The organism is Pseudotabrizicola sp. L79, assembly GCF_036553525.1.
GTDB lineage: Bacteria > Pseudomonadota > Alphaproteobacteria > Rhodobacterales > Rhodobacteraceae > Pseudotabrizicola.
Window position 1 is genome coordinate 454,210 of the sequence record NZ_JAZHDA010000045.1, and the last position, 51,688, is coordinate 505,897.

The window sequence follows — 51,688 nt, forward strand, 5'->3', positions numbered from 1 at the left end:
AGCGTCTGCAATCTTCACGACCAACTCGCCGTATTCGACTGACAAATCCGCAAGCAATGCCTTTTCCGGAAATTGGTCGGGCAGTTCAGAAAGGTCTCCGCGAGTTTCATTGCCGATCAGTTCGAGTAACCGATCGATCTGTCCACCAGCGTCGTGCAGACGCTTCTCGCGGGCATCCACCGCTTGTTCGGCGTAGTCATAGTGGGAACCGAGGTCCAGAAGCGTCCGGTCCTCCTCAGTTAGTCCGCCTAGTGATGCGCGGAGCCTATTCGCCTGTTCCTGGTACGAACGGATCTCCAAGTCCTGGCGGGCCAAGTCCTTTTCTATGGTCTTCTGTCGTTGCCTCGTAGAATAGGTCCGGCGCAACTCCTCTTGCTGCTCGTCCATTTTCCGTTCTAGCTGCCCGAGTTCAGTCCTGATCGGGGCGGTGATGAACCTTGCGAGTTCGTCAAGTCGCACGCTGACATTGCTGAGCTGCTTTTGGCTGTAGGCTTGAACAGGCAGCAACGTGCGAACTTCGTTCTCAGTGCAGGGTCGCAATTCATCATTGTCGACCTTGATCTGAACGGTTCCATCTTTGCTCGCCCTGCGTACCAGATGCGGCACGCCGTTTACCGTGAAGGCGACATCAACTGTTGCGCCGAGAGGCTTGAGTGTTCCCTCGATCAAGCGCGCCCGGCGAGCCTGATAGTCAGGAGTATCATCGTCACTGCCGGCCGGAGGTTGGTCGCACAGCGCCCACCGCAGATACTCAAGGATCGTCGATTTTCCAGTTCCTCGGCCACCGATAAGTGCATTGTACTGTGGATTGAAAGCGAGCTCGACAGGTCCAAGGAATGAACTGTTCTGAACACTAATCGACGATATCACGACCGAAGGTATACTTGGTTCTGTATCGGAAATTCGAGATTCTTGAGCAAGACACGCTTGGCGCAGCGCTTCCGCAGTTGGCGCAGCCCACTTGATCCAAGACGAGTATTTACCTAGGTCAGCGTGATCTTCCCGTCGATTGTCCGATGTTTGTATGCAGGCAATTCTCTTATTGCCCCACGCTTTTTCTTTTCCGGCAATGATGTTGAGTGTACCAGCCTTCAACCCATCTTTGGATCCATCGAGGTAGCCTCCAACAAACGGCATATCTTTATATTTTGGGGCCATGCCGCTTCGAAGCAGTGAAAACTTACCCTCGCCGCTGACATTGGGGAAAATGATATAGCGATCACGTAGCCAAGTGTGCTCGTCCAGCTTAATTTTCAATGCTCTCAGGGAATCGATGTGGTCTAGGCGTTCAGTTTGGATTGTTTTTTCGTCACCCATCGGAGCGGGCGTAATCGCAAGCGCTGTCAAGACGGCGTCGAAACGGTTGTCCTCGAAATCAGCATCCAGGAGCAGGATCGCCTGGCAAGGTACCGCTAGCGTAAGTTCGACTCCTGGAAAGACAACGATGCGGTCTTTGGGTTGCAGGAGATTACCATCTGAATCGGTCTCTTGGTTCGCAGCTTGCCGAATGTACGAAACAAATGCCATATCATGATGGTCCGTTACAGCGATTGCATCCAGACCCTTTTCTCTGCATGCCGCGATCAGATTACTTGCATACTCGATGCGCTCAGCGTCGGTAACGCGTGGAGCTCCTGTCCATTGGCGATCTCTCGGACTATGAACCTGAAAATCACAGCGGAAAAAATGGGCTCCCTTGTCCAAGCCTTTTGTAAGTTCATCGCCCATTGATCGACCTCATTTCGAGTACGCAGATCGGAATTTGTGACATGACAGCAACTCCTTCTGCAATGGCTTTGGTCAACGAGACAGGAGCCCAGATGCATCTTCGTGTGCGCCAGACGTAGCCCAAGGGACGTTCGCGATCAAACCGGCAATAGCCCTGCAACTGACTTTCAGGCCAACCTCACTGCACGCCGGGCCTTTCAGTGTAACTTATTGATTTTTCTATCCGGATCACAGTTCTCCACCCCAATTCCACCTTCCGCCTGTGTTCCGGCCCCCACCTCGTGGTCCGACTTGATAGTGGCGCAGGTCTACGCCTGTGTCGTCGGGCAAGGAGGCGGAATGGATGGTCAAGCGACTGAAACTCAATGAGAAAACTCTGCGCGAAGCGGAGCCGAAGCCCGGCGTCAGCTATCAGATCTTCGACACGGAGGTGATCGGCTTCGCCGCGCGGGTGCAGGCATCGGGCGCGCGCACGTTCACCATCGACTACCGGCATGCCGGGCGGCAGCGGCGGATGACCATCGGGCGCTGGCCGGAGTGGAGTGTCACGGCCGCGCGCGAACGCGCCAAGGAACTGCGGCGCGCCATCGACGAAGGGCAGGACCCTCTGGCGGCGCGCGACGAATGGCGAGGGGCCCCGCGCGTCACGGACATGATCGACCGCTACATCGCCGAGCATCTGCCGAAACTGGCCAAGACGAATGCGGGCGACCAGGTCTCGATGCTGAAAAAGATGGTCGAACCGGCCTGGGGCAACCGGCTGGTGACGGAGATCACCAAGTCCGACGTCGCGAAGTTCCTTGATTTCGTGGCCGAGGGGCGGCCTCGCCCCTGCAAGGCAAAGCCCAACAACCGGGCCCGCAAGTTGCAGGGTCACAAGCCCACCCCGATCCGCGCCAACCGGATGGGCGAGGTGCTGCGCAAGATGTTCACGCTGGCGGTGGAATGGGAATGGCGGACAGACAACCCGGCGCAGGGGTTCCATCGGCGCATCGAACATGCCCGCGAACGGTTCCTGTCGCCCGAGGAACTGACCCGGCTGGCGGGCGTGCTGGATTCCGCCGAGGATCAGCGTGCCGCGGCGATCATCCGCATGTGCATGCTGACCGGCGCCCGGGTGGGCGAGGTTCGGACGGCGCGGTTCGAACAATTCAACCTCGACTATGCCATCTGGTCGAAGCCCGCCTCGACCACAAAGCAGCGCAAGATCCACCGGGTGCCGATTTCGCAGGACGTCGCGGCCATCGTGCGCCTGCGCCAGCAAGCGGTACCGCGCGGGAACCCTTGGCTCTTCCCCGGCGACACTGTCGGCCAGCCGGTGCGGGAAATCCGCCGCTTCTGGGCCAAAGTGCAGAAGGACGCCGGGCTGGCCGACGTCCGCATCCATGACCTTCGCCACACCTTCGCCTCGCTCTTGGTCAGCGGCGGCGCATCGCTGGAAATGATCGGCAAGCTTTTGGGCCATAGCCAGATGCAGACCACCCAGCGCTATGCGCACCTGATGGATTCCCCCCTGCGGGCGGGTGTCGACACGGTGGCCAGCCTCCTGCGCCCGCGGCCGCGCCTTGTGCATGACGCGGCGCAGGATGGGGCCGACCTGCCGAAATCGGCCTGAGCCTCACGCGGCATCCTCGCCGCGCAGCCTGCGCCAGAGCGAGGACAGCCGCTTGCGGATGGTGCTTTCATCCGGCACCTCCCCCGACTTCGAGTTCTGGACGAACCAGTCCTGCACCAGCGTGACCAGAGCGGTCTGGGTCTCGGGCACGCCCTTCTCGAACAGGAACCACGTCAGCCAAGCATACATCGCGTCCCAATCGTAGCGCGGGCTGGCCCCGATGGTGGAGGCCGGGCGCCGCAGCAGATCGCGCTCCTCCTCGAATGCCTGCAGCGTTCCGGAATCCAGCAGCAGATCGGACGACCGGACCAGAACCCCCTCGGCCGGATCGGTGATCGTGAGCCAAGTCTTGCTGCCCAGCGGCATGACCCGCCTGAGACGCGCCTGCTCGTCGCTCGGGCCCATTCGCCGGAACATCCCCATCAGCTCCGCCATCGGCACCTGAACCATCCCGGCCACAGTCTCGTCACCGCAGACGACCGGAGGGATGCCCGCGACGACATGCAGATGCCCTGCCGCCGCCCAGCCCGCCACATCGGCCGGAGGGCAACCCCAACGCACGGCGATTTCGTAGATCGAGAAGAATGCGACAGGCGGCAGAGGCATTGGGAAACTCCTTTCAGACATGCGGCATCCTTCGGCCAAGGCCGTCGGCATGCAGGTTACAAATGACCCGCCGTGCCGAGCACGTGGGCTGACTCAGGGTTCAGAGCACGTCGTCGAGGAAAACCGCCTGTATGCCAGAGGCACACCGTGACCGGCGTGCGCACCCGACTGCGTTCGTCTTTTCGATTCTTATGGACTGCTCAACCATGAATCTACGCATCCAGAAGGCGAGCACGCAACCACAATCCTGCGCTCCGCAGTGCGAACAAAGAAAGAACCTGTGGATATCGTCGAGCGCCTGCGGAACCTGACCGGAACGACCTGTTCTGGCAATTCCGCTCCCCTCGGAACCGGCCAAACCGTCCGAAAGCCGGTCAGATCGCCCGGCCCGGAGGGAGCGGTGACGCACGCGCACAGATCGCCGCCCGGAACCGCCCCGGATGATGGCCGCGGAGGCGGCTGCATCCGGTAGCACCGACCACCCACAAGCCCCAAAACCCCAATAAAAACTGGGGTGGAATTGATCCGCCGCGCTCAGTTCCACCTTCCGCCTGTCTTCCGGTCCTCGCGCTCTGCTTCGCTGACCCTGCCCCTGCCAGAGGGCGCATAGCCAACGGAGCAGCCGATGAAGGACATTCAGACCGATCCCGACGAGGACATCCCGGACCTGCTGGCCGACTGGATCAGCCGGGAGCAGTTGGCCCGGGCGCTGGGCCTGACGGCCGACACGCTGTCCCGGTGGGAAGCCCGCCGCCAGGGGCCGCCATGCACACGCATAGGTCGAAAGACCTTCTATCGCCGCGCCGCCATTCAGGAGTGGATCCGCGCGCAGGAACAGGCCCATCCGGTGCGCAAGACGCGGGGGCGGTCATGACCAACCCGCCGCACAGTTCCGCCTGGCCCTCCGACCGCGTGGCCGAGGCCCGCGCCGTCATCGCCGATGTCGCGCATCACAGCGATCTCTTGATTCGGCTCGCCTGCAACGTGCTTGCCCAGCATGGCGAAACGTCGGCGGAGCGAGCGGAGGCGCAGCGCCTGCTGGTCGTCGTTGATGCACGGCGGCCAGTGCGGCGCGCCCAGTGCGAAGATCAGGGGAGGGCCGCGCGATGAAGCGCCGTGGCACCCCCGAGGCCGATCTTCAGCGCGCCGTTGTCCAGGCGCTGCGCATCGCCCTGCCCCGCAGCGCCATCATCCACCACTGCGCCAACGAAGTCACTGAGGCCGAGCCCCGCGGGGCAAAGCGCCAGGCGATCCTTGTCGGCATGGGCGTCCATGCCGGGTTCGCGGACCTGATGGTCCTGAGCGACGGCCGCGTGCTGTTCCTCGAACTGAAGGCACCGAAGGGGCGGCTGCGGCCGGAGCAGGAGGCATTTCGCGAAGCCGTCCAGGCGCAGGGGTTCGGCTGGGCGCTGGTCCGCAGCCTCGACGACGCGCTGGGCGCGCTGGCCGATCACGGCTTCACCACGCGCATCGCCTCTGCACCGCGGAGGGCCGCGCCATGAGCCATGAGGCCACCAACTGGGCCATCAAGCAGCGCGGGCTGAAGCCGACGACCAAGATCGTGCTCTGGCATCTCTGCGACCGGTTCAACCCAGACTACGGCTGCTTTCCCTCGCAGGACCGGCTGGCGCATGACTGCGAAATCAGCCGGTCCACGCTGAACGATCACCTCGGCCAGTTGGAGGCCGTAGGCCTGCTGCGGCGCGTGCCGCGGCTCGATCCCCTGACCAAGCGCCAGCTGCCCACCCGCTACATCCTGGGGTTCGAGCCGGGCTTCGCACCTGTGGCTGTGGTGCCGTGTCCGGAAATAGGACACGGGGATGACAGAGGCGCGGAAATCCCTGACATGGCCGGGGGTTCGCCTCTGGATGGCACCGCCGACGCCCTGCCGTGTCCGGATTTCGGACACGGGGAGGACGCGGGAGCCGTGTCCGATTTTCCGGCCGAGCCGTGTCCGGAAAATGCCGAAAGCCGTGTCCGGATTTCGGACACTAACCCTGTAAGGGAACCTCTAAGTAAACCAGTAAAGGAGGAGGAGGGCGCACAAGCGCGCGAGGCGATTTCCGATGAGGTTTTCGGCGACCTGCTCAACGCGCTGGGCCTCGATCCCGCCGCCCTGCCCGGCTGGTGGCAAGGCTGGCCGCCTCGGCTGCACGTCCAGCGCTGGCGCGACGAACTGGACCTGACAGAGGCCGAGATCATCGCCGCGGCCGAGGCCAGCCGCCAGGAACATCCGGAACCGCCTGATGGGCCGAAGGCGCTGGACCGCGCCATGCAGCGAGCTGCCCAGCGCAAGGTCGAGGATGCCGGTCGCAAGCGCCGGAAACCCAAGGCGGCCCCTGCCCCGGCTGCGAAACCGATCACCGACCTCCCCGCCTTCTACGCCGATCTGGTCAACTCCGACCGCTACCTGCCGGTCAGCGCGATCAGCAACACGATGCGCGATGCCATGCTCGCCCGCGGGCTGGTGACACCAGAACGCCTGCGCGAGCGCGGGGTGCGGTGAATGGCATGGTGTCACGTCCCCGGCACGGACTCTCCCTCTGCGCAGGCGGCGGAGGCCTTGATCTGGGCCTCATGCTCGCCGAGCCCGGCTATCACACCTGCGCCTTTGTCGAATGGGAGGACTGGCCAAGGGCGGTGCTCATCGCCGCCCAGCGCGCGGGTTACTTCGCCCCAGCCCCGATCTGGACCGACCTGCGCAGCTTCGACCCCCGCCCCCTCCGCGGTGCGTTTGATACCGTTCTCGCCGGATACCCCTGCCAGCCCTTCAGCGCGGCCGGAAAACGCGGCGGCGCCGATGACCCGCGTCACCTCTGGCCCGACGTCGCCCGCGTCGTCCACGAATGCCGCCCGGAATGGGTGTTCCTCGAAAACGTCGCCGGTCACGTCACCCTCGGTCTTGAAACCGTCCTGCGAGAACTTTGGGGATTGGGCTACACGCCTGCGGCGGGCATGTTCTCGGCGGCAGAGGTCGGCGCGCCGCATGAACGGCTGCGGATCTTCATCCTGGCCCACACCGATGAGCCTGCATCCCGGCACCGGCCGCTACAACCCGGCCGGGAACAGCGACTTCACGAGGAAGGCCGAGGCGCTGGCGCTGGGCATCGCAAAGGCCCTGCCGAACCACTGGCCGACACCGGCGGCGCAGAACTGGAAGGGCAGTTCGGAAGCCAGCATCACCCGCACCAACGGCAAGTCCCGGATGGACCTGCTGCACTATCGGGCGGAGCAGGGCTTCACCCGCCCGGCCCCGGTGACCATGCCGGATGGGCCACGGTCCTCGCCGCACGCCCCGATCTCGCGCCCGCTCTGGGCTTCGATGATTGCCTCGCATGGGCGCGCCGCCTCGCGGCGGATCCTGAAGGGCCGGTCGCGGCGGCGGCTGAACCCGCTCTTCGTCGGATGGCTGATGGGCTGGCCCATCGGGCACGCGCTCTGCGCCTGCTCGGCAACGGAGTTCACCCTCTGGCAGCGGCACATGCGTGGCGCTCTCTCGCGACTGCCCATGGCCTCGGGCCCGTGGATCTGGCGGCCGATCGATGCGGCCCAGCGCCCGGCGCAGATGGATTTCCTTGAAGGATTGCAGCCATGAGTTTCCACAGCCGCGTAAGCGGCACCAAGATCAAGCGCGCGCTGGGCGTGCAAGCCGCGCTGGAATGGGCCTTCCGCATCGAACAGGCGCAGCTGGAACTGCCGCTGCCCCCAGACGTCACCGAGGAAGGCTTCGGCTTCGGCCTGGAATACGTGCTCCTCCAGCGCGCCGTACTTGGCTGCAAGATCGACGGCGGCCAGCACAAGATCGGCGGCTACACCCACGAGGACGCCGAGGTGATCGCCGCCACCGTCGCCGGGATCCCCGACAGCCTCGGCGGCAAGCGCATGGCGATCCGCGTCGCCGAACTGGCCCGCGCCGGGCTGACCCCGGACTGGATGCCCGGCGCCGTCCCGCGCTGCGTGCCGACCATCGTCAAGCAGAACCAGCACGGCACGCATGCGGGCGCCATCGTCGTCGGTACCGAGCGCATCCGCGTGCGCGGCCCAGGCGCTCGCGCCACATGGAAAACCATCGACATCCTGGCCTGCCCGGTCACTTTCTCGCCGCATCCGCAGCAGATCGAGGCTGCCCGGCGCGGCTATGACGACTGGTGGCAGGCGCTGGGCTGGGTCCGCGAGGGGCTTATCGTGGGCGGGATGCTGCGCGAGGTCGAGGTGACGGCGGCAATGCCGAAGGCGCGGCCTTGGGACCATTCGAAACCGATCACCGACATCGACCGCCACCGAGTCAGTAATACTCCTTGATGTAAGAGTACGCCTTTTCGAAGAGTTCGGCATCTTGGTGCAGCTTGTATCGAAACAGCGTCTGCCGAAGCGCCTTCTTGACCTCGCGTTCGCCTGCATGGGTCGCCTGCCATCCCTCGAAACGCACCTCGCGGACTATGGCATCGATATCGTCCACGACCCGCTTGACCATCACGGGCGTGTCGCCGTTCCGGGCTTCTTCAAACAGCTCGGTCAACGCCGCCTTGCCCCGGTCGATGTCCTCTTCCTCTGGCATCTCGCGCTCGGTCTTCACCACGTCTTTCGCTAGCGCCAGAAGCTCTTTCAGGAAGTCGATGGACAGCAGGAGACCCTGCTGATGCCGGTTCTTCAGATCCTCCAGCCGTTCGCCCAGCGCCTTGAACTTCGGATTTCCCGCATGCTTCCGAAGGCGGCCCGCCAGCTTGACCGAGATTTCCTTGGCCTTCTTTTCCGGATCCGGGTTCCCGAGGACCGCTTCAAGCAGTTCAGCATCCAGAACCAGTGTATCGAGGTCGTCGCGGACCGCGTCCACATGGACGTTCTCGTGGATCAGCTCGATGGTCTTGGCGCCGAGCCGATGCCAAAGCAGCCGCCCTGTGCCGCTGGAGGGCTTCAGGGATTCATAGACCTGCGCCAGCCAGCGATAGTCGGTCTCGTACTGCGTCAGCACCGGATCAGGCGACAGCGCCTCCCATATGCGCGCCAGCACGCTAAAATCGGCCGCAAAGGCGTCCCGCAGGTCGTTGTTCGGGATGCACTCCTGCGCGGCGATCAGGCCCTCGTAACCGGTCAGGCTGCGGTCAACGCCCGCGAAATAGGCGAGGCACTTCTGCAGGGCGGTCGGCAGGGCGTTGATCAGCTCGGCGATGTTCGACACCGCCTTTTGCACGCCTTCCTCGTCGAACTTCAGCGCCTGCGCCACGTCGTCGAAGATGCCGAGGTAGTCGACGATCAGGCCATGCGTTTTCTGCTCCCCATAAGGGCGGTTCGTCCGGCAGATCGCCTGCAGCAGCGTGTGGTCGCGCAGCGGCTTGTCGAGATACATCGTCTGCAGGATCGGCGCGTCGAAGCCGGTCAGCAGCTTCGACGTCACGATGATGATCTTCAGCGGGTCCTTCGGGTCGCGGAACCGGTCGAGCAGCTTCTCCTCGGCATCGCGGTCGCGCTTAAAGGCCGCATATTCGGGCTCATTGCTGTTGACCGAGATCACCACGTCCGAAACCTCGGGCGGCAGGTGGCGGTCGAGTTCCTGCTTGTAGAGCAAACAGCTTTCGCGGTCGAAGGTCACAACCTGCGCGCCGAAGCCGTTGGGCGCGACCTTCTCCTGGAAATGCTTGGCGATGTCGGCGCAGATTGCGCTGATCCGCTTCGGGGCCTTGACCAGGATCGACATCTTGGCCGCCGCCTTGCCCAGCCGATCCCTGTCTTCGTCGGTCAGGCCCTGCGTCAGCTCGGCATAGGCTTCCTCGATGGCCTTCTGATCGATGTGCAGGTCCACCAGGCGCGGCTCGAAATGCAGCTCCTTAGTTGCCCCGTCGCGGATCGAGTCGTTCAGGCCGTAGCGGCTCATGTAGCCGCCATCGTCGGTGTCGGCGCCGAAGGCGTAGAAGGTGTTCTTGTCAGCGCGGTTGATCGGTGTGCCGGTCAGGCCGAACAGGAACGCGTTCGGCAGCGCGTCGCGCATCTTGCGGCCCAGATCGCCTTCCTGCGTGCGGTGCGCCTCGTCCACCAGCACGATGATGTTGTCGCGGTTGTTCAGCACCCCATCTGCCTCGGCGAACTTGTGGATCGTGGTGATCACCACCTTCCGCGCGTCCTTGCCAAGCAGATCGGCCAGTTCCTTGCGGCTTTCCGTGCGCACCATGTTGGCCATGTCAGCGGCATAGAAGGTGCCAGAGATCTGGCTGTCCAGGTCGATCCGGTCCACCACGATCAGCACCGTGGGGTTCTTCAGCGCCGGGTGCAGCCGCAGCTTGCGCGCGGCGAACAGCATCAGCAGCGATTTGCCCGACCCCTGGAAGTGCCAGATCAGCCCCTTGCGCGGCTGGCCCGCCACGACCCGCGCGACGATCTTGTTGACGCCGTCCACCTGCTGATAGCGGGCGATGATCTTGATGCGGTGCTTGCCCTTCTGCGTCACGAACGCTGTGAAGCTGTCGAGCATGTCGAGCACCATCGCCGGGCGCAGCATCGAGCAGGCGGCTTTCTCAACCTCGCCCAGCGATTGCTTGCCGTCACCGTCGCGCCAGGGGCCCCACATGTCGACCGGCATCCGAACCGAGCCGTAGCGGAACTCCTTGCCCTCGGTCGCGACTGAGAAGACGTTGGGCACGAACAGCTCCGGCACATTTTTTTCGTAGTCGTCATGGACCTGGATGGCGGCGTCGAGCCAGCTTTGGCTGGACCGCACCGGCGTCTTGGCCTCGATCAGCACCAGCGGAATGCCGTTGACCAGCAGCACCAGATCGGCGCGCTTTTCGGTCTTGCCCGCCCGGATGGTGAACTGCTGGGTGACGACAAAGCTGTTCTTCTCGATCTCGTCAAAATCAATCAGGCGGATGGTGACGTGTTCGCCATTCGCGCCGAAGGGCATGGAGCGTTCGCCCAGTGCCCAGGCGGCAAATTCCTCGTTCGCCTTCACCAGCCCGTCCGACCGCGCTCCCATGACGATGGCGCGCAGGCGGTACAGCACGTCATCGGCCCGGCCGGGATTGGCGGCGATGTCGGGGTTCAGGCGGATCAGGGCGTCGCGCAGATGGGGTTCGACCAGCACCTCTTGCGGCTGGCGGGGAAGGTCGGCGGGGGCGACGTAATGCCAACCGAGGCCCGCGATCTTGCCACCCGTGCGAGCGAGGCCGATGGAGAGCTGCGCCGGGCGGGCCGAGGCTGCGCCTGCGAGAAGGTCACGCAGATGGGCTTCGACGGTGTTGGATTCGTTAAACATTCTCGCAACCCTCGGAACCTAATGACGCCAGCGCCCACTTGCCCAATGTGCCAACTTTCGACAAACGGTCGCCAGTAGTAACCAACTCTCGGTCGAGGCTTTTAATTATGCTCAAAAACCTGTCTTGCTGCTCGACAGGCGGAATAACTAAAGACAACTTGGAAAATAGATCCATGGTCAAATATTTGGTTGTTGAGCCAACTGAGAGGTTTCGTAGGTTGGCGAGTTGATCTTCAAGAAACTGAGCGATGTAATCCAATCGCGCCAATTCAGATATAACTTCAATTACGTAGGTTCGCTGGTAGGCGTTAAATCGCCCATGATACGTCTTTACCCAGAATATCCCCTGTGCATTATTGCCCGGCAGAAGGATTGCCTCGCAGTCAAACGCGTAATCATTGATGGTCTTTGGGACAGGGTCGCACGTGAAATATGGATAGCGGCCGCCTTCAACAGCGGCATTGGAGTCCAACTTGCCCGTTCGAATCCTGCATAGATCAGTTAATGTGAACGCTTTCTCGCCAATTCTTTGGTGTGCGTGAGCTTTACGCAGTGCAAATTCATCACGAACCGCAGCGCGTTTCATTGTATGTATCGCGTCAATACACGCGGCGTAATTGGAGCGACAAAGGTCTAACCCGGTTAAAAGCTCAACCAACCGCGCCTGCTCCTGGATTGGCGGCAGCAGGAACTCTTCTGCGGCGAGGGCTTTCCAATTGATTGTCGGCGACAGCGACCCGACCGAGATGCTCAAGGCCCGTTCCATGAACAGATCGCTCTGCATGAAGAAGGGCAGAAAATCGGGCAGCACTTCGCCGGGCTTGGCGCGCAGCACCATCGCATGCGCCGAACAGATGCCCTCGAAATCCGCCACCGCGACCTTGCGCTGATATACGCGCCGCTTGCCGAAGATGATATCGCCCGGCTGGAACCGAAGCTTGGTCGACTCCACATCGGTGGGTTCGCCCCAGCGCCGGATGCGCAGGCTATCGGGATCAAGGTGTTCCAACCCGACATAGCGTTCCACGCCGGCCTCGGCGGGGTTGTCGACCCGGTCGTTGATCTGTGTGGCGATCTGATCGAACCGCACGCGCGTCCAACCCGCCTTGGAACTCGGCCGCTCAAGCATCGGCATTCTCCGCAGGCGTCAGGCCATCGAGCATGTCCACCAACGCGTCCATGCCCGACCAGAAGTCGCGCCCGTCCTCATCGAACGCCGCCCAAGTCGCCGCCAGCGTTGCACCGCCGGCCACCGCCGCCGTGGGCCGCTTCACATAGCGGGCAATCGACAGGTTGCCGTCGGCCGCAAGCACATCAGCCACATCCGCCACCGCGGCAAAGCCCGGATCCTCCGCAAAGGCATGATAGGCCGACAGGATGCGCGCCTGATGATCCGGGCGCAAAAAGCTTTGCGCCCGTTCACGCGCAATCTCGGCCACCGCGTCGATGAACAGGATGCGCCCCTTGCGCGCCTCGGGTTTCTGCGACCGGCAGATCACCACGCAGGCCTCCATCGGCGAGTTGTAGAAAAGCCCTGGCCCCAGCCCCAGCACGCATTCGACCCGGTCGGATTCCACCAGCCTGCGCCGCATCTCGGCCTCTTCATTGCGGAACAGCACGCCATGCGGAAACAGGATCGCGCAGCGCCCGGTCTTGGGGTGCATCGACGACAGAATGTGCTGGAAGAAGGCGTAATCCGCCCGCCCCTGCGGCGGGGTGCCAAGGAAGTTGCGGCCCCAGGCATCCTGCTCCCACGCGCCGCGGTTCCATTTCTTGATGGAATAGGGCGGGTTCGCGAGGACCACGTCGAAGGTGCGCAGCCGGTCGCCCTGCACGAAGGCGGGCGTGGCCAGCGTGTTGCCGCTGGCGATGTGGAAATCGTCCACGCCATGGATGACCAGGTTCATCCGCGCGATGGCGGCCGTGATGGTGATCAGTTCCTGCCCGTAAAGGCCGGTGGTGCGGATGTCGCCCCCGCGCCGCTTCACTTCGGCCAGGCACGAGATCAGCATGCCGCCGGTGCCGCAGGTCGGGTCATAAATGCTCTCGCCCGGCTGTGGTTCCAGCATCTGCGCCATCAGATGGACGAGGGTGCGGTTGGTGTAGAACTCCTGCGCGGTATGGCCGCTGTCGTCGGCGAATTTCTTGATCAGGTATTCATAGCCGTTGCCAAGCTCGTCTTCGGGCACGGCGGCAAGGGTGAGGTCGTGCTTGGAGAAATGCTCGATCAGGTTCTTGAGCGTGCTGTCGGGCATCTGGGCCTTGTCGGTCCAGTTGGCGTTGCCGAAGACGCCCTGAAGGCGTTCGGGGTTGGCGGCCTCGATGGCGAGGAAGGCTGACAGCAGCGCCCGCCCAACATCGCGCGGTGCGGCGCGCACGTCGTTCCAGTGCGCGCCTTCGGGAATGACGAAGCGGTCGTTGGCGGTGGCGATCGCGTAGCCTTCGTCCCCGGTTTCATCGAGTGCGTCCTGATAATCCCCATCCCAGACATCGGACAGACGTTTGAAGAATAGCAGTGGGAAGATGTATTGCTTGTAGTCGCTGGCATCGATGAGACCGCGCAGCAGGGTAGCGGCGCCCCAGAGGTAACTTTCGAGTTCGCGTTGGGTCAGTCCGGTCATGCTTTCGCCGCCTTCGGTCTAGGGCGGGCTTTCAACCGGGCATCAAGGTCTACTCGGTGCTTACTCGCAAAATCACGAAGTTTTTCGCCTGCTTCGAGGAATAACTCAATTGCCTCGTCAGCATCAGATTTCTTAACTGTGCCGTTTCCGTGGATAACCTTGCCACGCACATCAAGCGCATGGATCTGAATACGACTCAGCTTTCCGAGTACTGTGCCAAGTGCGGCGTTCTTGAAGCGACGTCCTACCTCCCTCTCCCACACTTCCTTATAGCCATCTTTGCCATTCTTGCTTTGCATCCTGAAAACGTCTTCAAGTTGCTGGCGCAGGTCCTTGCTAGGGCTTTCGCCCAGCTTCAAGATAGCCCGCTTCAGCATCCATTCGAAATGAACAGCAGCCAAGATCAAGGCCGTAGTACGATCTGAAGTGGCGATCTTTCTGATTTCCGCCTCGCGCTGCGCTGATCCGAATCCAACGTGAAACACTAGAGCCACCCTCCTTCAACCAGCACCTTGCGCAGGTGATCCTCGGCCGCCCGAGCGTCGGCCAGCGCTGTCTTGAATGCCTCTACAGCCTCAGGCAGCGGCGGGATGTCCTGGCCTATGGGGGGCAGGACGTAACGCGAGATGTTCAGCGTCCAACCTTCCTTCTTGATCTCGTCCAGCGTCGCCACCTTGGCACGGTCCTCGACATCCTCGAAGGCGCGGTACCAGGCGACGATCTGATCGCTGTGCTCCTGATCGAGAAAGTTCTGTGCCCGGCCTTTGCGGAACAGGCCTGAGGCGTCGATGATAAGGACCTTGTTCCTGCGGGCCTCTGGCTTCTTGCGGCGCAGGATTACGACACATCCGGCCAGCTGCGTGCCGTAGAACAGATTGGGCGCAAGGCCGATCACCGCCTCGACCATGTCCTTCTCCAGCAAGGCCTGCCGGATCGAGCCCTCGGCCGATTTACGGAACAGCGCGCCCTGTGGCAGGACGATCGCCATGCGGCTGCTCCCAGTGGGCGCCATCGACGCAATCATGTGCTGGACGAAGGCGTAGTCGCCATAGCTTTCCGGCGGGATTCCATACTGGGCACGGCCCCAGGGGTCGGCCTCCCACAGGTCACGCCCCCATTCCTTGAGCGAGAACGGCGGGTTCGCGATGACGCAGTCGAAGGTGGCAAGGCCACCGGTGCTCGAGTCCGTGAAGGCCGGGTTCCGCAACGTGTCCTCACGGGCCACCTGGAAGTCCTCGATCCCGTGCAGGACAAGGTTCATCCGGGCGATGGCGGCGGTGGTCAGGTTTTTCTCCTGGCCATAGATCTTCCCGTAGAAGGTCCGCGGGTCGCCGCCCTTGCGCATGACATGCTCGATAGCCCCGAGCAGCATGCCGCCCGTGCCGCAGGCAGGGTCGTAGATGCTTTCACTTTCCTGGGGGTCGAGGATTTCGACCATCATGCGCACGACGCTACGCGGCGTGTAGAACTCGCCCGCCTTGTTGCGGCGGGTGACGTCGGCAAACTTGCCCACCAAATATTCGTAGGCGTCGCCCAGCACGTCAGTGCTGACGGTGGTGTTGCCGAGCCCGATCTCGGAAAACCCCTCGATCAGATCCTTCAGCAATTCGTCGGAGAACTTCTCCTTGTTGCCCCAGTCCGCCGAACCGAATACGCGGAACAGCGTGTCCGGATTGGCCCGCTCGATCTCCTGCATGGCCTTCTGGAGAGCCGCGCCGACGTTCGACGGCACTGCCCTGATGTCGTTCCAGTGACAGCCGTCAGGCAGCACAAAGCGGTGCACCTCAGGAAATAGTGAAGGGTCCGCTTCGCCATAGATCTCCCGAGCCTCAGCGGTCTCCTCGTCCCAGACGTCGGAGATGCGCTTGAAGAACAGCAAAGGTAGGATATAGCCCTTCCAATCCGTCCGATCGACAGCGGAGCCGCGAAGCGTATTCGCGGCGTCCCAGAGTGCCGATCTAAACTCTCCGGCCAGAAAGCTATGTTGTTGCTCGCGTGCTTCAGTCAAAGGGGATGCCAATCCGTTCTTATCGGGTCTGGGTTGCAGGAGCAGGTGCAGCATCAAAGTCTTCGAAAAGTGACTGAATCAGAGACTCTGGTGCCTTTCGTTTCCTGAAAGCCACCTCGACTTTTTTCTTGAAATCTTGATCTTTGATAGTCTCGGGGGCAATATTCTTAGGAACAATTCGAACTTTGGGCTCCCTGAACTCTATCGACTTATCAAATAGCTCCTCAGCGATCCGCCTCAAATCTTTCTCAATATTCTCCTTTGTCGGAGAGATAGAGAAATCACTATAGAACTTCGGAGGCCGGGCAGCCCAACGAGGGGCATACTCCTTTACGACACTCGACACGAAGTCTTCCTTCTTCTTGCCAATCTCGGACCTTACTACAGCAATATAGTCCTTGATGACGCCTTCAAATCCTTCCACTGCAGATTTGAAACCTTCGCGCTTCGTATGAAGAATGACCTTTCCAAACCCAGAAATGGCGTAAAGAAATTCATCTTCGATTTTCTTGCGTTCTGAATCCAGCCAACGACCATCGACCTTAACTTTCTGGGTCTTTCCATTTCTTTCGACCTCCAGATCAACACTCGCCAAGTCCTGCAACGGGGAACGAATTCTTGATGAAATCTGATCTCGCAGCGCGCTGTCATTCACATCGTTCAATTGATCTGGGAGTGGCACGACCTTGCGATCCAGTTTATAGCCAACAGCCTCGAATTCTACGTACTGAACCTTGGATGAGAAGACTCTCAAAGCGCGAGCGATGTCAAACTGTTGAGGCGGGCTTTCCTTCAAGTTCTCGATCGTCGCCTGAATCTCTCCTTGACGCATAGGTTCCGACCCGATTTCTTGCCCCTTGAAGCCAGCGTCTCGATCCCCGGATGTTGCCTCCGAAATCTGAACGGGAGCAGAGCCCCGCAGTATAAGGGCGTTTGGCTTTTCAGGTGTCTTCGAACCGGCCTCGATCAACTGCGGCGTTGGAGAAAAGATCATGCATGCATCATCGGCAACAACGACACCCACCCGCAATCCGGGCTGCTTCCTCAAGGCGAGGTCGTTGGCCAAGCATGCTTCATGAAGGCGTCGCAGAGCCCTCTCGGAACCGTAACCCAGCCGGTAGACTTCTGGGTCCGCGTCAATAATGATCGACAATGTGAGCGATGAACGATCTGAAAGGCGAGAAATCAACGCTTCGACGGATGCCTCACCCAAAGCCGGAGCCGCGACAACCAAGTTTGCTTTAGCGGACAAGATCATTTGCGCAATTGTTTCGTCAGATGCGACGGAAAAGGCCCGCGTGCTTTCTTCAGTCTGTTCCTTTTCGGTCATCAAACCCTCAAAACTGGCACCATTCGCATGCGCGATCAGATTCACGGCTGGTCAGCCAAGCCCTAAGTCAGCCTATCGGACATCCTACCAACCATCAACCGACCCCTGCACGATGAAGTCGAGTTTCATTGACGCCAAACTACTTGATCGAGATTGAGATCGCATCATGCCCCCCTCCTCTGGTTCCTCCCCGGCACCGAACGTATGCGGGGGGGCGCAGCGCGGTGGTTCGCTAGCGTCAGGCAGTTTCACCGGGGAAGCCAGGCGGAAGCCACCTTGCGACCCGGAGCCGGAATTCGTGAGTCAGATCAGCGACTTGCGGAATCACGATCTGGACGAGGTGGATTCCCGGCGGGAAGCCAGGGAAGCCACCTTCGGGGAAGCCAGGGGGCGGGAAGCCACCCCTGGAAGCCAATTCGTTAGAAGCCGTTGAATCCGCTTCACTTTTCCGGTTGACAGACCTGCCCCCATTGACCTACCCCTTGATCATCGAAGAATTGCGCCCGGAGGAACCCCCTCGCGGGCGCTTTTCATTTCCCCTCCCCCACATTCTGAGCCCCATCCCATGGACCTCGTCTTCGCGCCGAGCCAGGTCGAGTCCTGGCCGATTGCCCGGCTGCGCCCCTATGCCCGCAATGCCAAGATGCATGGCGACGATCAGGTGGCAAAGATCGCCGCCAGCATGGCCAAGTTCGGCTGGACCGTTCCCTGTATGGTCGCCGACGACGGCGAACTGATCGCGGGCCATGGCCGGGTGCTGGCGGCCACGATGCTGGGGCTGACCGAGGTGCCGGTGATCCGGCTCAGCCACCTCGACGAGGCCGAGCGCCGGGCCTACCGCATCGCCGACAACAAGCTGACCGAGCTGGGCGAATGGGACGAGGCCCTGCTGCGCGACGAGATCGCGGGGCTGCTGGCTGAGGATTTCGACCTGACGCTGTTGGGCATCAGCGATGATGACCTCGACGCGCTGCTCCGGGATCCCGAGGCGCTGGGCGGCGACGGCCCGGTCGAGGGCGAGGACGACGTTCCAGACCTGCCGGTCACGCCGGTGTCCATGCCGGGCGACCTCTGGCAACTCGGCGCGCATCGGCTGATCTGTGGCGACAGCACCGCGGCCGATGTGGTCGGGCGGCTGCTGGACGATGTGCGTCCGCTCCTGATGGTCACCGACCCGCCCTATGGCGTGGAATACGATCCCTCCTGGCGCAATGCCGCAGGGGCCGCGAAGACGAAACGCACCGGCAAGGTGCTGAACGACGACCGGGCCGACTGGCGCGAGGCATGGACGCTGTTCCCCGGTGACGTGGCCTATGTCTGGCATGGGGCGCTGCATGCCGGGACCGTGGCGGACAGCCTGATGGCCGCAGGTTTCGCCATCAGGTCTCAGATCATCTGGGCCAAGGACCGGCTGGTCCTCAGCCGCGGCGATTATCACTGGCAGCATGAACCTTGCTGGTATGCGGTGCGTGCCAAGGGCAAGGGGCACTGGGCGGGCGACCGCAAGCAGACCACGCTGTGGCAGATCGCCAACCGGGATCAGGACGCTGACACCGTGCACGGCACCCAGAAGCCGGTGGAATGCATGCGCCGCCCGATCCTGAACAATTCCAGCCCCGGTCAGGCGGTCTATGAGCCCTTCATGGGTTCCGGCACCACGCTGATCGCGGCCGAGACGACGGGCCGGGTGTGCTTCGGGGTCGAGTTGAACCCGGCCTATGTCGATGTCGCCATCGAGCGCTGGCAATCCTTCACAGGGCAGGAAGCCGTTCTGGCGGAAACCGGCGAGACCTTCGCCGCCCTCAAGGCTAGCCGACCCGCGGCATGAACGCGCCCCTCCTGCCCGGCCGGATCGAGCATTGGCCACTGGCCCGCCTCCGTCCCTATGCCCGCAATGCGAAAACCCATGATGCAGACCAGGTGGCGAAGATCGCCGCCAGCATGGCCGAGTTCGGCTGGACCGTTCCCTGCCTCGTCGCCGCCGATGGCGAGCTGATTGCGGGCCATGGCCGCGTCCTCGCCGCGGCACAGCTCGGGCTGGCGGAGGCGCCGGTCATCGTACTGGGCCATCTGACCGAGGCGCAGCGCCGCGCCTACCGGATCGCCGACAACAAGCTGACGGAACTGGGCGGGTGGGACGAGGCGCTGCTGCTCGAGGAACTGCGGGGCCTGATGGCCGAAGATTTCGACCTCGGGCTGATCGGGATCCCGGAGGATGAACTGGACGCGCTGCTGCACCATGCCGACGACCGCGCGCCCATCGACGATGACACAGCCGACACCATCCCCGAGGCCCCGGCCGATCCGATCACCCGCCCCGGCGACATATGGGCGCTGGGCGAGCATCGGCTGATATGCGGCGATGCGACCGACCCAGGTCTGGTGGCGCGGCTGGTGGATGGCGCGCAGGCCTCGCTTTTGTTCACCTCACCGCCCTACGCGCAGCAGCGCGATTATGGCGCGGCGAAGGAGAAGGTCGGCGATTGGGACGCGCTGATGCAGGGCGTCTTTGCCGCGGCGCCGGTCACCGCCGATGCCCAGCTGCTGGTGAACCTCGGCCTCGTTCACCGCGATGGCGAATGGATGCCGTATTGGGAAGGCTGGGTCGACTGGATGCGCGCGCAGGGCTGGCGGCGGTTCGGATGGTATATCTGGGACCAGGGGCCGGGCCTGCCGGGCGACTGGAATGGCCGCCTCGCGCCGTCGCACGAGTTCATCTTCCACTTCAACCGCCAGCCCCGAAAGCCGAACAAGACGGTCGAGAGCAAGCACGCAGGCGAGACCCTCGGCGGCGGCGGGCTGCGCGGGGCCGACGGAGCCGTCCATCGCAAGACCGGCTTCGGCAACGCGATCCAAAGCCACCGCATCCCCGACAGCGTGTTCCGGATCATGCGCCACAAGGGCGGGCTGGGCACGGCCGGATCGCACCCGGCCGTGTTCCCGGTGGCGCTGGTGGAGGCGGTGCTGGAGGCATTCTCCGACCCCGGCGACCTGGTGTTCGAACCCTTCTGCGGCTCCGGCACCCAGCTGATCGCCGCGGAACGCACCGGGCGGCGCTGCTGCGCGGTGGAACTGGACCCGGTCTACTGCGACGTTGCCGTGCGGCGGTGGGAGTTGGCGACGGGGCGGAAGGCGATACTTGCGAGCGATTAACGTGGTAGAGAACCAGACGCTGTGTCAGCTTTGCGGGACGGAGGGGACGTTGCTCACAACCGCGTCTTGTTTGCTTCGTCAATTTCCCAGCATCTGCGAGAAGGTCATGTCCACACGACACATTCGGCAAGGCGGCTTTCCATCCTCTAAAGTCAGGATATCGCCTTCAGAGACCTCTTCCACACCCAGATCATCATGGATTCGGTTGGCCTCAAGAAATGCAAAAACCCCTCCCCGATCTTCAAAACTATCGGGGAAGGTGACAGTGATAATGTCGATCACTGTGAGAGTTTTCGGGGAGCCTTGACTGATCTGTATTGTCTCCCCGGACCAGTTGCCGGTCAGAACGTCAAATTGACCGGGATTCCACATAAATGTGCGGCCATCCTGAGCAAAGTATACGACGCCTGATCCGTGCCTATCAGATAAGAAGCGGGCAGTTTTTCCCGCCAGCTCATTCGACACCGCGCTGGGGGTGGACGCGGCTTCGTCCTGCTGCGCAAAGACATTACCGGGCCAGCCCATCAAGAGAGATGACACAGAAACCGCACTCAGCACGCGCAACATCGCTTGAACCTTCCACATTCTATTTGCCCCTTGCGCGCCATAAATGGCGCAATCCGACCATGTGTTTAGCTTTCAACAGTGACGAAACTTTGTCGCGAAGACTCTGCCTTCATCTATAGCGGGTGACCGCTATGGGCTCATCGCGTCGTCATCCGATCCGATACACCATCCCCCTACCCTCAACCTTCTCGGCGGTGATGGGCAGGCCCAGCTTCTTCTTCAGGGCACCTGAGATCGAGCCGCGGACCGTGTGCGATTGCCACGAGGTGGCCTCCACCATCTCGGCAATGGTGGCACCCTCGGGACGCTGAAGCATGGCGATGATCTGGGCCTGCTTGGTGCCAGCGCGGATGGCGACGGGCTTCGCGGTGCCGGTGTCTTCGGGCGCTTCCGCGGGTTCCGCCTTGGGCTTCGCCCTCCGCGCGCTGACAACCGCACTGGCCACCACCGGCTCGATCCCGATGGCCTCCAGCCCGGCCTCGGTGGCGATCAGCGTGGTGCCATGTCCGTCGCCGGTTTCGCGCCACATCGGCTCGCCACGGCGCAGGTTGGCCTCGACCTCTTCAAGCCAACCGCGGGCGATCATCTTGCCGACAACCATCTTGGCTGCGGCGCCGACCAGCCCCTCGGGCAGCGGCAGGGCGAGGTTGCCCGGCCGGGTCGCGGCGCGGGAGAGGATCAGGGATTGGGTGTCGGACGGGGTGGTCATGGGGGCCTCCGGGCGCTGTGGCGCGCGGTGTGCACGCCTTCTACGGAGGCAAGCCCCGTAGTCGGACGGGGCGGCCTTGGCGCCGCGCGGAGCGTCAGGCAGCGTGCTCGCCTTCCTTGAAGGCGCTGTCGGTGATCTGGCGCAGCAGGCCCGCGTAGTGCTTCAGCGTACCGACGTGCCCCCAATGGATCTCGTCGGGGTGGGTCTCGAAGTGGTCGTCGCTGAGGGCCTTCAGGCGCTCCAGCATGGTGTCGATCTCGGCCTTGGCGGCGATGAAGGCGTCGAGGGCCTTGTCGTTCGAGGCGGCGCGGCGGGTGGTCATGGCGGGTCGTCCTTCGGTGAGTTGCATCGTTCCGGTGCCAACACCATCGCTCTGTCGGGCGAATGATCGTAGGCAAATCGGAGCAATATCAGTGCTTTCTGATCGCTCCGGTCAGATCAGCCGCATCTCGGCCAGCGTGCGGCTGGCGGCACCAAGCTGGGCGGTCGGCAGTTCGATCTTCAGGTGCGACAGGACGTCGGAGGCCTCAGCCGGGATCCCGCTCTCGCGCAGCGCCTGCTCGATGACTTCGGCGATGGCGTCCGGGCGGCTCAGGTCGAACCCCTCGGGAAGGGCGGAATAGTCGATGCGGATGGTGGTGATGGCCATGGTCATGTCAGAGGCCCCCTTAGCGCCGAGCCGCAGCGAGGCCCGCGGCATAGGCCTCAATCAGGGCGGCGCGGATCGACCAGACCGCAACGTCATGGAAATCCAGCCCATCGCTGTGCCGGGTGTCCAGCGTCTCGACGAGGAAGTGGCGCTTTGCAATGTCGAGCATCAGCGCCTCGGGCGCGGTGGGGGCGGGTTTGGCAGTTTTGGTCATGGTCTGGTCTCCGATCCGGGGGTGAGTTCCTGATCGCAGAATCGCTCCGGAGGGGGACACAATCAACAGGAATGATTGTATTTTCCTATTTATTTTCAATATCTTGATAGGCTTCACAGCGCCATGAAAGGAATGAGCGAACGCGAGTATGCGGCGCATTCCGGCCTGTCCCGCGGCGGGGTACAGAAGGCGCGGAAGAACGGGCGGCTGGTGGTCCATGACGACGGGTCGATCAACGCCGCTGCCTCGGACGTGCGGCGGGCGGAGATGACGGACCCCGACCAGCAGCGCCGGTCATTGGGCGGTGACGGGCTGTCCAGCAGCCCGGGCGAGACGACTTCGTATATCAAGGCCCGCACGGCGCTCACGGTCTATGCGGCGCAAGAACGCCAGCTAGCCGTCCAGAAGAAGAAGGGCACGCTGGTCGACCGTGCGCGGGCGGAAACGCTGGTGTTTCGCCTGGCGCGGCAGGAACGAGACGTCTGGGTCACCTGGCCCGGACGGGTGGCCGCGCTGATGGCGGCGCAGATCATGGCGGAGGTGGAACGGCAATCCGGGGCATCGGTGACGATCGAGACCGCGATCATGCAGAGGGTGCTGGAAGCCCATGTCCGCGAACAGCTCGACGCCCTCGCCGACCTCCGGGTCTCGCTTGCATGATGAGGACGATGACAACGATCTGACGGCCGACCTCGACCTCGGTTTCGACGGCGCCGAGGATCTGCTGCGGGTCTGGCGGCAGGGCCTGCGGCCCGATCCGAACCTGACGGTATCGGAATGGGCGGACCAGCATCGCTGGCTGTCGTCGCGGGGCGCGGCCGAGCCGGGGCGGTATCGCACCGCCCGGGCCCCCTATCTGCGTGAGATCATGGATGCGCTGTCGCCCGGCCATCCGGCGCAGCGCATCACCTTCATGAAAGCCGCGCAGGTGGGGGCGACAGAGGCCGGGAACAACTGGATCGGTTTCGTGATCCATCACGCCCCGGGGCCGATGCTGGCGGTGCTGCCGAGCCTCGAACTGGCCAAGCGCACCTCGCGGGGCCGTTTAGACCCCCTGATTGCGGACAGCCCGGCGCTGCGCGAACGGGTCAGCCCGGCCCGATCCCGTGATGCGGGCAATTCGATGCTGTCGAAGGAATTCCCCGGCGGCATCCTGGTGCTGACCGGCGCTAATTCGGCCACCGGCCTGCGGTCGATGCCTGCGCGCTATGTGTTCCTCGACGAGGTCGACGCCTATCCGGCCTCGGCCGACGAGGAAGGCGATCCGGTCACATTGGCCGAGGCGCGGACCACCACCTTCTCGCATCGGCGCAAGGTGTTCATGGTCTCGACCCCCACGATCCGGGGGCTGTCACGGATCGAGCGCGAGTTCGAGGCATCGGACCAGCGCCGCTATTTCGTGCCCTGCCCGCACTGCGGGGCGATGCAGTGGCTGCAGTTCGACCGGCTGCGCTGGGCGAAGGGGAAGCCGGAAACCGCGGCCTATCACTGCGAGGGCTGCGAACGGCCCATCGCCGAACACCACAAGACCGAAATGCTGGCCCGCGGCGAATGGCGGGCAACTGCGGTTTCCAAGGATCCAAAGGCCATCGGCTTCCACCTTTCGGCGCTCTACTCGCCCTTGGGCTGGAAAAGCTGGTCCGACGTCGCGCGGGAATGGCTGGCGGCCCAGGGCTCGGACGAGACGTTGCGCGCCGCGCGCAACACGCTTCTGGGCGAGACATGGGTCGAAAGCGGGGACGCGCCGGAATGGCAGCGGCTGGCGGATCGGCGGGAGTCCTGGAAGCCGGGCACTGTGCCGATGGAGGGGCTGTTCCTGACGGCCGGGGCCGACGTCCAGAGGGACCGGATCGAGGTCGACATCTGGGCCTGGGGCCGGGGCATGGAAAGCTGGCTTGTCGATCACATTGTCATTCCGGGCGGCCCCGACGATCCAGCCGCATGGGACAAGCTGACCGCCCTGCTCGGCAGGTCGTGGCAACATGCCAACGGCGCCTTCATGACCGTGTCGCGGCTTGGCATCGACACCGGCTATGAGGCGGCGGCGGTCTATGCCTGGTCGCGCAAGGTCGGCTTCGAACAGGTGGCGCCGCTGAAGGGCCTCGAGGGGTTCAACCGCGCCGCCCCCGTTTCTGGCCCGACCTATGTGGACGCCACGATCGGCGGGAAACGTCTGCGGCGCGGCGCGCGGCTCTGGTCGGTGGCGACGGCGACGTTCAAGGCGGAGACCTATCGGTTCCTGCGCATCGAACGCCCCTCGGATGAGGACCGGGCGCTGGGCATCCCCGATGCGCCGGGGACCGTGCACATCCCTGGCTGGGCCGACACCGAATGGCTGAAGCAGCTGGTGGCCGAGCAGCTGGTCACCATCCGCAACAAGCGCGGCTACGCCCACCAGGAATGGCAGAAGATGCGCGAACGGAACGAGGCGCTGGACTGCCGGGTCTATGCCCGCGCAGCGGCGTGGATCCTCGGCGCCGACCGGTGGGACGAGGCGACCTGGCGACGGCTCGAGGCGCAGGCTGGCGTGGAAACACGCATGCCCGCAGCCATCCCGACTGACGCCGCACCACCCGACCCGGCCCAACCCAAGGCCGGAACCCTGACCACGCCACGCCGGAAACGGCGGGCCTACACCCCGAACTTCATGAGGGACTGATGGACCTGGAACGCATGCAGGCCCTGCTCACGGCACTGCAGGAAGCCCGCTTCGCCGGGCTGCGCAGCGTCAGCTATGACGGCAAGACCGTGACCTATGGCTCGGACGCGGAACTGGCCGCGGCGATCAGGGATCTGGAAGGGCGGATTGTAGCAGCCTCGGCCATGACCCGTCGCCGCCGCTGGGGCACCATCGCCACGAAGGGTCTGTGACGATGGTCTTTGACGCCTTCCGCGCACGACTCGGCTCAATCATCGGCGGGTTCGACGCCGCGCAATCCCATCGCCGCTTGCGCGGGTTCCGCGCCACCCGCGCACATGTGAACACGCTGATCGCGGCCTCGGGCGAGACCATCACCGCCCGGGCACGCTGGCTGGTCCGGAACAACGGATATGCGGCGAACGCCGTCGATGCCTTCGCGAACAACGTCGTCGGCGACGGGATCAAGCCCTCGTCGAAGATCGCGGATCAGGGGAAAAAGGAGGAACTGCAGAAGCTCTGGCTCGCCTGGACGGACGAGGCCGACGCCGAGGGGCTGACCGACTTCTTCGGCCTGCAGCGGCGGGCCGCGCGCGAGGTGTTTCTGGCAGGCGAGGTCTTCCTGCGCATCCGCACGCGGCGTGCCGAAGATGGTCTGACGGTGCCGATGCAGCTGCAGATGCTGCCGTCCGAAATGCTGCCCCAGGACATGACTCGTGTGCTGCCCGGCGCGGGATCGATCCGGCAGGGGATCGAGTTCGACGGCATCGGCCGCCGCGTTGCCTATCACTTCCTGCGCCGCCACCCCGGCGATCTGACCGATCCCGGCCTCGTGGGCGAAACCGTCCGGGTTCCGGCGTCAGAGGTCATCCACATTCTCGACCCGGTCGAGGCGGGCCAGCTGCGCGGGGTGTCGCGCTTTGCGGCGGCCGTCGTGAAGCTCTTCACGCTGGACCTTTACGACGACGCGGAGCTGGAGCGGAAGAAGACCGCGGCGATGTTCGCCATGTTCATCACGTCGCCCGCCCCGGAAACCGCCCTCGATCCGGCCGAGGACGATCTGGAGGTCGAACCGGGCCAGGTGGTGCGGCTTGACCCGGGCGAGGATGTGACCACGCCATCCACCCCGGACTCCGGGTCCACTTACGAACCTTTCCAGTACCGGACGCTCTTGCAGATCGGCGCGGCGCTGGGTGTGCCTTATGGGTACCTGACCGGCGATACCGCCAAGGGCAACTTCTCGAATACGCGAATCGCGTTGGTCGACTTCCGCCGCCGCATCTCGGCCTTCCAGCATTCGGTCATGGTCTACCAGCTCTGCCGCGCGGTCTGGACGCGCTGGATGGACATGGCGGTGCTGGCGGGTGCCATCGACCTGCCGGGCTATGCCACGGAGCGGCGCCAATACCTCGCCTGCGACTGGCTTCCGACCAAGTGGGACTGGATTGACCCGGCCAAGGATGCCGCGGCCGAGATCCTGCAGATCGAAGCAGGCCTGAAATCCCGCACGCAGGCCATCGCCGAGCGCGGCTACGACGCCGAGCAGGTCGACCGGGAAATCGCTGCGGAGCGGAAGCGCGAGGCAGACCTCGGCCTCGACTTCCGGCGGCCGGGATCCCCGGCACAGGCGGCCGGTGGCGGCGGTCAGCCAAATGACGCCGAGGACCGGCGGCAGGATCGGCAAGACGGCAACGATCAAGATGACGACGGCGAGGACCGGGCACCCCGGCCCGCGGAGGACGCATGATGCACCACACCCAGATCGCCCAGCGCGTCTTCAACACACCGCTGATGGTCGATCCCGCCAAGGCGCTGGCCTTCCTGACCGGGCTGGGGCCCCGGATCACCGGCAGGGAAATCAGCGTCGAAGGAATGGCAGTGGATCCCGCGGATCAGGCTACCGCCACCCTGCCCGCCCGCGCCTCGCTGTTCGGCGATGACCTGACCAACTGCCAGGCGCGGAACGGAAGCCAGCCCTTCGCGGTCGTCGATGGTATTGCCGTGATCGAGATCGCAGGCACGCTGGTCCATCGCGGGGCGTGGATCGGGCAATCCTCCGGTCTGACCTCCTACGAGGGGATCGCGGCGCAGCTGCAGGCAGCCGTCGCCGATCCGGCGATCCGCGGCATCGCCCTCGACATCGACAGCTTCGGTGGCGAGGTCGCGGGGGCCTTTGACCTCGCGGATCGTATCCGGGCCGCCCGGACACAGAAGCCCTTGCAGGCCTTTGTCGCCGATCACGCCCTCTCGGCAGCCTATGCGCTGGCGTCGCAAGCCGACCGCATCATCCTGCCCCGCACCGGCGCTGTCGGCAGCATCGGTGTCGTGGCCATGCACAGCGACATGAGCGGGGCGCTGGACCAGAAGGGCATCGCAGTGACGCTGATCCACGCAGGCGCGCGCAAGGTCGATGCCAATCCGTATCAGCCCCTACCCGAGGCCGTCCGCGACCGGATCGCGGGCGAGTTGGAGGACCTGCGCCAGCTCTTCGCCGAAACCGTCGCCGAGGGGCGCGGCCGTCGCCTCGACACCCAACGCGCGCTGGGCACCGAGGCGGCTGTGTTCCGCGGGGAGGCGGCGGTGTTCGCCGGTCTCGCAGATGAGGTGGCCGATCCCGTCACCGCCTTCCGTGCTTTCACCGCCGCACCCCGCGGCACATCCACCCACAGAGGAAAGGGCCCGATCATGACCACCGCCCCCGAAGACCATGCGCAGCCTGCGACCGCGCCTGCTGCCAGCACCCCGCCGGAACCGGCCGCGCCCGCGCCAGTCGCACCGCCGCAGACGGCGGCGGCCGCTATGTCGCCCGAAGCGATCCGGGCCGAGGCGGCCGAGGTCGCGCAAGTCTGCGCGCAGGCGGCTCGCCTTGGCATCCAGATCGATGCCGCAGACGCAGTCACCAAGGGTGTGAAACCCGAAGCGCTGCGCGCGAAGGTGCTGGCCGATCTTGCCGCGCGCAGTGATGCCGCGGCCATCATCGCCACGGCCCCGGCGGCTGGCACCAAGGAAAGCCCCATCGTCGCGGCCGCGAAAAAGTCGGCCGCCGCCTCGCGCTGACGCGCACCGCCCGGATCGGGCGAACCACCCCCACCAACATCCTGGAGACTGAACCATGCCCGTCCTGACGGAACCGCCCAGCATGGGCGACGTCCTCAAATATGAGGTCAACCCGAACTACACCCGCGAGGTGGTGACGCTTCTCGCGGGCACGCCCTACCCCGTCGGCGCCGTCCTCGGCCGGATCACCGCCAGCGGCAAGTACAAGCTCGCGACCAGCGGTGGCACTGATGGCGCGCAGACTGCCTCGGCCGTCCTGCTCTATGCCGTCGATGCGACGCTGGCCGATGCCATGGGCATCGTCGTCGCCCGCGGTCCGGCCATCGTCTCGCGCGCCGCCCTCGCCTACGACGCCACCGTCGATGACGGGGCCAAGATCACCACCAAGATTGGCCAACTGGCCGCCGCAGGCATCGTCGCCCGCGACGGCGTCTGATCCCCCTCATTCCCCCGGAGCATCCCCATGACCCTCGTCCGCAATCCTTTCGACGCTGGCGGCTATTCGCTGGCCGAGATGACGCAGGCCATCAACATCCTGCCCAACCTCTACACCCGCCTCGCACAGATCGGCCTCTTCCGCTTCGAAGGCGTCAGCCAGCGCTCGGTCATCATCGAGCAATACGACGGCGTCCTGAGCCTGCTGCCCTCGGTTCCCCTCGGCGGCCCCGCCACCGTCGGCACACGGGAAGGCCGGTCCATGCGCAGCTTCGCCCTGCCGTGGATCCCGCATGACGACGTGGTCCTGCCTGCCGACATCCAGGGACAGCCCGCGCTGGGCGGCGCGTTCGATGCGGCCGATCCCCTCGTCGAGGTGATGAACCGCAAGCTCCTGCTGATGCGCCGGAAGCATGCCCAGACCCGCGAATACATGGAGATGAACGCGCTCCGCGGCATCGTGAAGGATGGCGCTGGCACCACCCTCTACAACTACTTCACCGAATTCGGCCTCGCCCAGATCTCCGTCGACTTCGTGCTGGGCACCGCAGGCACGAACGTCCAGGGCAAGGTGCGCGAGGTGCTGCGCGCCATCGAGGACAATCTGCTGGGTGAGGCGATGACCAGCGTGCACGCCCTCGTCAGCCGCGAGTTCTTCGACAAGCTGATCGCGCACCCCAAGACCGAGGAAGCCTACAAGTTCTACGCCTCGACCGGCGCCCAGCCGCTGCGCGAGGATGTGCGGCGCAACTTCCCCTTCGGCGGCATCCTGTTCGAGGAATACTCGGGCACGGTGACCCTCTCGACCAAGGCTGCCGAACGGCTGGTCCCGGCGAACGAGGGGATCGCCTTCCCGCTCGGGACCATGGACACCTTCACCACCTATGGCGGCCCGGCGAACCTGCTGGAAACCGCCAACACCATCGGCCTGCCGCTCTACGCCCGCCAGCATCTCGACGAGAAGGGCCGCTGGATCGACGTGATGACCGAGGCCTCGATCCTGCCCGTCAACAAGCGGCCGCGGCTGGCGATCCGCCTGCACACGTCGAACTGACGGGCCTGCTCATGTCCGTCTTTGCCGCCGCCATGGACCGCATCTTCACCCAGGCTGACATGGCGGCCCCGGCTCTCTGGATCTCAGCCACAACGTCGGAAGAACGCCCGATCCGCATCATCCGCCGCGCCCCGGATCGCATCACCGACTTCGGCGCAGGCCGCTTCGTCAGCGACACGACCGTGGTGGATGTGCGCATGGCCGACCTCCCCGCCCCGCGTCCAGGTGACGTAATCGTCATCGGCGCAGACAGCCATGTCATCCAGGGGGAACCGCTGCGCGACCGCGAACGGCTGATCTGGACCCTCGACCTCCGCCCGGCGTGATCCGATGAAACTGAAGCTCACCATCGATCCTGACATCGTCGCGATGATGCAGGCGGAAATCGCTGCGGGAGAAAAGGCCGTCACCACCGCCATGCGCGAGTCGGGCACGGGCCTGAAATCCGCCTGGCGCGGTCAGATCACTGGCGCGGGGCTGGGCACCCGGCTCGGAAACTCGATCCGGCTGGCGACCTATCCCAAGGGCAGCCAGAGCCTGAACGCCACGGCGCTGGTCTGGTCGAACGCCCCGGTGATCGTCGGCGCACATGACACCGGGCCGCTGATCCGGTCGCGCGACGGGTTCTGGCTGGCCATCCCCACCCCGGCCGCAGGCAAATCCACCCGCGGCGGGCGCATCACCCCCGGCGAATGGGAAAGCCGCACGGGGTTGCGGCTGCGGTTCATCTACCGCCGCCGGGGTCCGAGCCTGCTGGTGGCCGAAGGGCGCCTGAACAGCAAGGGCCGCGCGGTCGCGTCACGAGCCAAGACCGGCCGCGGGCTGACCACCGTGCCGATCTTCCTCCTCGTGCCGCAGGTCAAGCTGCGCAAACGGCTGGACCTCGCGCGGGATGCCGAGCAGGCCATCGATGGCGTGCCGGGACGGATCGTGGCGGGGTGGGAAAGGTTCTAGACCCGTCGATGGCCAAGGCATCAGTCTTGGGTCCAAAGCGTCGATGTATCAACCCCGGCTCCTTCCAATCTGGACTTCGCTGCGTCCAGAACGGCAGGTTCAAAGTGGCTGGCATGCTTGAGCACAAGCGCTTCTCCGGTGAGTTCCGGCAATCCTCGCTCGATCAGCATCTTGAATCCGTCCGTTGGTGTCTTGCTGACCGCAAAGTCGATCAATGTCCGCATCACACCAACCCGGTCGATCTTCTGTCGGGTGCGCGAAAGCCTGACGGTCTTGCCGCGTTCATCCCGCAGGATTTCTTCGAAGGCGTGGATTGTCTTCCAGAAGTCATGCTCGATGCTGCCGGGTGCCTCTTCGGGAAGGATTTCGATCAACCGCCTGAATGCCGCCTCTTCGACCTCGGGGACCCCCAGCCGCTGTGCGTTTTCGCGGAACTTACGGAGTTTGGCAGGGTCAGTCGTGACAGATATCGCCACCAGTACTTTTTGATGTTCTGCCAAGAGGTGGGTCCTTGTGAAGTTTAATTCGTCTCGCGAAGCACTCAGCGGAGGCATGCCCTTGGTAGGAGGTGAAGCCCATCGAAATCGTCAGGCAAGGTAAAGCTCATCGATGCCGCTGCGTCATTTGCATGCCGACTGCTCCAATCTTCGAAACTGAAATCCTTCCTTGCTACGACAGTTGTGAGCGGGTCAGCAAAACGGAAACGCAGTTGTCCGGTAACTCCACCGTCTGGCCGCCGAAGGAATTCCTGTTCGATCAGTTCGACAGCTCCACCATCAGAAAGAGATACACCACCGAAAAGACCCCATCTTTGATGACCCTCAACGTCGTAGAGTCCGCGCCAGTCAATTGACGCAAGCATTCTCGCTTCACCACGATCACAGTAAACCTCAAGACGGTAATCTGCGTCTGGTCGTCTATAGGTGATCTCCGTGATGGCAACGCCATTGCGGTAACCGGTCAGAAAGACGTTGTGCACCATGCGGTTATCTATCTCGGTTCGCCGCAACTCTTCTTCGGTCAAGTAATGCATGTCCCGTGGGTCTGTCATCGCCGCGATCTGCAGGAGCTCTGCCGAAACCTCCATCTCGGACAAATATGCGAGCAAAAGGGCGATTATCCGCTGGTCAGCGATCCTGTCTTCCGCGTCAAAAGTCAGCGCTGTCGGGTCCTCGAGGCTTTGAGGTGTATAGAACTGGTGGACACCAAGTCGTCCAATATTCTGGAAACCGACAGCGCCACCTGGGGTGGTGGTTGATGCAAACCGGCTTACACCACCAGCGAACGCGAAAACGCACGAAGAGCTGCACTGCCCCTCAGCAGGAGGATCATAGGTTACCTTCCGCAGACCATCGTCATAGATATCTTCGATGATAGCAGTTGAAACAACAGTGTTTGCCTCTTGGCCGCGAATGGCGAGACCAAGCAGAACGCCACCGATAAGGTGACCTCCTGGCGAATTGAGATGCACGTTTAAGCCCCTAGCCCCAAGCAGGCCTTCCTCAGAGAGAAATTTCAGGAACTTATCTGCTGTATCGGCTTCGATTACACCCTCGGCAGCAATCCAGACACAGCTTGAACAGTTTCCACCACTAGTTGCTCGATAAAAGGACATTGGCTCATCAAAGGCGGAATTTGCCTGAGCAGCACTTGCCAAGCCAATTAGGCTCCCCATTACAATTCGGATCAATAGCTTCATCGAGGTCGCCCGGCTCTATGTTAGCTCAGTATTGGTCGCCATGGCCTTCATCGAAGGCTGAGCCTTCAGCATGAGCCATCGGCTCTCGACAGTCCACCCATGGAGCGCAAGTGACCTGTGCGGATAGCCTGTCAATTTGCGAGCCTCACGAAGATCAAAAGAAGATGCCCACCACCCGTGAAACCGTCCTCGCCGCGCTGCACGCGCGGCTTCAGCCGCTTGCCGCCCTCACCCTGCGTGACGAGGTCCTGCCCGAACGGATCCCGGCGGCGGGGCTGATCATCCTGCGCGATGGCCAGCCCGGCGAGCCCGAGGTCACGCTGTCGCCCCTGCGCTACCACTACCAGCACCGGGCCGAACTGGAGGTCGTCGTCCAGGCCGGCTCCGGCCGGGCCAGCGCCTTCGATGACCTGATCGCCGCCATCGGCGCGGCGCTGGAGGCGGAGCGGACGCTCGGCGGCCTCTGTGATTGGGTCGAACCCGAGGCCCCTGCCTCGGTCGATCTCCCGGTCGAGGGCGCAGCCGCCCTGAAAGCGGCGGTGATCACTGTCGTCCTGCACTATACCACCACCGGCCCCCTGGCCTGACATCCCCCACATAGGAGACCCCCATGGCACGCGCACACGGCGCGCGGGCGCAAATGGCGCTTGCGTTCGAAACGGTTTACGGCACCCCGCCCGCCAGCGGCTATCGGCTGATGCCATTTGCCCGCACCACGCTCGGCGCGGAACAGCCCCTGCTGAATTCGGAACTGCTGGGCTACGGCCGCGATCCCCTGGCCCCCATCAAGGACGCGGTCACCGCCGATGGCGAGGTGGTGGTGCCGATCGATGTGGAGGCCTTCGGCTACTGGCTGAAGGCCGCTTTCGGCGCGCCGACCACGACAGGAACCACGCCCAAGACCCACACCTTCCAGTCGGGCAACTGGACCCTGCCCTCCATGGCCATCGAGGTGGCCATGCCCGAGGTGCCGCGGTTCGCGATGTACGCGGGCTGCGTGATGGACCAGCTTTCGTGGCAGATGAGCCGCTCAGGGTTGCTGACCGCCACCGCCCGGCTGATCGCGCAGGGCGAAGCCATCGCCACGACCACGGCCGCGGGGACGCCGACCGCGCTGGGCCTGCAGCGCTTCGGCCATTTCAACGGGGTGGTGAAGCGGAACGGTACGGCCTTGGGCAACGTCGTCTCGGCCGAGATCACCTATGCCAACGGCCTCGACCGGATCGAGACCATCCGCAACGACGGCAAGATCGAAGGCGCCGATCCCGGCATGGCCGCGCTGACGGGCCGGATCGACGTGCGGTTCGCGGACTCTGCGCTGGTGACCCAAGCCATCGACGGCACGCCCTGCGAGCTCGAGTTCGCCTACAGCCTCAGCGCGAACGCCAGCTTCACCTTCACGGCCCATGCCGTCTACCTGCCGGTCCCACGGATCGAGATCCCCGGACCCCAGGGCATCCAGGCCACCTTCGACTGGCAGGCCGCTAAGGCCACCAGCCCCGCCCGCATGTGCTCCGCCGTCCTCGTCAACACCGTCACGGGATACTGATCATGATCCGACTGAACCTGTCGAACCGGCCCGAGTGGCTGGACCTGCTGCCCGGCCTGCGCGTTCTGGTGGCCCCCCTTACCACCGCGCTGATGGTCTCCGCCCGCGCCGACCCGGCCATCGACAACCTGACGGAGGCGTCAAGCCAAGAGGACATGGCGCTGGCCATGGCCAAAGCGGTCGCCCGCCGGGCGGTGCTGGAATGGGAAGGGGTCGGTGACGAAGCGGGCAACCTCGTGCCGGTCAGCCCGGCCGGGATCGACGCCCTTCTGGAAATCTGGCCGGTCTTCGAAGCCTTCCAGGCGCAATACGTCGCCCGCGGCCTGATGCTGGATCAGGAAAAAAACGCCTCCGCGCCCTCGCCGACTGGTCCTTCGGCGGGGGCGACGGCTACTGCGCGGCCTGCGCAGGCCCCTGCCCGGACTGCCCCGCAAGACTGAACCGGCCGCAGACGGTCGAGGGCTGGCAGGTCTGGGATCTGACCCAGCGCCTCGGCGGCCAGCTGCGGGTCGCGCCGGGGGCCGTCATCGGATGGGACATGGGCGCCGCCCTCGCGCTGGCGCAAGCGCTGGGCGTCAACGCGCTGATCGCCGCCGAACTGCTGCCTGAGGTCGAGGCGGTGATGGTGCGCAAACTGAACGAGCAGATGGAAGGACGCCGGAATGGCTGAGAAGAAAGTCTCCGTCCGCCTTGTGGCGGAGGGCGGACGCCGCGTGCGCGCCGAACTGGAAGGCGTCGGCGAGGCTGGAGCCCGCGGTTTCGGCCGTCTTTCGCGCGAGATGGAACTGGCCAACACCCGGCTTGCGGCCTTTGCACGTCGCGCGGGCATCGCTCTTGGGGCCGCCGCTGCGGCGGCGACAGCCTCGCTCGGCCTGATCGTCCGCTCCACCGCCGAGAGTGCCGCGCAGATCCGGCAATTCGCGCAGGTCGCCAATGCGACGCCGGAAGCCCTGCAGCGCTGGTCGGCCGGGGCGCGGACGGTTGGCATCGAACAGGAGAAGCTCGCCGACATCCTGAAGGACGTGAACGACCGGGTCGGGGATTTCCTCCAGACCGGCGGCGGGCCGATGGCGGATTTCTTCGAGAATGTGGCTCCGCGCGTGGGCGTGACAGCCGATCAGTTCGCGCGCCTATCGGGGCCGGAAGCCCTGCAACTCTACGTCGACACGCTGGAACGCGCCGGTCTCAGCCAACAGGAGATGACCTTCTATCTCGAGGCCATGGCCTCGGACGCCACGCGCCTGCTACCCCTCCTGCGCAATGGCGGTGCCGAGATGGCCCTACTTGGCGATCAGGCCTCGGATCTTGGCGCGGTTCTGGACAGTGATGCCCTCGAAGCCCTCCGCCGCACCCAACTGGCGCTCGGCACCGTTTCACTGGTCTTCGACGGGCTTCGGAACCGGATCGCCATCGCCGTGGCACCGACCATAGAGGCGCTTGCCAATACCTTCGTGGCGCTCGCCTCGGATGGCGGCATCCTGCGCTCGGCCATCGACGGTCTGATCGGCAACCTTGGAAGGCTGGCGTCCTATGCGGCAACGTTCGCGGCCGTCATGGCCGGGCGCTGGGTTGCGGGCCTTGCCGCCGCGGCCCTCTCCGTGCGCGGTCTTGCCACGGCGCTCGTGTTCCTGCGCGGCGCCCTGATCCGCACCGGCATCGGGGCGCTGATCGTCGGCGCGGGCGAGTTGGTCTATCAGTTCTCGCAGATGGTGGCCCGGGTCGGCGGTGTGGGCGAGGCCTTCCGGCTGCTTGGCGATCTGGCCCGCGAGGTGTGGTCGCACATCGGCCTATCGCTGGACGCGGCGCTGGCGCGGATGGCGGCCGGATGGGAGGGGCTGAAGGCGGCGGGACTATCGGCCCTCGAGGGCACCATCGCAGGTGTCGTCAGTTTCGGTGACCGGACGGCCGCGATCTTCCAGGGCGCCTATGACGCTGCCGTCGCCATCTGGGGCAGTCTGCCCGGTGCCATCGGCGATTTCGCTTTCCAGGCTGCGAACGGGCTGGTCTCCGGCGTCGAGGCGATGCTGAACGGCGTCGTCACCCGCATCAACAGCTTCATTGAGACCCTGAACGCGGCGCTGGCCTTGCTGCCAGAATGGGCCACAGGCGAAGGGGGCGTTCGGATCGGCGTTCTCGATCCGGTGGAACTGGGGCGCATCGGCAACCCGTTTGAGGGGGCCGCTACTGCCGCAGGTGCTGCCGCCGCGGATGCTTTCTCGGCCGCGCTTGCACGCACCTACCTCGAGCCGCCTGACCTCGGCCTCAGGGCCATGGCCGAGGATGCCCGCGCCCGCGCCGACGGCTATCGCGAAGCGGCCGATATGCTGGCTGACGCTGCAGGTCGGCCACTGGCAAGTTGGCAGGTCCTGAAGGATGCCGTCACCGGCACGGGGACCGAGGCGGAGACCGCGCTGGCAGATGCCGCCGCCTCGGCCGATGCCTTGACCACGGGGCTGAACGACACCGCCACCGCCGCCGAGGGCGCAGGCGGTGCCGCGCGCGACGCCGGGGCGGCTGCCGCCGAAGGCGCGGACACGGCCCTCACCGGCTGGCAGGCCGTCACCGCCGCACTCGCCGACTACGCCGCCAAGGCGCGCGACATCGGCGGGGACATCGGCAGCGCGCTGGTCAGGGCATTCCAGAGCGCCGAGAATGCCATCGGCGACTTCGTGAAGACCGGAAAGCTCGACTTCCGCGATCTGGTGACCTCGATGATCGCCGATCTCGCCAAGCTCGCGGCCCGGCGTTTCATCCTCGGCCCCATCGCCAATGCCCTTTCCGACGCGCTGGGCGGCGCGGGTGGGATCTTCGCGAACATCCTGCATGCGGGCGGGATCGTCGGCGCCCCTGGTCCCGGCCGGATGGTCCCGGCCCTCGCCTTTGCCGGTGCCCCGCGAATGCACAGTGGTGGCTGGGCCGGGCTGCGGCCCGACGAGGTGCCAGCGATCCTGCAACGCGGGGAGCGGGTCCTCTCGCGCAAGGAAGCGGCGGGATACGGTCAGTCGGTTGCCTCCACCGTCAACGTCACGATCAACGCCCGCGACGCAGAGAGCTTCCGCCAATCGCGCACGCAGGTGGCAAGCGACATCGCCCGAGCCGTGTCGCTGGGTCGAAGGGGGATGTGATGGCCTTCCACGAGGTCCGGTTTCCGGACAACATCAGCCGGGGCGCGCGCGGCGGCCCCGAGCGGCGTACACAGATCGTCGAACTGGCAAGCGGGGCCGAAGAGCGCAATGCCAGCTGGGCCAATTCGCGCCGCCGCTATGACGTCGCCTACGGCATCCGCCGCGCCGACGATCTGGCCGCGGTCGTGGCCTTCTTCGAGGCCCGCAATGGCCGTCTCCACGGCTTTCGTTTCAAGGACTGGGCCGATTTCAAGTCCTGCCTGCCGTCGCAGACGCCCGGCCCGACCAATCAGCCGATCGGCAGTGGCAACGGGGCAGCCACCCTGTTTCAGCTCACCAAGCGCTACACCTCGGGCGCGCAGTCCTGGACGCGCGCCATCACCAAGCCAGTCGCCGGTTCCGTCACCATCGCCCTGAACGGCGCGACGCAAGCCTCCGGCTGGTCGGTCTCGACCGCGACGGGATTGGTGACCTTCACAACCGCTCCCGCCGCGGGCGTGGCCATCTCCGCAGGCTTCGAATTCGACGTCCCCGTCCGCTTCGACACTGACGCCCTCGACGTGACCCTCGACCTCGAACGCCTCGGCTCGATCACCTCGATCCCGCTCGTGGAAATCCGCACATGAAGTCCCTGAACCCCGCGCTGCAGGCGCATCTCGACGACGGTACCACGACACTTGCCTGGTGCTGGCGCATCACCCGGGCCGATGGCGTGACCTTCGGCTTCACTGACCATGATCGGCCTCTCACCTTCGACGGCACCGAATTCGAACCGGAAACCGGACTGACGGCATCCGAGGTTCGGTCAGGGTCCGATTTGTCCGTCGATGCGCAGGATGCCCAAGGTGTGCTGTCGTCGGACCGGATCACCGAGACCGATATCCTCGATGGCCGATGGGATAATGCAGCGGTCGAGGTCTGGCGGGTGAACTGGTCGGCCCCTTCGCAGCGCGTGCTGCTGCGTCGCGGGGCCATCGGACAGATCAGGCGCGGGCGGCTGGCCTTCGTGGCCGAAGTACGGTCACTGGCCCATGTCCTCGGCCAGACAGTCGGGCGGACGTTTCAGGCGAGCTGCGACGCCGCGCTGGGCGATGCGCGTTGTGGCGTCAACCTTGAGGCCGCGGCCTTCAAGGGGACCGGCGCGGTGATCGACTTGCTGCGGGATCGGGCCTTCACCGCTTCCGGTCTCGCCCCCTTCGCGGCGGGCTGGTTCGCCTTCGGGCTGGTCGAATGGTCGACCGGCGCGAATGCCGGGCGGCGGGTCGAGGTGCTGTCGCATGACCTCGTCGACGCGGTGGCGATCCTGACGCTGCTGGAAGCGCCGGTGCGACCGATCGCGGCGACGGATGCCTTCGTGGTCCGGGCGGGCTGCGACAAGCGGATCGCGACCTGCACCGCGAAGTTCGCCAATGTCGCCAGCTTTCGCGGCTTTCCATATATCCCAGGGCAAGACGCAGTCCTTCGCTACGCCACAAAAGACGGTGGCCATGAAGGAGCTGTGTTGTGACGCACATTCCGGGTCAGGGTGAGGCGGACAAGCAGATAGTCCGGGGGACTGTCTGCCCGCCGAACGGGCTACGCTACGCCACCAAGGACGGCGGCCACGAGGGGGCTGTGCTGTGACGGCCGCCGATCCTGCCCGCGTCATCTCCTCTGCCCGGTCCTGGCTCGGCACACCCTATCACGACCAGGCCAGCCTGCGCGGGGTCGGTTGCGACTGTCTCGGCCTGGCACGAGGCGTCTGGCGCGAGGTGGTCGGGCCTGAACCGTTCCCGATCCCGCCCTACAGCCGGGATTGGGGCGAGACCGGGCCGAGGGAAGTGCTGGCCGACGGAGCGCGGCGGATGATGCCCGAGATCGCTCCAGTCGATGCACCGCCCGGCGCGTTGGTCCTGTTCCGCATGATGCCCCGCGCCATCGCCAAGCATGTGGGGATCCTCACCGGTCCCGGCACCTTCCTTCACGCCTACGAACGCCTCGGCGTGATCGAGGAACCGCTGACGCCGACTTGGGCGCGCAAGATCGCCTTCGCTTTCCTGTTCCCTGCAAGCTGAGATTTACGCAATGGCCACGCTCGTTCTTGGCGCTGTCGGCTCCGCCATCGGCGGAGCCTTCGGCGGCGCGATCCTCGGCTTCTCCGGGGCCGCCATCGGTGGCTTCATCGGCTCGACCATCGGTTCCGTGGTGGACAGCTGGATCGTGTCCTCGCTGACCCCGGCACAGAAAATCGAGGGTCAGCGCCTCGACAGCTTGCGGATCACCTCGGCCACTGAAGGGGCGATCATCCCCCGCCTTTACGGCCGGATGCGCATTGGCGGCAACATCATCTGGGCCACGGATTTCCGGGAGGAGACGAAGACTACGACGCAAGGCGGCGGCAAGGGCGGTGGCGGCGGCCGGGTCCAGACGACCGAATACCTCTACTACGCCAGCTTCGCCGTGGCGCTCTGCGAGGGGCCGATCACCGGCATCGGGCGCATCTGGGCTGATGGCAAGCCGCTCGACATGACCGGCATCACCTGGCGCTTGTATCCCGGCAACGAGACCCAGACGGCCGACCCGTTCATTGCGGCGAAGATGGGGGCCACCAACACCCCGGCCTTTCGCGGCACCGCCTACGTCGTTTTCGAGGAACTGCCGCTGGCAACCTACGGCAACCGCCTGCCGCAACTGTCCTTCGAGGTGTTCCGACCGCTGGCTGACCCCGACACGGCCGAGGGGCTGGTCAAGGCCGTGACCATTATCCCGGCCTCGGGCGAGTTCACCTATGCGACGGAGGCTGTCCGCAAGACCGTGGGCGCCACGACCACGGTCTTCGGCCAGACCACCGGCGGCACGACCTCGGCCGAGAACCTGAACGCGCTGCCCGACGAGGCCGACATCGTCGTGGCACTTGATCGGCTGCAGGCCATGGCCCCGGCCGTTGAGAGCGTCAGCTTGGTCGTTGCCTGGTTCGGCAATGACCTGCGCGCGGGCAATTGCAGCATCAAGCCCGGCGTCGAGGTGGCGACGAAGGTCACCAACCCCAAGACCTGGACGGTCAACGGCGTGGCGCGGGCCAATGCGCATCTGGTGAGCCGTGACGCCGAGGACCGGCCGGTCTATGGCGGCACTCCTGCCGACTTCGCCGTGGTGCAGGCGATCCGCGAGATGAAGGCTCGCGGGCTGCGGGTGACGTTCTATCCCTTCCTGCTGATGGACGTCCCGCCCGGCAACACGCTGCCGAACCCCTATTCGAACAACGCCGCCATGCCGGGGCAGCCGTCATTTCCCTGGCGCGGCCGGATCACCTGCTCCCCGGCCGCAGGTTATGCAGGGACCACGGACAAGACCGCCGCAGCGGCGACGCAGGTCTCCAGCTTCTTCGGCGCGGCCACACCGGCGCAGTTCGCCATTGCGGGCGACACCGTCGGCTGGACCGGCCCCGCTGGCGATTGGGGCCTGCGCCGGATGATCCTGCATTACGCCCATCTCTGTGTCGTGGCGGGCGGGGTCGATGCCTTCCTGATCGGCACCGAGATGCGGGGACTGACGACGATCCGGTCGAGCGCCAGCGCCTATCCGGCTGTCAATGCCTTCAAGGTACTGGCGGCCGACGTGAAGACCGTCATCGGGGCGGGCACCAAGGTGGGCTATGCTTCCGACTGGTCCGAGTATTTCGGCCACCAACCCGGGGACGGGACCGGGGATGTGTTCTTCCACCTCGACCCGCTCTGGTCGGACGCCAACATCGATTTCGTCGGCATCGACAACTACATGCCGCTCTCGGATTGGCGCGACGGCTTCGACCATGCCGACGCCCTGCAAGGTTGGCCTGCGATCCACGACCGTGGCTACCTGCAGGCCAATATCGTGGGTGGCGAAGGCTTCGACTGGTTCTATGCCAGCGTCGCCAACCGGTCGGCACAGATCCGCACCCCCATCACCGACGGCAGCGCGGGCAAGCCGTGGGTCTTTCGCTACAAGGATCTCCGCGCCTGGTGGTCGAACCCGCATTTCAACCGACCGGGCGGGGTGGAAAGCGGCACGCCGACCGCATGGGTGCCGCAGTCCAAGCCCGTCTGGTACACGGAACTGGGCTGTCCCGCCATCGACCGGGGCACCAACCAGCCGAACGTCTTCTTCGACCCGAAGTCGTCCGAAAGCTTCACGCCCTGGTTCTCCCGTGGCTGGCGCGATGATGCCATCCAGCGCGCTTACCTGGAGGCCAGCTACCTCTGGTGGGGTCAGGGCACGAACAACCCGACCTCATCCGTCTATGGCGGCCGCATGGTCCATGTCCCCGAATGCGCCGCCTGGACCTGGGACGCGCGACCTTATCCGTTCTTTCCGGAACTTGCCGGGGTCTGGACGGACGGCCCGAATTGGCGCCTCGGCCATTGGCTGACCGGCAGGCTGGGCGCGGTGTCGCTCGCCGCGCTCGTGCGCCACCTCTGCCTGCGCGCCGGGCTGGCGGAAAGCCTGATCGACGTATCCGGCCTCTGGGGCGCGGTCGAAGGCTATGTGATCGGCGCTCTCGAAAGCCCTCGGGCGTCGATTTCCACCTTGGCCCGGCATTTCGGCTTCGATGCCATCGAGACCGAAGGCGTCATCCGTTTCGTCATGCGCGGCCGCGCCTCGGTCGCCACGTTGGCCATCGATGATCTCGTCGCCAGTCGGGACGGCGAGGCCTTCGAGCTGACCCGTGGCCAGGAGACCGAACTGCCGCAGGCTCTAAAGTGGCAGGTCGCCCGTGCCGACGAGGATTATGATGCGGCGCTGGTCGAAGCCCGCCGCATCACCGTCGACACCACCCGCATCGCCTCCGAGGCCTTCCCGATGGCGATCCCTCCCGAGGAAGCCGAACGCCGCTGCCGCCGCGCGCTGATGGAAGCCTGGATCGGCCGGGAAAGCGCCACCTTCCGCCTGCCGCCCTCGCGCCTTTCCCTCGATCCGGCCGACGTGATCCGGCTCGCACATGACGGCCGAGAGATCGAGTTACGCTTGGTGTCAGTCGCCGATGCCGAAGCACGCGGGATCGAGGCCGTCCGTCAGGATCGTGCCTCCTATGATCTGCCGCCCGGCGATCCCCGCCCGGCCTCGTTCGCCAGTCCCGTCGTCTTCGGCACGCCCGAGGTGGTGATGCTGGACCTGCCGCAAATCAGCGAAGACCAGCCCGCTCATCGCCCCCTGATCGCCGCGCATGCCAGCCCCTGGCCGGGCGAGATCGCGGTGTTCCGCAGCGCATCCACCGACGGGTTCAACTTCCTGACCATCTTCGGCAGTCGGGCGCGGATCGGTACGCTGGCCTTCGACTTCTTTCCCGGGCCGACCTCGCGCTTCGATCTGGGCAATGCACTGGTGGTCGATCTGCTGTCCGGAACGCTGGAAAGCGTGACGGACGTCGTACTGTTCGGTGGGGCGAATGCGCTGGCGGTCGAGTCCGCCGCTGGCCAATGGGAGATCGTCCAGGCTGGTCAGGCTGAACTGATCGCGCCAAGCAGGTACCGCCTGACCCGTCTGCTGCGTGGCCAGCGCGGGACGGAACATGCCATCGGCAACCCGGCACCGGCTGGCGCGCGGGTCGTGGTGCTTGACACGACGCTGGCTTCGCCACCCATCGCCGAGGCGGATCTCGGACTGCCGTGGAACTGGCGTGTCGGCCCGGCCGCGCGGGCGGTCAGTGACGCGAGCTATGCCGCGCTGGGCTTCACTCCGACCGGGCGGGGTCTTGTGCCCTTCTCACCGGTCCATGTCGAGCAGCCGTGGCGCACGGCGCGCAGCCCCGGCGATCTGACGATCCGCTGGACGCGGCGATCCCGTGCGCTGGTGGCCGATGCCTGGGAGCAGGTCGAAGTGCCGCTGGCCGAAGACCTGGAAAGCTATGACGTCCAGATCCTCGACGGGGCATCGATCAAGCGCACACTGACCAGCAGCACGACATCCGTACTCTACACCGCCGCCCAGCAGACAGCCGATCGGGGCGCGCCGCTCGGGCCCGGCCAGACACTGGCGCTCCGCATCTACCAGCTCTCGAACCGCCTCGGCCGCGGCACACCCACGACCGTGACCCTCCAGTTCTGACGAGATTTCCCATGTCCAACACCACGACCCATCTGGGCCTGCCTTATCTTCTGGCCGCCCAAGCCCAGAAGCATGTCACCCACAACGAGGCCCTGCGCCTGCTCGACGCGATGGTGCAGCTTTTCGTCCTCGACCGCACGCGGACGGCCCCGCCCGCCAGCCCGGCCGACGGGAACCGCCATCTGGTGGCCTCCGGCGCGACTGGCCTCTGGGCCGGGTGGGACCTGAACATCGCCTTCTGGGTGGACGGCGCGTGGATCCGCCTCGTGCCGCGCACCGGCTGGCTGGTCTGGGTCGCGGCCGAGGGGCTGTTCCTCGTCTGGAACGGCAGCGTCTGGGAGGTCGTGGGCGAGCCGCGCGACGTCTCGGACGCGGTCTTCAGCCTGGTGAACGATGCGGACCCCACGAAGAAGGCCACTTTCTCGCTGGCGGGGATCAGCGCCGGGACGACGCGCAGCTTCACCCTGCCGAATACCTCCTCGGAACTGGCGATCCTTGCAGGCATGCAGACCTTTACCGGGAACAAGACCTTTTCAGGGACTCTGACCGCCTCGGGCACGGTCACCGTCTCGGCCGCGTCGGCCAGTATCGGGACGGCCACGACGACTGCCACCTATGGCATGGGCACCGGCGCCACGACGACGGGCGTGACCAAGACCGTGAACATCGGCACCGGGGGCGCCTCCGGATCGACCACGGTCGTCAACATCGGCTCGGCGACGGCAGGGGCCGGGGGCACCACGGTGGTGAACACGCCGACGGTGACCTTCGCCAATGCCGTGACGCAGGTCGGCATGCCCCAGGCGAACCTGACCGCGCAGCTTCTGGGCCTCGGCGGGGCCACGGCCGACAGCTACAACCGGGTGTCGGTCAATACCCCGGCCGTGCTGCTGAACAACGCTGGGGCCGGGATCGAGGCGACGGTGAACAAGGCCGCTGCCGGGAACGATGCCGCCTTCGCCTTCAAGACCGGCTTCTCGGCCCGCGCCCTCATCGGGTTGCTCGGGAATGACGATTTCGGCTTCAAGGTCAGCCCGGATGGCTCGGCCTTCTTCGACGCGATCCGCATCGACCGGACCAACGGCCAGGTGGAACTGCCGCAGCCGACAATCCTGCTGGGGCTCTCGGCCGCGCCGACTCCGCCGCCCGCAGGCAAAGCCGCTGTGTACGCGCGCAGCCGCGCCGGGGCGCCGTGGATCGACGTGATGCGCCCCTCGGGGCGGGACTTTCCTTTGCAGCCGCATTTCGGAGTGAACCGGATCGCGAACTGGTCTCCTTCGGTCAGCACCACGATCACGACCGAGGGCCTGCCCATCACCTCGGTCGGCACCGTCTCGCACCCGACCCTGGCCGCCACGAACTTGGCAGCATCGATGCGGCGCTGGCGTCTGACCTCGGCGGCGGTCGTGGACTCGGCTACCGACCAGCGTTCCGCAGGCTGGGCCTGCTGGCGCGGGAACGCGGCGGGCCTCGGCGGCTGGACCTTCGTCACGCGGATTTCGCTGACGACCCTGCAGGCAACCGGGATGGGGTTCTTCGGCCTCTACGGTTCGACCGCCGCGCTGGCTACCACGCTGACGCTGGCCGCCGCCATCAACTGCATCGGCATCGGCTTCCAGCGCGGCACCCACACCCGCTGGCAGCTGGTCGCGAACGACGGCACCGGGGCGCCAACCCTGACCGACATGGGCGCGAGCTTTGCTATCGCAACCGGCGGGGTGCTGACCCTCTTCATCGCCGCGCCACCGAATGGGTCATCTGTCTGGGTCCGCGTTGTCGATGAGGTCTCGGGTGCGAACTTCGAGGAGGAGATCACCGCAGACTTGCCCGCCGCGACGCAGTTCCTGTCGCCGCGGCTGTTCCTGAACACCGGCGCGACAGCCGCCGCCGTCGCCTACGACTGCGCCGGTGTCTACCTCGAAACTGATTTCTGACCAACCGCAGCCTGCGGCAATGAAAGGACCATCATGAACGACCAGACAACACTCGCCGACGCGGTCGCGCGTGCCTTTCGGGACCACGGGATCACCGCCGCGCTGACCGCCCTGATCGGCGGCACCATGGCACTGATCGCGGCGATCACGCGCAAAGCGTTTACCAACGAGGCTCTGCTGGACCGCCTCGACCGGGAACTCATCACCGAACGCGACCGGACTGACAAGCAGCGCAGCGAGGATCGCAAGGTCGATGGCGACCGCCTCGATCGGATCGAGACCGACATCCGCTCGATGCGCGACATGCTGTTTGACGCCTTCCAGCGCGGCCGATCCGACTGATCGACGAACGACATCACCACCACGCCCACGTCCCCCGCCCCAGAGGCGGGTTTTTTCATCTGGAGGATCCACCATGCCGACCCTTACCTACCCCCATTGGCGCGATGTGCCCGCGACTGCCTGGCGCTGGCCGAACTTCTCGGCCGCCGAAATCGCCTGCCGCGGCACCGGCGCGATCAAGATCAACACGGAAGCCATGGACAAGCTGCAAGCCCTGCGCGACCGGCTGGGCAAGCCGCTGATCATCCGCTCTGCCTATCGCAGCCCCGAACATAATCGCGCCGTGGGCGGGGCCCCGGCATCGAAACACATGCAGGGCACCGCCTTCGACATCGCCATGTCGAACCACGATCCCGCGGCCTTCGAGGCAGCGGCGCGGGCCGTGGGCTTCCTTGGCTTCGGTACCTATCCGCGCTCCGGCTTCATGCACATCGACCTTGGTCCTGCCCGGTCCTGGGGCGATCCGTTCCCGGCGCGACCCGTGCCCTTCGCCCCGGAACTCCCGCCTGCGCGTGAGGTGCTTTCGGAAAGCCGCACCCTGCGCGGTGGCGGCGCGGCCGGGGCGGCCACTGTCGGCGCGGCCGGGGTGGAGGTGCTGCAAGACGTCCTCGCGGAAACCCAGTCCACGATCCAGCCGCTGGTGCCTTACCTCGACACCCTGCGCTGGGTACTTATCGCCATCGCCCTGATCGGCATCGCCGTCACGATCCACGCTCGGCTCGACGACTGGAAACGGGGCCAGCGGTGATCGGCTGGCTCCTGTCCCATGGTCCGGCGCGGAAAGCGCTGGGCCTGATCCTCACCGCCGCAGCGATCCTGCTGTTTCTGTTCAACTTGCGCCGTGCCGGTGAACGCGCAGGACGCGCCGCCGAAAGGCTTGATGCCAGAGAGAGAAACGATGCCATCCACCGCCAGATGCTCGACGCCGCCGCCCGCCGCCCTGCTGATCGCGATGCTCTGGCTGACCGGCTGCGCGATGGCAGATTCTGAAGCCATCGCGCCCTGCCCACCCGTGGTCGAGTATACGGCAGCCGATCAAGCGCGCGCAGCTGACGAGGTCGAGGCGCTGCCGGAAGGCGCCGTCATCCTCAGGATGCTGAGCGACTACGCTGTGTTGCGCGACCAGGCGCGGGTATGCCTATAGCCCAAACCACTTGGAGAGTGCCCGCCAGGCCATTTATGCTGCGTCATAGCTGGCGAAGACCTCGGTTGTTCCGTCCTTGCGGATCAGATGGACAACGTAGGCCTCTCGCTCGGTTTCGGGCCCCATGCCGGGTGAGCCGTAGGGCATTCCAGGCACGGACAGTCCAAGAGCATCGGGGCGGTCAGCCAGAAGGCGCCGGATGTCCGCGGGCGGAACATGGCCTTCGATAATGTATCCGTCCACATGCGCCGTGTGGCAGGAGACCATGTCTGCAGGGACCCCGCTCGCCATCTTATGGGCTTGCAATGCGTCGAAATCGAGCAGCTCGACATCGGCCGCGAAACCCTCGGCTTCGAGGATCTCGATCCAGGCCGCACAGCAGCCGCAGTTGGGATCCTTTACAACACGGATCGCCGTCGTGGCGGCTGAAGCCGGCTTGGGTTGCAGGACGAGGCCGATGCTTGCAGAGAGGCCAAGAAGGATAGTGCGACGTGTAATCTGCATTTTTGTCATGGGGTTACTTCTTGTTCGGGAGTTTATGCCGCCTTGGGCCAACGACGGTGCAGGTCGTCGATCACGACGGCATGGGCATGATGGGCCCCGTGTTCCGCAAGATGCGGATGGTCATGCGGCAGGTCGGGGTGGTTGTGCGGCAGGACGGTCTGGTCATCGGCTGGCCAGAGGCGCAGCACGGCCGCAATGCCTGCCGCGCCGATGACCGCCAGCGTCAGTGCCGCCGCCGACAGTCCTACGCCCGCGCCAATCCACCCAGCAAGCGGATAGGTCACCAGCCAGCAGGCGTGGCTCAGCGCGAACTGCGCGGCGAAGACCGCGCCCCGGTCGGCCTCGCGCGCTGACCGGTTAATGATCCGGCCGATAGGGGTCTGGGTCAGGGAAAAGCCGAAGCCGATCACGGCCCAGAGCACGATGAGTGCGGAAATGCTGCCGACCAGCGGCACCAGCGCTACGCCTGCAACCATCAAGGCTGCGCCGCCGATCATCACGGGGCGATCTTCCAGCCGGTCCAGGATGCGCGGCAGCAGAAAAGCCGCAAGCATCGACCCGGCGCCAAAGCCCGCGAAAGCCAGCGCCACGGCTTCCTCGCCCAGACCCAATCGGGCCTGCACCAGAACGACCGTGTTCACGTAGACCATTGCGCCGGCTGCGGCGACAGCGGCCTCCATCACCATCAGCCCGCGCAGGCGCGGGGTGCGGGTGTAGATGCGGATGCCCTTGGTCACGTCGGCCCAGAAGTGGCCGGGTTCGGCCTTCGCCCGCGCTGGCAGGCGCGCTGTCACAACAAGCGCCGCCGAGGCAAGAAAACCCACGACTGTGCCCAGAAACAGCACGGGGAAGCTGACGACCGTCAGAAGCGCCGCAGCTAGCATGGGCGAGGCGAGCTGTTCGAGATCTTCGGCCAGCCGGAGGAGGGACAAGGCGTTGGTGTAGTCGTCCTCGTCCTTTAGCACGTCGGGAATGACTGCCTGGAAGGCCGGGGTGAACCCGGCCGAGGCGGCCTGAAGGGCAAAGATCAGGACGTAGACCTGCCAGACCTGATCGACGAAGGGCAGGAAGGCGATCACGCCCGCCCGGATCAGGTCCAGAGAAACCAGAAAGGCCCGGCGCGGCAGGCGTTCGGCGATGGCCGCTGCCACTGGCGCGAGCGTCACATAGGCCACCATCTTGATCGCCAGCGCCGTGCCCAGCACCGCACCCGCGTTGTCGCCAGCCAACTGCCAGGCGAGAAGGCCAAGCGCCACGGTGGCAAGCCCCGTGCCGACCAGCGCCACGAGCTGTGCGGCGAAGAGATGTCGGAACGTGGGGTTGCGCAGGGTCCCAAGCATCAGAGCAGCTTTGTCAGGGCCTTGATCTCGGCCAGATCATGAGTCCCTGCGCCCGTCAGGCAATGGTCTATATGGTCGTGGATCAGCGCCCGCTTCGCCTCGGCCACGGCGCGCTCGACGGCGTGCAGCTGCGTGGCCAGATCGACGCAAGGCCGCCCCTCCTCGATCATGCCGATGACGCGGCGCAGATGCCCTTCGGCGCGCTTCAGCCGGGTGGCGATGGCGGGGTGGCTTGCGTGGGTGTGATCTTCTGCCATATAGAGGAGATTATCCCCCCTGGGGGGATGAGGCAAGAGAGTGAAGGGGGCCAACCCCAAAGGACGAGGATGCGGGCAATCTCGGTAACTTGGGCAGGGATCAGGGCGCTTTGCGTATGTCTGATCATGGCCCTGTCGCTGGCGGTTGCTCCGGCCGTGGAAGCGGTCAAGCACGGGCCCGGCGCGATGGCCGCCGAGGCCGATCACCGTGCCTATCATGCCGAGCATGGCCATGTGCATGACATTGCCGGGTCGGATCATCATGACTCGAGCGATCACGATCATGTTGGCGCGGCATTGCTCGCGGCGCCACGAGCCGAAGTCCCGCCCCCCCCTGCGCGGATGCTGCGCCCTGCCTCCTTTGCGGCTGATGGGACTACCCGTGACGGGCCGCGACGGCCACCCCGACTGACGATGACCTGAGCCGCCGCCTGCGTCAGCGGGCGGTCCGACAGTTCCATCAGTCAGGAAAATCCAACGATGACATCCAACCCAAGGGCGCACCGACGCCCATCCCTGCCGTGGCAGGTACTTCTCGCGCTCGCTGCCACTCTTGCCGCCCTGCTGCTTGCGGGCGCGGCGCTTGCCCACAACGTCACTGAAGGCGACGCGGGCTATGTGCAAGAGGTGACTGGCTTCCGACCCATCGCCTTCATCTACCTCGGCGCCAAACACATGGTGACGGGTTATGACCACCTTCTCTTCCTCGCCGGAGTGATCTTCTTTCTTTACCGGTCAAAGGACATCGCCACCTACGTCAGCATCTTCGCCATCGGCCATTCGGTCACGATGATCGCGGGCGTCTGGTGGTCCATCTCGATCAACGCCTACATAATCGATGCGATCATCGCGTTCTCGGTGGTCTACAAGGCGCTCGACAACCTCGGCGCCTTCCGTCTGTGGTTCGGGGTGCAGCCGAACACCAAAGCCGCGACGCTGATATTCGGTTTGCTGCACGGCTTTGGTCTGGCGACCAAGATTCAGGATTACGACATCTCGCCCGATGGCCTGCTGGGCAACCTCATCGCCTTCAACGTGGGGGTCGAGCTAGGCCAGCTTATGGCGCTGGCACTGATCCTGACGGCGATGACCCACTGGCGGGCGCGGCCCGCCTTCGCGCGGCAGGCCTATGCCGCGAATGTCCTGATGATGGTGGCTGGCTTTGCCCTGATGGGCCTGCAGATCACCGGCTATTTCGTCGCCTGAAAGGAGGGCGAGACCCATGACCAACCGTTTCGATATCTCGAAAGCCCCCTTGCGGGCCGAACCCCGCCATCCTGCGGCGGCTGCACCCATCCAGTCCGTTCCGGCGACACCCGGCGGGTTGATCCGGTCCACCCTGCTGGCCGCCGGGGCGGCGGGGGCGATCCTTGTCCTCTTCTGGTTGCCCGCTGAATATGGCGTCGACCCGACCGGCGTCGGCAGCCTGACCGGGCTGACCGAGATGGGCGAGATCAAGCAGCAGCTGGCCGCCGAGGCCGAAGCCGATGCGCAGGCTACAGCAGCGGCGGCCGTTTCTCCTCCTGCCGGGGTCCCCGTCGCCTTGCCTGCCGAGATCGTCCATCGCCTCGATCGTATCGACGCGCAGCTTGCCGCCTTGGTGGCCGTGATCGGTGCTCCACTCGCCCCTGTCGATGCAGCGGCAGCGGCCCTGGAGGATGCACCCGCCGCGTCAGTCGCCCCTGAGGCATCCACCGCGGCAAATCCTGCTCGCGCCGTCGCAGATCCCGTCGAAGTAGCTGTTGCCGAAGCCGCAGTACCGGAATGGCGCGACGAGGTCAGCTACACGCTGAACCCCGGCGAAGGGATCGAGGTCAAGCTGGCCATGGAAGAAGGCCAGGTCGCCCGCTTCTTCTGGACGGCAAATGGCAGCGTCGTGAACTTCGACCTCCATGGCGATGGCGGCGGACAGAGCCTCAGCTACGAGCAAGGCCGTGCCGTGCCCGAGAGTTCCGGCGATCTGACCGCCGCTTTTACCGGCAACCACGGCTGGTTCTGGCGCAACCGCACCGAGGCGCCGGTTACCGTGACCCTGCGCACGGGTGGGGAATATACAGAGATGCGTGCACCTTGAGAGCGTGGTCCCGGCGGGGAGAACCGTCTCGCCGGGACCCAAACCCACGGGTCGATGGGTGCCATCGAAGGCGGCCTGATGTTCGTGTCGGTCTGGCGCACTCACCAGCATTGGGGCGCGTTGATCGAGCGAGAGCCACCCATTGCCTGCGTGTTCATTCTTGCTTATCTTGAACACAATTGATGGAGGCCGCCATGTCCCAGACCACAACGATGACGGTCCGCATCAGCGGCGCGCTGAGCGAGTTCGTGGCATCGAACGTGGGCGAGAACGGGTCTTACGAGAACATCAGCGAGTACGTGCGCGACCTGATCCGACGCGACAAGGAGCGGGCGGAACGGGAGGCGTTTGATCGTCTGAAGGCTGAGCTGACGCGTGCTTTTGCAGCGCCAGAGGAAAGCTATCGTCCTTTGACCGCCGCCGAGGTTATCGCCCGGAACCGGGGCTGACATCGTGGCCATCCGCGTCCAGGAGGCCGCATCGCTGCGGCTTGACGAGATATATCGGTACACGCGCGACCGCTGGGGCGCCGAGCAGGCGGATCGGTACATCACCGAGCTCTTCGCGGCGTTTGACCATATAGAAAGCCATGGCGTCGCGTCACGCCCCATCCCGGCGGAGTTCGGGGTCGAAGGCTTCTATTTCCGGCACGCGCATCATTTCGTGTACTGGCGGCGGCTGTCGAACGGGGACGTCGGCATCGTGACGATCCTGCACGAGCGGATGCACCAGATGGACCGGTTCCGTGAGGATCTTCCGAAGTGACGGATGCCTCCGACGACGATTATCCGCACCGTCGATGGGGGGCTCGCGTAACGTTGACCAGGTGTTGACAAGAATTTCAAAAGCAAAAACCCGACGGTTTACGTCGGGTTCTAACTTTTTGATATCGTTATGGAATTTGGTTGCGGGGGCAGGATTTGAACCTGCGGCCTTCAGGTTATGAGCCTGACGAGCTACCGGGCTGCTCCACCCCGCGTCCGTTTGTTGCCCGAGGGCGCTTTTTGGTGCGATCGGGTTTGTTTTATCGTTGAGAGAGAGAAGTGTCTCTGTTTAGGTTTGGCGGTGACCTA

The 51,688-nt window shown here is 64.9% G+C and carries 55 protein-coding genes, 1 tRNA gene and 1 pseudogene (1 of these 57 cut by a window edge); 38 read left to right on the forward strand and 19 right to left on the reverse strand.

From position 1 onward, the window contains the following. On the reverse strand, window positions 1–1,728 hold the 5' portion of the coding sequence (locus V3C85_RS08060) for a TrlF family AAA-like ATPase (protein ID WP_331794564.1). The gene continues 1,092 nt to the left of window position 1, outside the view; 1,728 of the gene's 2,820 nt are visible here — the first part of the coding sequence; its start codon is at window positions 1,726–1,728; its stop codon lies off the left edge, out of view. A gap of 343 nt (window positions 1,729–2,071) precedes the next feature. On the opposite strand from V3C85_RS08060, the gene V3C85_RS08065 reads away from it, so the two are divergent. Continuing rightward, the gene (locus V3C85_RS08065; RefSeq protein WP_331794565.1) at window positions 2,072–3,343 is read left to right on the forward strand and encodes a tyrosine-type recombinase/integrase; all 1,272 of its coding nucleotides are present in this window, start codon (window positions 2,072–2,074) and stop codon (window positions 3,341–3,343) included. Between the two features lie 3 nt (window positions 3,344–3,346). On the opposite strand, the gene V3C85_RS08070 is transcribed toward V3C85_RS08065, so the two are convergent. Continuing rightward, on the reverse strand, window positions 3,347–3,949 hold the full coding sequence (locus tag V3C85_RS08070) for a hypothetical protein (protein ID WP_331794566.1): 603 nt from the start codon (window positions 3,947–3,949) through the stop codon (window positions 3,347–3,349). A gap of 625 nt (window positions 3,950–4,574) precedes the next feature. Here V3C85_RS08070 and V3C85_RS08075 point away from each other — a divergent pair. The 7 genes and pseudogenes from V3C85_RS08075 (at window position 4,575) to V3C85_RS08105 (ending at window position 8,251) form a co-directional block, all read left to right on the forward strand. Continuing rightward, the gene (locus tag V3C85_RS08075; protein ID WP_074556286.1) at window positions 4,575–4,823 is read left to right on the forward strand and encodes a helix-turn-helix transcriptional regulator; all 249 of its coding nucleotides are present in this window, start codon (window positions 4,575–4,577) and stop codon (window positions 4,821–4,823) included. Next, the gene (locus V3C85_RS08080) at window positions 4,820–5,059 is read left to right on the forward strand and encodes a hypothetical protein (protein WP_331794567.1); all 240 of its coding nucleotides are present in this window, start codon (window positions 4,820–4,822) and stop codon (window positions 5,057–5,059) included. The genes V3C85_RS08075 and V3C85_RS08080 overlap by 4 nt, the downstream gene beginning before the upstream one ends. Continuing rightward, window positions 5,056–5,451 carry a VRR-NUC domain-containing protein gene (locus V3C85_RS08085; RefSeq protein WP_331794568.1) on the forward strand — a complete coding sequence of 132 codons (396 nt, stop codon included), beginning with the start codon at window positions 5,056–5,058 and terminating at the stop codon, window positions 5,449–5,451. The genes V3C85_RS08080 and V3C85_RS08085 overlap by 4 nt, the downstream gene beginning before the upstream one ends. Next, a complete protein-coding gene (locus tag V3C85_RS08090; RefSeq protein WP_331794569.1) occupies window positions 5,448–6,455 on the forward strand; it encodes a helix-turn-helix domain-containing protein in 1,008 nt (335 codons plus the stop codon). The genes V3C85_RS08085 and V3C85_RS08090 overlap by 4 nt, the downstream gene beginning before the upstream one ends. A gap of 71 nt (window positions 6,456–6,526) precedes the next feature. After that, a pseudogene (locus tag V3C85_RS19445) lies at window positions 6,527–6,943 on the forward strand (DNA cytosine methyltransferase); the annotation flags it as partial. 28 nt (window positions 6,944–6,971) lie between these two features. After that, window positions 6,972–7,544 carry a DNA methyltransferase gene (locus V3C85_RS08100; protein ID WP_331794571.1) on the forward strand — a complete coding sequence of 191 codons (573 nt, stop codon included), beginning with the start codon at window positions 6,972–6,974 and terminating at the stop codon, window positions 7,542–7,544. Then, window positions 7,541–8,251, forward strand: a complete 711-nt coding sequence (locus tag V3C85_RS08105; RefSeq protein WP_331794572.1) for a hypothetical protein — start codon at window positions 7,541–7,543, stop codon at window positions 8,249–8,251. Before V3C85_RS08100 ends, V3C85_RS08105 begins: the two co-directional genes overlap by 4 nt. Here the strand turns inward: V3C85_RS08105 and V3C85_RS08110 are convergent. Genes V3C85_RS08110 through V3C85_RS08135 form a run of 6 tightly spaced genes read right to left on the reverse strand, consistent with a single transcriptional unit; the run spans window position 8,235 to window position 17,199 of the window. After that, the gene (locus V3C85_RS08110; RefSeq protein WP_331794573.1) at window positions 8,235–11,195 is read right to left on the reverse strand and encodes a type I restriction endonuclease subunit R; all 2,961 of its coding nucleotides are present in this window, start codon (window positions 11,193–11,195) and stop codon (window positions 8,235–8,237) included. The two genes, V3C85_RS08105 and V3C85_RS08110, sit on opposite strands and share 17 nt — an antisense overlap. Next, complete coding sequence (locus V3C85_RS08115) at window positions 11,188–12,330, reverse strand: restriction endonuclease subunit S (RefSeq protein WP_331794574.1); 1,143 nt, start codon at window positions 12,328–12,330, stop codon at window positions 11,188–11,190. The genes V3C85_RS08110 and V3C85_RS08115 overlap by 8 nt, the downstream gene beginning before the upstream one ends. Continuing rightward, window positions 12,317–13,816 carry a type I restriction-modification system subunit M gene (locus tag V3C85_RS08120; protein WP_331794575.1) on the reverse strand — a complete coding sequence of 500 codons (1,500 nt, stop codon included), beginning with the start codon at window positions 13,814–13,816 and terminating at the stop codon, window positions 12,317–12,319. Before V3C85_RS08120 ends, V3C85_RS08115 begins: the two co-directional genes overlap by 14 nt. Next, complete coding sequence (locus V3C85_RS08125) at window positions 13,813–14,301, reverse strand: hypothetical protein (RefSeq protein ID WP_331794576.1); 489 nt, start codon at window positions 14,299–14,301, stop codon at window positions 13,813–13,815. The genes V3C85_RS08120 and V3C85_RS08125 overlap by 4 nt, the downstream gene beginning before the upstream one ends. Further along, complete coding sequence (locus V3C85_RS08130; RefSeq protein ID WP_331794577.1) at window positions 14,301–15,878, reverse strand: type I restriction-modification system subunit M; 1,578 nt, start codon at window positions 15,876–15,878, stop codon at window positions 14,301–14,303. Before V3C85_RS08130 ends, V3C85_RS08125 begins: the two co-directional genes overlap by 1 nt. Further along, on the reverse strand, window positions 15,844–17,199 hold the full coding sequence (locus V3C85_RS08135) for a hypothetical protein (protein WP_331794578.1): 1,356 nt from the start codon (window positions 17,197–17,199) through the stop codon (window positions 15,844–15,846). The genes V3C85_RS08130 and V3C85_RS08135 overlap by 35 nt, the downstream gene beginning before the upstream one ends. A gap of 520 nt (window positions 17,200–17,719) precedes the next feature. Between V3C85_RS08135 and V3C85_RS08140 the strand changes: the two genes are divergently transcribed. Both V3C85_RS08140 and V3C85_RS08145 read left to right on the forward strand, forming a co-directional pair. Then, a complete protein-coding gene (locus V3C85_RS08140) occupies window positions 17,720–18,982 on the forward strand; it encodes a site-specific DNA-methyltransferase (RefSeq protein WP_331794579.1) in 1,263 nt (420 codons plus the stop codon). Further along, complete coding sequence (locus V3C85_RS08145) at window positions 18,979–20,307, forward strand: site-specific DNA-methyltransferase (protein ID WP_331794580.1); 1,329 nt, start codon at window positions 18,979–18,981, stop codon at window positions 20,305–20,307. Before V3C85_RS08140 ends, V3C85_RS08145 begins: the two co-directional genes overlap by 4 nt. Before the next feature lie 78 nt (window positions 20,308–20,385). On the opposite strand, the gene V3C85_RS08150 is transcribed toward V3C85_RS08145, so the two are convergent. From V3C85_RS08150 to V3C85_RS08170, 5 genes are all read right to left on the reverse strand, one after another. Beyond that, window positions 20,386–20,892, reverse strand: a complete 507-nt coding sequence (locus tag V3C85_RS08150; protein ID WP_274129021.1) for a hypothetical protein — start codon at window positions 20,890–20,892, stop codon at window positions 20,386–20,388. A 130-nt stretch (window positions 20,893–21,022) separates the two neighbouring features. Then, the gene (locus V3C85_RS08155; protein ID WP_274129020.1) at window positions 21,023–21,583 is read right to left on the reverse strand and encodes a DUF3489 domain-containing protein; all 561 of its coding nucleotides are present in this window, start codon (window positions 21,581–21,583) and stop codon (window positions 21,023–21,025) included. Window positions 21,584–21,677: 94 nt separating this feature from the next. Then, entirely contained in the window at window positions 21,678–21,905 is a 228-nt protein-coding gene (locus tag V3C85_RS08160; protein WP_136646451.1) for a hypothetical protein, read from the reverse strand. A 111-nt stretch (window positions 21,906–22,016) separates the two neighbouring features. Beyond that, window positions 22,017–22,238 carry a hypothetical protein gene (locus V3C85_RS08165; RefSeq protein WP_172599946.1) on the reverse strand — a complete coding sequence of 74 codons (222 nt, stop codon included), beginning with the start codon at window positions 22,236–22,238 and terminating at the stop codon, window positions 22,017–22,019. A gap of 13 nt (window positions 22,239–22,251) precedes the next feature. Continuing rightward, window positions 22,252–22,446, reverse strand: a complete 195-nt coding sequence (locus tag V3C85_RS08170) for a DUF6900 domain-containing protein (protein ID WP_331794581.1) — start codon at window positions 22,444–22,446, stop codon at window positions 22,252–22,254. Between the two features lie 123 nt (window positions 22,447–22,569). Here V3C85_RS08170 and V3C85_RS08175 point away from each other — a divergent pair, with 123 nt between their 5' ends. Genes V3C85_RS08175 through V3C85_RS08215 form a run of 9 tightly spaced genes read left to right on the forward strand, consistent with a single transcriptional unit; the run spans window position 22,570 to window position 30,584 of the window. Further along, window positions 22,570–23,106: a hypothetical protein gene (locus tag V3C85_RS08175; RefSeq protein ID WP_331794582.1), complete on the forward strand. Its 537-nt coding sequence runs from the start codon at window positions 22,570–22,572 to the stop codon at window positions 23,104–23,106. Continuing rightward, a complete protein-coding gene (locus tag V3C85_RS08180; RefSeq protein ID WP_331794583.1) occupies window positions 23,054–25,105 on the forward strand; it encodes a phage terminase large subunit family protein in 2,052 nt (683 codons plus the stop codon). The genes V3C85_RS08175 and V3C85_RS08180 overlap by 53 nt, the downstream gene beginning before the upstream one ends. Further along, entirely contained in the window at window positions 25,105–25,317 is a 213-nt protein-coding gene (locus tag V3C85_RS08185) for a phage head-tail joining protein (RefSeq protein WP_331794584.1), read from the forward strand. Before V3C85_RS08180 ends, V3C85_RS08185 begins: the two co-directional genes overlap by 1 nt. Before the next feature lie 2 nt (window positions 25,318–25,319). Beyond that, window positions 25,320–26,831: a phage portal protein gene (locus V3C85_RS08190; RefSeq protein ID WP_331794585.1), complete on the forward strand. Its 1,512-nt coding sequence runs from the start codon at window positions 25,320–25,322 to the stop codon at window positions 26,829–26,831. After that, window positions 26,831–28,141, forward strand: coding sequence for a S49 family peptidase (locus tag V3C85_RS08195; RefSeq protein WP_331794630.1), 1,311 nt, complete (start codon window positions 26,831–26,833; stop codon window positions 28,139–28,141). Before V3C85_RS08190 ends, V3C85_RS08195 begins: the two co-directional genes overlap by 1 nt. Before the next feature lie 55 nt (window positions 28,142–28,196). Then, window positions 28,197–28,577 (forward strand): head decoration protein, encoded by a 381-nt coding sequence (locus tag V3C85_RS08200; protein WP_331794586.1) that lies wholly within the window; start codon window positions 28,197–28,199, stop codon window positions 28,575–28,577. A gap of 27 nt (window positions 28,578–28,604) precedes the next feature. Continuing rightward, the gene (locus tag V3C85_RS08205) at window positions 28,605–29,630 is read left to right on the forward strand and encodes a major capsid protein (RefSeq protein ID WP_331794587.1); all 1,026 of its coding nucleotides are present in this window, start codon (window positions 28,605–28,607) and stop codon (window positions 29,628–29,630) included. A gap of 11 nt (window positions 29,631–29,641) precedes the next feature. Further along, window positions 29,642–29,956: a head-tail joining protein gene (locus tag V3C85_RS08210; protein ID WP_331794588.1), complete on the forward strand. Its 315-nt coding sequence runs from the start codon at window positions 29,642–29,644 to the stop codon at window positions 29,954–29,956. Between the two features lie 4 nt (window positions 29,957–29,960). Further along, window positions 29,961–30,584 carry a DUF6441 family protein gene (locus V3C85_RS08215; protein WP_331794589.1) on the forward strand — a complete coding sequence of 208 codons (624 nt, stop codon included), beginning with the start codon at window positions 29,961–29,963 and terminating at the stop codon, window positions 30,582–30,584. A gap of 20 nt (window positions 30,585–30,604) precedes the next feature. Here the strand turns inward: V3C85_RS08215 and V3C85_RS08220 are convergent, their stop codons facing one another. Beyond that, on the reverse strand, window positions 30,605–31,084 hold the full coding sequence (locus tag V3C85_RS08220; RefSeq protein WP_331794590.1) for a hypothetical protein: 480 nt from the start codon (window positions 31,082–31,084) through the stop codon (window positions 30,605–30,607). Window positions 31,085–31,125: 41 nt separating this feature from the next. After that, complete coding sequence (locus V3C85_RS08225) at window positions 31,126–32,283, reverse strand: COG3904 family protein (RefSeq protein ID WP_331794591.1); 1,158 nt, start codon at window positions 32,281–32,283, stop codon at window positions 31,126–31,128. A 164-nt stretch (window positions 32,284–32,447) separates the two neighbouring features. Here V3C85_RS08225 and V3C85_RS08230 point away from each other — a divergent pair, with 164 nt between their 5' ends. From V3C85_RS08230 to V3C85_RS08290, 13 genes are all read left to right on the forward strand, one after another. Beyond that, complete coding sequence (locus tag V3C85_RS08230; RefSeq protein ID WP_331794592.1) at window positions 32,448–32,870, forward strand: acyl-CoA transferase; 423 nt, start codon at window positions 32,448–32,450, stop codon at window positions 32,868–32,870. Window positions 32,871–32,893: 23 nt separating this feature from the next. Further along, window positions 32,894–33,832 (forward strand): phage tail tube protein, encoded by a 939-nt coding sequence (locus V3C85_RS08235; protein WP_331794593.1) that lies wholly within the window; start codon window positions 32,894–32,896, stop codon window positions 33,830–33,832. Between the two features lie 2 nt (window positions 33,833–33,834). Further along, window positions 33,835–34,272 carry a hypothetical protein gene (locus V3C85_RS08240; protein WP_331794594.1) on the forward strand — a complete coding sequence of 146 codons (438 nt, stop codon included), beginning with the start codon at window positions 33,835–33,837 and terminating at the stop codon, window positions 34,270–34,272. 62 nt (window positions 34,273–34,334) lie between these two features. After that, window positions 34,335–34,502, forward strand: coding sequence for a DUF7697 family protein (locus V3C85_RS08245; RefSeq protein ID WP_445941997.1), 168 nt, complete (start codon window positions 34,335–34,337; stop codon window positions 34,500–34,502). Further along, complete coding sequence (locus V3C85_RS08250; RefSeq protein WP_331794595.1) at window positions 34,495–36,957, forward strand: phage tail tape measure C-terminal domain-containing protein; 2,463 nt, start codon at window positions 34,495–34,497, stop codon at window positions 36,955–36,957. The genes V3C85_RS08245 and V3C85_RS08250 overlap by 8 nt, the downstream gene beginning before the upstream one ends. Next, window positions 36,957–37,583 carry a DUF2460 domain-containing protein gene (locus V3C85_RS08255; RefSeq protein WP_331794596.1) on the forward strand — a complete coding sequence of 209 codons (627 nt, stop codon included), beginning with the start codon at window positions 36,957–36,959 and terminating at the stop codon, window positions 37,581–37,583. Before V3C85_RS08250 ends, V3C85_RS08255 begins: the two co-directional genes overlap by 1 nt. Then, entirely contained in the window at window positions 37,580–38,464 is an 885-nt protein-coding gene (locus V3C85_RS08260) for a DUF2163 domain-containing protein (RefSeq protein WP_331794597.1), read from the forward strand. Before V3C85_RS08255 ends, V3C85_RS08260 begins: the two co-directional genes overlap by 4 nt. Before the next feature lie 112 nt (window positions 38,465–38,576). Beyond that, window positions 38,577–39,011: an NlpC/P60 family protein gene (locus V3C85_RS08265; protein ID WP_331794598.1), complete on the forward strand. Its 435-nt coding sequence runs from the start codon at window positions 38,577–38,579 to the stop codon at window positions 39,009–39,011. Window positions 39,012–39,021: 10 nt separating this feature from the next. Continuing rightward, window positions 39,022–43,020 (forward strand): baseplate multidomain protein megatron, encoded by a 3,999-nt coding sequence (locus tag V3C85_RS08270; protein ID WP_331794599.1) that lies wholly within the window; start codon window positions 39,022–39,024, stop codon window positions 43,018–43,020. 11 nt (window positions 43,021–43,031) lie between these two features. Then, window positions 43,032–44,954 (forward strand): DUF2793 domain-containing protein, encoded by a 1,923-nt coding sequence (locus V3C85_RS08275; protein ID WP_331794600.1) that lies wholly within the window; start codon window positions 43,032–43,034, stop codon window positions 44,952–44,954. Window positions 44,955–44,987: 33 nt separating this feature from the next. Continuing rightward, on the forward strand, window positions 44,988–45,296 hold the full coding sequence (locus V3C85_RS08280) for a hypothetical protein (protein WP_017998490.1): 309 nt from the start codon (window positions 44,988–44,990) through the stop codon (window positions 45,294–45,296). Between the two features lie 73 nt (window positions 45,297–45,369). After that, window positions 45,370–46,044, forward strand: coding sequence for a YcbK family protein (locus V3C85_RS08285; protein WP_331794601.1), 675 nt, complete (start codon window positions 45,370–45,372; stop codon window positions 46,042–46,044). Then, window positions 46,041–46,286: a hypothetical protein gene (locus tag V3C85_RS08290; RefSeq protein WP_445941990.1), complete on the forward strand. Its 246-nt coding sequence runs from the start codon at window positions 46,041–46,043 to the stop codon at window positions 46,284–46,286. The genes V3C85_RS08285 and V3C85_RS08290 overlap by 4 nt, the downstream gene beginning before the upstream one ends. Window positions 46,287–46,473: 187 nt before the next feature. On the opposite strand, the gene V3C85_RS08295 is transcribed toward V3C85_RS08290, so the two are convergent. Genes V3C85_RS08295 through V3C85_RS08305 form a run of 3 tightly spaced genes read right to left on the reverse strand, consistent with a single transcriptional unit; the run spans window position 46,474 to window position 48,541 of the window. Next, window positions 46,474–46,953, reverse strand: a complete 480-nt coding sequence (locus V3C85_RS08295; RefSeq protein WP_331794602.1) for a DUF411 domain-containing protein — start codon at window positions 46,951–46,953, stop codon at window positions 46,474–46,476. 23 nt (window positions 46,954–46,976) lie between these two features. After that, complete coding sequence (locus V3C85_RS08300; RefSeq protein ID WP_331794603.1) at window positions 46,977–48,284, reverse strand: MFS transporter; 1,308 nt, start codon at window positions 48,282–48,284, stop codon at window positions 46,977–46,979. After that, on the reverse strand, window positions 48,284–48,541 hold the full coding sequence (locus V3C85_RS08305) for a metal-sensing transcriptional repressor (protein WP_331794604.1): 258 nt from the start codon (window positions 48,539–48,541) through the stop codon (window positions 48,284–48,286). The genes V3C85_RS08300 and V3C85_RS08305 overlap by 1 nt, the downstream gene beginning before the upstream one ends. A gap of 126 nt (window positions 48,542–48,667) precedes the next feature. Between V3C85_RS08305 and V3C85_RS08310 the strand changes: the two genes are divergently transcribed. From V3C85_RS08310 to V3C85_RS08335, 6 genes are read left to right on the forward strand one after another with little or no spacing between them, the layout of a single operon-like run. Continuing rightward, window positions 48,668–48,964 (forward strand): hypothetical protein, encoded by a 297-nt coding sequence (locus tag V3C85_RS08310; protein ID WP_331794605.1) that lies wholly within the window; start codon window positions 48,668–48,670, stop codon window positions 48,962–48,964. A 57-nt stretch (window positions 48,965–49,021) separates the two neighbouring features. Further along, window positions 49,022–49,747 (forward strand): HupE/UreJ family protein, encoded by a 726-nt coding sequence (locus V3C85_RS08315; RefSeq protein ID WP_331794606.1) that lies wholly within the window; start codon window positions 49,022–49,024, stop codon window positions 49,745–49,747. 16 nt (window positions 49,748–49,763) lie between these two features. Beyond that, the gene (locus V3C85_RS08320; RefSeq protein WP_331794607.1) at window positions 49,764–50,615 is read left to right on the forward strand and encodes a hypothetical protein; all 852 of its coding nucleotides are present in this window, start codon (window positions 49,764–49,766) and stop codon (window positions 50,613–50,615) included. A 54-nt stretch (window positions 50,616–50,669) separates the two neighbouring features. Further along, window positions 50,670–50,798, forward strand: a complete 129-nt coding sequence (locus V3C85_RS08325; RefSeq protein ID WP_331794608.1) for a hypothetical protein — start codon at window positions 50,670–50,672, stop codon at window positions 50,796–50,798. A gap of 11 nt (window positions 50,799–50,809) precedes the next feature. Continuing rightward, window positions 50,810–51,064: a ribbon-helix-helix domain-containing protein gene (locus V3C85_RS08330; RefSeq protein ID WP_068767782.1), complete on the forward strand. Its 255-nt coding sequence runs from the start codon at window positions 50,810–50,812 to the stop codon at window positions 51,062–51,064. A 4-nt stretch (window positions 51,065–51,068) separates the two neighbouring features. Beyond that, the gene (locus V3C85_RS08335; RefSeq protein ID WP_331794609.1) at window positions 51,069–51,380 is read left to right on the forward strand and encodes a type II toxin-antitoxin system RelE/ParE family toxin; all 312 of its coding nucleotides are present in this window, start codon (window positions 51,069–51,071) and stop codon (window positions 51,378–51,380) included. Between the two features lie 137 nt (window positions 51,381–51,517). On the opposite strand, the gene V3C85_RS08340 is transcribed toward V3C85_RS08335, so the two are convergent. Continuing rightward, window positions 51,518–51,594: transfer RNA gene (locus tag V3C85_RS08340), tRNA-Met, on the reverse strand. Window positions 51,595–51,688: the final 94 nt, after the last annotated feature.

Excerpts from the sequence above, each read along its gene's own strand:
- V3C85_RS08065 (WP_331794565.1), top strand. The coding sequence starts at position 2,072 with ATGGTCAAGCGACTGAAACTCAATGAGAAAACTCTGCGCGAAGCGGAG.
- V3C85_RS08070 (WP_331794566.1), bottom strand. The coding sequence starts at position 3,949 with ATGCCTCTGCCGCCTGTCGCATTCTTCTCGATCTACGAAATCGCCGTG.
- V3C85_RS08075 (WP_074556286.1), top strand. The coding sequence starts at position 4,575 with ATGAAGGACATTCAGACCGATCCCGACGAGGACATCCCGGACCTGCTG.
- V3C85_RS08080 (WP_331794567.1), top strand. The coding sequence starts at position 4,820 with ATGACCAACCCGCCGCACAGTTCCGCCTGGCCCTCCGACCGCGTGGCC.
- V3C85_RS08085 (WP_331794568.1), top strand. The coding sequence starts at position 5,056 with ATGAAGCGCCGTGGCACCCCCGAGGCCGATCTTCAGCGCGCCGTTGTC.
- V3C85_RS08090 (WP_331794569.1), top strand. The coding sequence starts at position 5,448 with ATGAGCCATGAGGCCACCAACTGGGCCATCAAGCAGCGCGGGCTGAAG.
- V3C85_RS08100 (WP_331794571.1), top strand. The coding sequence starts at position 6,972 with ATGAGCCTGCATCCCGGCACCGGCCGCTACAACCCGGCCGGGAACAGC.
- V3C85_RS08105 (WP_331794572.1), top strand. The coding sequence starts at position 7,541 with ATGAGTTTCCACAGCCGCGTAAGCGGCACCAAGATCAAGCGCGCGCTG.
- V3C85_RS08110 (WP_331794573.1), bottom strand. The coding sequence starts at position 11,195 with ATGTTTAACGAATCCAACACCGTCGAAGCCCATCTGCGTGACCTTCTC.
- V3C85_RS08115 (WP_331794574.1), bottom strand. The coding sequence starts at position 12,330 with ATGCCGATGCTTGAGCGGCCGAGTTCCAAGGCGGGTTGGACGCGCGTG.
- V3C85_RS08120 (WP_331794575.1), bottom strand. The coding sequence starts at position 13,816 with ATGACCGGACTGACCCAACGCGAACTCGAAAGTTACCTCTGGGGCGCC.
- V3C85_RS08130 (WP_331794577.1), bottom strand. The coding sequence starts at position 15,878 with ATGCTGCACCTGCTCCTGCAACCCAGACCCGATAAGAACGGATTGGCA.
- V3C85_RS08140 (WP_331794579.1), top strand. The coding sequence starts at position 17,720 with ATGGACCTCGTCTTCGCGCCGAGCCAGGTCGAGTCCTGGCCGATTGCC.
- V3C85_RS08145 (WP_331794580.1), top strand. The coding sequence starts at position 18,979 with ATGAACGCGCCCCTCCTGCCCGGCCGGATCGAGCATTGGCCACTGGCC.
- V3C85_RS08150 (WP_274129021.1), bottom strand. The coding sequence starts at position 20,892 with ATGTGGAAGGTTCAAGCGATGTTGCGCGTGCTGAGTGCGGTTTCTGTG.
- V3C85_RS08155 (WP_274129020.1), bottom strand. The coding sequence starts at position 21,583 with ATGACCACCCCGTCCGACACCCAATCCCTGATCCTCTCCCGCGCCGCG.
- V3C85_RS08160 (WP_136646451.1), bottom strand. The coding sequence starts at position 21,905 with ATGACCACCCGCCGCGCCGCCTCGAACGACAAGGCCCTCGACGCCTTC.
- V3C85_RS08165 (WP_172599946.1), bottom strand. The coding sequence starts at position 22,238 with ATGACCATGGCCATCACCACCATCCGCATCGACTATTCCGCCCTTCCC.
- V3C85_RS08170 (WP_331794581.1), bottom strand. The coding sequence starts at position 22,446 with ATGACCAAAACTGCCAAACCCGCCCCCACCGCGCCCGAGGCGCTGATG.
- V3C85_RS08175 (WP_331794582.1), top strand. The coding sequence starts at position 22,570 with ATGAAAGGAATGAGCGAACGCGAGTATGCGGCGCATTCCGGCCTGTCC.
- V3C85_RS08180 (WP_331794583.1), top strand. The coding sequence starts at position 23,054 with ATGTCCGCGAACAGCTCGACGCCCTCGCCGACCTCCGGGTCTCGCTTG.
- V3C85_RS08185 (WP_331794584.1), top strand. The coding sequence starts at position 25,105 with ATGGACCTGGAACGCATGCAGGCCCTGCTCACGGCACTGCAGGAAGCC.
- V3C85_RS08190 (WP_331794585.1), top strand. The coding sequence starts at position 25,320 with ATGGTCTTTGACGCCTTCCGCGCACGACTCGGCTCAATCATCGGCGGG.
- V3C85_RS08195 (WP_331794630.1), top strand. The coding sequence starts at position 26,831 with ATGCACCACACCCAGATCGCCCAGCGCGTCTTCAACACACCGCTGATG.
- V3C85_RS08200 (WP_331794586.1), top strand. The coding sequence starts at position 28,197 with ATGCCCGTCCTGACGGAACCGCCCAGCATGGGCGACGTCCTCAAATAT.
- V3C85_RS08205 (WP_331794587.1), top strand. The coding sequence starts at position 28,605 with ATGACCCTCGTCCGCAATCCTTTCGACGCTGGCGGCTATTCGCTGGCC.
- V3C85_RS08210 (WP_331794588.1), top strand. The coding sequence starts at position 29,642 with ATGTCCGTCTTTGCCGCCGCCATGGACCGCATCTTCACCCAGGCTGAC.
- V3C85_RS08215 (WP_331794589.1), top strand. The coding sequence starts at position 29,961 with ATGAAACTGAAGCTCACCATCGATCCTGACATCGTCGCGATGATGCAG.
- V3C85_RS08225 (WP_331794591.1), bottom strand. The coding sequence starts at position 32,283 with ATGAAGCTATTGATCCGAATTGTAATGGGGAGCCTAATTGGCTTGGCA.
- V3C85_RS08230 (WP_331794592.1), top strand. The coding sequence starts at position 32,448 with ATGCCCACCACCCGTGAAACCGTCCTCGCCGCGCTGCACGCGCGGCTT.
- V3C85_RS08235 (WP_331794593.1), top strand. The coding sequence starts at position 32,894 with ATGGCACGCGCACACGGCGCGCGGGCGCAAATGGCGCTTGCGTTCGAA.
- V3C85_RS08240 (WP_331794594.1), top strand. The coding sequence starts at position 33,835 with ATGATCCGACTGAACCTGTCGAACCGGCCCGAGTGGCTGGACCTGCTG.
- V3C85_RS08250 (WP_331794595.1), top strand. The coding sequence starts at position 34,495 with ATGGCTGAGAAGAAAGTCTCCGTCCGCCTTGTGGCGGAGGGCGGACGC.
- V3C85_RS08255 (WP_331794596.1), top strand. The coding sequence starts at position 36,957 with ATGGCCTTCCACGAGGTCCGGTTTCCGGACAACATCAGCCGGGGCGCG.
- V3C85_RS08260 (WP_331794597.1), top strand. The coding sequence starts at position 37,580 with ATGAAGTCCCTGAACCCCGCGCTGCAGGCGCATCTCGACGACGGTACC.
- V3C85_RS08270 (WP_331794599.1), top strand. The coding sequence starts at position 39,022 with ATGGCCACGCTCGTTCTTGGCGCTGTCGGCTCCGCCATCGGCGGAGCC.
- V3C85_RS08275 (WP_331794600.1), top strand. The coding sequence starts at position 43,032 with ATGTCCAACACCACGACCCATCTGGGCCTGCCTTATCTTCTGGCCGCC.
- V3C85_RS08280 (WP_017998490.1), top strand. The coding sequence starts at position 44,988 with ATGAACGACCAGACAACACTCGCCGACGCGGTCGCGCGTGCCTTTCGG.
- V3C85_RS08285 (WP_331794601.1), top strand. The coding sequence starts at position 45,370 with ATGCCGACCCTTACCTACCCCCATTGGCGCGATGTGCCCGCGACTGCC.
- V3C85_RS08295 (WP_331794602.1), bottom strand. The coding sequence starts at position 46,953 with ATGACAAAAATGCAGATTACACGTCGCACTATCCTTCTTGGCCTCTCT.
- V3C85_RS08300 (WP_331794603.1), bottom strand. The coding sequence starts at position 48,284 with ATGCTTGGGACCCTGCGCAACCCCACGTTCCGACATCTCTTCGCCGCA.
- V3C85_RS08305 (WP_331794604.1), bottom strand. The coding sequence starts at position 48,541 with ATGGCAGAAGATCACACCCACGCAAGCCACCCCGCCATCGCCACCCGG.
- V3C85_RS08310 (WP_331794605.1), top strand. The coding sequence starts at position 48,668 with ATGGCCCTGTCGCTGGCGGTTGCTCCGGCCGTGGAAGCGGTCAAGCAC.
- V3C85_RS08315 (WP_331794606.1), top strand. The coding sequence starts at position 49,022 with ATGACATCCAACCCAAGGGCGCACCGACGCCCATCCCTGCCGTGGCAG.
- V3C85_RS08320 (WP_331794607.1), top strand. The coding sequence starts at position 49,764 with ATGACCAACCGTTTCGATATCTCGAAAGCCCCCTTGCGGGCCGAACCC.
- V3C85_RS08325 (WP_331794608.1), top strand. The coding sequence starts at position 50,670 with ATGGGTGCCATCGAAGGCGGCCTGATGTTCGTGTCGGTCTGGCGCACT.
- V3C85_RS08330 (WP_068767782.1), top strand. The coding sequence starts at position 50,810 with ATGTCCCAGACCACAACGATGACGGTCCGCATCAGCGGCGCGCTGAGC.